Source organism: Gordonia sp. CPCC 205515, assembly GCF_048537925.1.
In the GTDB taxonomy this organism is placed as follows: domain Bacteria; phylum Actinomycetota; class Actinomycetes; order Mycobacteriales; family Mycobacteriaceae; genus Gordonia.
The window spans coordinates 57,110-114,780 of sequence record NZ_JBCLVJ010000011.1 but is presented as its reverse complement, the minus strand read 5'-3'; the positions used below and the strand labels follow the sequence as shown (position 1 = coordinate 114,780).

Genomic DNA, 57,671 nt, shown 5'->3' with positions numbered 1-57,671 from the left:
CATGGATCGGGGTGCCCAGCGGGGCGGCGAAGTCGACGCCGCCGTGGAAGCTGCCCCAGCGCATCGCGAAGGTGGAGGTGAACTGGTACTGGCCCAGCGGCAGGGGAGACATGAACATGGGGCGGCGCAACAGATTCTCGCGGGCTTCTTTCGCGGAGGCGAGATCCTTGCCGACGGCCAGCTGGTCGGTGAAGGTATCCATGTCCTTCGCCGGATTGGCGGCGGCCACGCCCGGTCCCAGATCCGGGGCCTGTCCGGCCGGATCGACGTTGGCGGCGTTGGTCGGCGTGGTGGTCGAGTCGGTGGTGGCGACCGCGGCTGCGGCGACGGCAGCGCCGGCGGCCATCGCGATCAGCGCGGCGCGTCCACCCTTGAGGGCGGTCGGCGGGGCGGCGATGCGGTGACGCCCGCCGCGGCGGGTGGTCTCGCCTGCGGTGGCCGGCCTCGTGCGGAACGGCTTCTCGTCGTCGATGACAGAGAGTGCGGCGTCGGCCTCGGTGGCGGTCAGTGTGACCGAGTCCGGGTGAGCGCCGTCGATGTCGAACGGGTCGTCGCGGTAGGCGTCGAACTCGGACTCCGGGATCAGGATGTCCTGAGTGATCTCCGACCGCGTCGGACGGTAGTGACGTTCCCAGGCTGTCGAATGCCAGTCCGTCGAATCCCAGGAGGTTGCGGACTCGTCGATCGGGATGATGGCGGTCATCTCCGACGCGGATTCGTGCCAATCACGATCGTCGTCGACGTGGGCGATGCGCCCGGTGGTCGTGACCGGCCCGGCGGAAGTGCCGCGTCCCGTCAAATCGTCCACCCCATCTCTTTGCTATCCAGGACCACTGCGTTACCGTCTGTAATCCGTTTGTGACCTTGTACCGACTGCCGACGGTAACGAAATGATTGCGACAAGTCCAACGCTCAGCCCGCAAAACCAGGGCTAATGTGAGTTGCATCACAAACATGTCTCGACGATTCGATACATAGCGGACCGAAACTTTGCGTTATCGAATTTTCGGAGTCAGCCGTCGGCGAAGACGACAGACCATGAGATCACACCGTGATGGCCCCGAATCGCGCCGGGTTCGGCGATTCGCAGCCGCGACCGAGCGAGTGATCTGTCGCACAAGCGCGGGAGGCGCCCAACAAGGGGATATTCCGCAGGTTTAAAGTCCGATATGGCCCGCGTTACACACCACCTGCGGTGTCGCACCTCCCTGCGCGGGCAAATCTACGAGATGGTGAGCTGAATGGATCTCTTCGAATACCAGGCGAAGGAACTGTTCGCCAAGCATGGGGTTCCCACCACACCCGGGCGGGTGACCGACACTGCCGCCGATGCGCGGGCGATCGCCGAAGAAATCGGCAAGCCTGTGATGATCAAGGCCCAGGTCAAGGTTGGTGGACGTGGCAAAGCGGGCGGCGTGAAGTACGCCGCGACCCCTGATGACGCACAGTCGCACGCCGAGAACATCTTGGGCCTTGATATCAAGGGCCATGTCGTCAAGAAGTTGCTGGTCGCCGAGGCCAGCGACATCGCGGAGGAGTACTACATCTCCTTCCTGCTCGATCGCGCCAACCGCACCTACCTGGCCATGTGCTCGGTCGAAGGTGGCGTGGAGATCGAGGTGACCGCCGAGGAGAACCCCGAGGCCCTCGCACGTGTGTCGGTCGACGCCGTCAAGGGCGTCGATCTGGCGCTGGCCCGCGAGATCGCCGAGAAGGGCAAGCTGCCCGCCGAGGTGCTCGACGCCGCCGCCGTGACCATCCAGAAGCTCTGGGAGGTGTTCGTCAACGAGGACGCCACCCTGGTGGAGGTCAACCCGCTGGTGCGCACCCCCGACGATCAGATCCTCGCCCTCGACGGCAAGGTGACCCTCGACGAGAACGCCGACTTCCGGCACGCCGATCACGCGGATTTCGCCGACAAGGACGCCACCGATCCGCTGGAGCTCAAGGCCAAGGAGAACGACCTCAACTACGTCAAGCTTGACGGACAGGTCGGCATCATCGGCAACGGTGCGGGTCTGGTCATGTCGACGCTGGACGTCGTCGCCTACGCCGGCGAGAACCACGGTGGGGTCAAGCCCGCCAACTTCCTCGACATCGGTGGCGGCGCCTCGGCCGAGGTGATGGCCGCGGGTCTCGACGTGATCCTGAACGACGATCAGGTCAAGAGCGTGTTCGTCAACGTCTTCGGCGGAATCACCGCCTGTGACGCGGTGGCCAACGGCATCGTCGGCGCGCTGAACAAGCTGGGCGACGAGGCCAACAAGCCGCTCGTAGTGCGCCTCGACGGCAACAAGGTCGACGAAGGCCGCAAGATCCTGGCCGATGCGAATCACCCGTTGGTGACGCTCGCCGAAACGATGGACGCCGGCGCCGACAAGGCCGCCGAGCTGGCGAGCAAGTGAGGAACTAGCCAATGTCGATCTTCCTGAACAAAGACAACAAGATCATCGTCCAGGGCATCACCGGCGGTGAGGGCACCAAGCACACCGCGCTGATGCTCAAGGCGGGCTCCAACATCGTCGGCGGCGTCAACGCCCGCAAGGCCGGCACCACCGTCGCGCACACCGCCAAGGACGGCTCGGATGTCGAGCTGCCGGTGTTCGGCAGTGTCTCCGAGGCGATGAAGGAAACCGGCGCCGACACCTCGATCGCGTTCGTGCCGCCCAAGTTCGCCAAGGACGCCATCATCGAGGCCATCGACGCCGAGATCCCGCTGCTCGTCGTGATCACCGAGGGAATCCCGGTGCAGGACAGCGCTTATGCGTGGGCCTACAACGTCGAGAAGGGCAACAAGACCCGTATCATCGGGCCGAACTGCCCCGGCATCATCACCCCGGGTGAGTCCCTGGTCGGTATCACCCCGGCCAACATCACCGACAAGGGACCGATCGGCCTCGTGTCCAAGTCGGGCACCCTGACCTACCAGATGATGTACGAGCTGCGTGATCTCGGCTTCTCCACCGCCATCGGCATCGGCGGCGACCCGGTCATCGGCACCACCCACATCGACGCCATCGAGGCGTTCGAGAAGGATCCGGAGACCAAGGTCATCGTGATGATCGGCGAGATCGGCGGCGACGCCGAGGAGCGTGCCGCCGACTACATCAAGGCCAACGTCTCCAAGCCGGTCGTCGGCTACGTCGCGGGATTCACCGCGCCGGAAGGCAAGACGATGGGCCACGCCGGCGCAATCGTGTCCGGCAGCTCGGGCACCGCGCAGGCCAAGAAGGAAGCCCTCGAGGCAGCTGGTGTCAAGGTCGGCAAGACGCCGTCCGAGACCGCCAAGCTGGCGCGCGAGCTCTACGAGAGCCTCTAGGCTCGGCAGAAATCCATCGCCGATGGCCGCTGCTTCCCGACACAGGGGGTGGCGGCCATCGGCGTCTTCGCTGAGTGTCTGCGGTACGGCGGAGAATTCGTACGAGGCGAATGAGCTGCGTGTCGGTGGGTTCGCCTACGATTCATTCGTGGACAACGAGGTACCGCGCGATGTCGCGGTGGTGGTCGGTGCGGTCGCATTCGGCGTCCGAATGGCCGTGGGCGCCACCCGGGTGGCGGCTGCCGGGACGCGGCTGGCGTTACGGCTGCCCGTCGTCGGCCCGATCGGACAGCGCGGCATCGACCGCCTCGCGGCCGACGGTCAGCGGGTGCTCGCCCATGCGCCCGAGGTCATCGATCGGGGCAAGGCCCTTGTCGTGGTGGTCATTTCGGCGATTCTTGCCGAACTCGACCTGACAGCTCTGGTGCGCGACAACGTCGACCTCAACGAGGTCGCGGCGGGCCTGGACATCTACGCCATCCTCGACCGGGTAGATCTGAACTCGGTGATCACCGAGCGCGTGGATCTCGATGCGGCAGTGGCCAATGTCGACCTGGACAAGATCGCGGCGGGCCTCGACATCGACGCAATCCTCAACCGGGTCGACCTCGACGAGGTGGCCACCCGGATCAACATCGACGCCATCCTCGATCGGGTCGACCTCATCGGTCTGGCCAACGACATCATCGACGGCGTCGACCTGACCAGCATCATCCGGGATGCGAGCACGTCGGTCACCGCAGATGTCATGATCGATGTGCGGAGCAGTGGTGAACGGGCCGACGACGCCGTCGCGAACGTCGTCAACCGATTCCTGCACCGTCGACAAGTGGTTGTGGAGGGGGAGACGCCGCCCGCGATCGGTGGGCCGTCCGGTGAGTGAGGCGCAGGCGCATGTTCCGCATCATCAGGTACAGGACAGCGACAAGACCGCGGGCATCGTCAGTCGGGGCATCGCCGCCTTCATCGACTTGGTGACGGTTGCCGGGTTGCTCGGCGGGCTCTACCTCGGTCTGGTGATGTTCCTGTTGATCATCAACGCATCGCAGTTCCAGTTTCCCAACCCGGGGCCGCTCTTCACCGCCACTGGATTGATCATGGCGTCGGTCATCTACAACACTGCGTGCTGGGCGATCTCCGGGCGCACACTGGGCTGCGTCGTGATGGGTCTGCGGGTGCGCGGCTGGCGGCGGGTCGTCATGCGTCCGAGCGTCGCGCTGCTGCGTGCCGTCTTTTACACGTTCTTCCCGATCGGACTGGCGTGGGTGGCCATCGACAGGCGGCGGCGGTCGATCCAGGATGTGGTGCTCAAGACGCGGGTGGTGTACTCGCGCTGATCCGCCGCGCGTCGGTCTTCCGCCGGCTACGGCGATTCGGCTGTGGATTTCAGTGCTGCCAAACCCTTTTCGAAGTCCTTGCCGATCAGCTTGTCGAACAGGCCCAGCGGTGCCGCGATACGGGAGAACAACGAATGCGGGCCGGTCATGGTCCAGGTGACCTCGGTCTTCGCGCCTCGCGGTGCGAGGGTGAAAACGCTTGTGCTCGAGGACTTCATCGGCTTCTCGAAGGCGACGTCGACGGCCACTCGGGTGGGCTCGGTGACGTCGGCGATGGTCATGGTGCCCTTGCCGGCCTTGCGGTTTCCCGACCAGGCGTAGCCGGCGCCCGGGCCGGCCTGCGGACCCGAATAGGTCCGGTTCAAATCCGGGTCAAGTCCCTCCCATGGCGACCACTTCTGCCACTCGTGCAGGTCGACGATGAGCGGGTAGATCTGATCGGGGAGCGCGTTGATCAGCTCGGAGCGGGTCACGGTGTAGTCGGCCACGATCGGTTCTCCTCGGTCACGGGTGGGCGTAAGTCGTAGGGTGACATCGTGACACAGCGAATCCTCGGCGTGGGTGCCATCATCTTCGACGACGCCGACCGGCTACTCCTCGTTCTGCGCGGACGGGAGCCGCAGGCCGGGCGATGGAGCATCCCGGGTGGGAAGGTCGAGCCGGGAGAGTCGTTGTCGGAGGCGGTGATTCGGGAGGTGCTCGAGGAGACCGGGCTGACTGTGACGGTGGGCGTCGAGGCGTGGGTGGTGGATATCCCCGCCGGCGCCGGGAGCGGAGCGAGCGGGCCGAATCGAGTCGGTCCGTCCTCTTCCGGCGAGGTGATCTATGAGGTGCATGACTTCGTTGCCGAGGTCGTCGCCGGCACGCTGTGTGCCGGTGACGATGCTGCCGATGCCTGCTGGGCCGGGCCCGAGGAGTTGGCCGCGTTGCCGCTCACCGACGGGCTGGTGGAGCACCTGCGGCGGCATGGGTTGTTGCGGTGAGGTTCTCCCGCAGCATCTGCGGCGCCGCCTGCCAGGTGAGGTCGGTGACCAGGTCCGGTACATCGACGCCGCACGAGGCGAACTTCGCCACCATCTCGGCACGGGTTGGGGGACGTGTGGGCGATCCGGGCGGGTTCGCCATCGAGGTACTGATGGAGCCGTCAGCGGTCTCGACGACGATGGTGACCTCGCCGTCGAGGAGGTTACTCCCGGTCGGCGTTTGTTCTACGCGTACGCGCGACATCAGCTGTTGGGCGGCCGGCCGTAGGACGGCGTCGTCGTAGAACTCCGCGAATCCGGAGTAGTCGTCGAGGATTCCCGTTGCCACCGCGTAGGGCATGCTGAACTTCGCCGCCAGCCCCGTGGTGGGGTTGTCGTGGATCAGCGGCTGCATGCCTGAACCTGGCGTACTGACACGCATCCCGGTGATCGCATCGACGTCGGCGGGGAGCCGATCGGCGACGTCGCGTAGGGCGGCAATCGGACGTTGCATGGCGTAGCAGCACGGGAACTGTTTGATGGCGAGACCACCCGGTACGGCGGGACCATCGATGATCAACCGGGCTGGGTCACCGCCAACGAGCGAGAGCCAGTCGTCGACTGCGGCCGGATTCGCACTCGCACCCGCCTGTGCCAGCGCGGCCGCCCGGATACCGGCGTCGACGGCGAATCCCACCTGCAGCGACTTGGCGTGGCTGCCGAATGCTGCCTGGACGCCACCGGCGGCCGGGATGGCCAGCGCGATCGCCGTCGCCAACTGTTCGTCGTCGAGGCCCATGGTGAGTCCGGCGGCGACCGCCGCGGCCGGGGCGCCGGCCGTGCAGGTCGCATGCCAACCGCTCGAATAGTGGGGCCAGCCCAGCGCCATACCGAGTCGGGCCATCACTCCCGCACCAGCGAGGTATGCGCTAGCGTCGCCGCCGCAGGCGAGCACGGTCGGCACGATCACGACGCTGATGTGGGTGGTCGATTCGAGATGCAGATCGTCGAAATCGAGCACATGCCCCAGTGTCGACCAGCGGGCGCCCTCGGGCATTCCGGCGACGATGCGGGAGATCGGATGATCACGGGCGGCAAGGGTGACCGCCGCGGTGTCCTGCAGCGCGCGATCGGCGAGTGCGAGATCCTCTGCGGTGGGGGCGTAGTCGCGGGCCCAGGTGGCCAAGCGGGAGACAACGGATGCGACCGTCGGAGGTGATTCGGCAAGAGTCATGGTGCAAGTCTTTCGTCGGGAATCGGTCAGGCGGACGTGCTCAGGCGGACGTCGTCGAGGCCACGCCCGATCGCGTCGATGAGCAGGTCGATGTGCTCCGCGGTCGCCGTGAGCGGCGGGGAACAGGCGATGCCGCTGCCGAGTGGACGGACGATGGCGCCATGGTCGCGTACCGCCTGCATCAGGGAGCCGGGCAGCCCGGGTGTTGCAGCCAGGGATTCGGTGGTCAGTTCGATGGCGCCGAGGAAGCCCGTGCCGGCGCGCACGTGATCGACGAGCGGATGATCGGCGATGGACGTGAGCCCCTCGGCGAGAACCGATTCCATCTCTCGCGAGCGGGTGAGCAGATCTTCGCGTTCGATGATGGCAATGTTCGCCAGCCCGGCCACGCAGGCGGCGGGGTGACCGGCATAGGTCTGGCCGTGCCGGAACACCCGTCCGGGCTCGTCCCAGAACGGTGCGGCGATCTCGCCGGAGACCACGACGCCGCCGAGCGGCTGATATCCGCTGGTGACCCCCTTGGCGAACGCGATCATGTCCGGCCGCACCTCGAATCGTTCGATGCCGAACCAGTTGCCGAGTCGTCCGAATCCGCAGATCACCGCGTCGGCGATGAACAGGACCCCGTGACGCCGGCAGACCGCAGCAGCGGCCTCGAGGTAGCCCGCCGGCGGGATCAGCACGCCACCTGCACCGATGATCGGCTCACAGAAGAAGGCGGCGACCCGACCGGCGCCGAGCTCGATGATGTTGTCCTCCAACGCCTGTGCATCGAACGCCGGAACCTTGACCACATCGTCCACGAAGGGGCCGGCCAGCCGGTTCGCCGGAATTCCGGCCAGCGCGGTGCCGAACCCGTGCGTGCCGTGATAACTATGCTCGCGGTGCAGCAGGATGGTCCGATCGGGCTGGCCGACCGCGGCGAAGTACTCGCGCGCGATCTTGGCCGCGGTGTCGATGGAATCCCCACCGCCGCTGGTGAAGAACACCTTGGCATCGGTGACGGGGGCGCGGTCGGCGATCATGTCGGCGAGGCGCAGTGCGGGCTCGTTGACGTAGTCGCCGAAACACTGGAACGCGTCGAGAGTCGACAACTGGTCGGCGACCGCCGTGACGATCTCGCCACGACCGTGCCCGACATTGGTGAACCACAGGCTGGCGGTACCGTCGAAGTAGCGCCGCCCCTGGTCATCCCACAGCCAGACGTCGTCGGCACGGGTGATCGTCAGGCGATTCTTCTTGACGTCGTACATGTCCGCGAACGGATGCCAGAACGCGCTCCCTCCGGTCGACGATCCGGCGGCGAATCCGGTTGCTGATGATGGCATTTCGTCCTCCTTGAGGTTTCTGCGAGGTGACATTGGGGTGGGCATGCGGGTGGCAGCGACGTGTGTGAGATGCCGCTTGACCGGTGCGTCCGGTGTCGTCGTCCGGCCCGATGGGCTATGCTGAGTTTTACATCACTAAACCCTGCTGTCAAGGGCAGCGAAACTCATCTGGGAGGTCAGATGTCGAGCACGGAGTCACCCGACGGCGCGAGCTCCCCAAATGCGGACCTGGCCGGTCCGCGATTGCGAATCCTGCGTCAGGCCAAGGGGATGTCACTCGCCGCAGTCGCTGCGGAGGCGGGCATCACGAAGGGGTTCCTGAGTCTCGCCGAGCGAGGCAAGACCCGCGTCTCGGTGCCGACGCTGCTGCGGATCTGCGATGTCCTCGACGTGCAACTCGGTTCGCTGTTCGACTATCCCGACGACGCCGTCGTCCACGGTGGGACTCATATGGACATGGGGGGCAACGATATCGACGAGTACATGCTGACGCCGGCCGACGAGAAGTACCTCCAGGTGATGCGCAGCGTGATCCAGCCCGGTGGTGGTTCGGACGGTACCTACAACCTCGACGCGGAGACAATTTTCGCCCTGATCCTGCGCGGCACCGTCGAACTCACTGTCGATGACGAGATGCGGCGATTGACCGCAGGCGATTCGACCACCTTCTCCGCACGCTCCATGCACGGCTTTGTCAATCCGGAACAGACTGTCGCCGAGGTGGTTTGGGCGGTGACCCCGCCGTTGGCCCATGGCACGCAACGGCCTGGGCAGTCCCGAACCAAGGAGTGAGACGACCTACACGAGAACGGGTTCCATGCAGATGAACTGCGTGGAACCCGTTTGTCGTGGTGCCGGTTGCTATTCGTGCAGCGCGGCTTGCGGTCGTAGCTTCCCGACAATCGGCCCCAGCAGGTAGGCGACGATCAGGGACGCGATGATCAGCACCGAGATGATCGTGTTGTTGCCGGAGAGCAGGTTCAGGTTGATCAGGATCATCGCCAGGATGACGAGGAGTCCGACCAGTCCCACTGCCGGCGCCAGGAAGGTGCGGGCAAAGGAATGATCACCGGGATGCCGTCGGAAGAAGACCACCACGGCCAGACAGGTGAGCACCAACAGAACCACATATCCGACGGACGCGAGACCAGCTGTCCACGTGTACATCTCGGCGATCGGATCGAGTCGTGCAGCGACGGTGAGCAGCAGCGCACCGACCACCAGGATCGAGGTCACCACCGAAGCGCGCGACGGAGATCCATGATGGGGGTGGGTGTAGGCCAGGCGCCGCGGCAGCAGATCCTGATTCGACAGCGAGAACAGGTAGCGCGAGACGACGTTGTGGAACGTGATGCCCGCGGCGAAGATACTGGTCACGAAAAGCGTTGCGGTCAAATGCTCTCCGACACGCCCGAGATAGTGATCGGACAGACCGGGCAGCAGACCCTCCGGAGCGTCACCGGCCACCTGGGTAATTTTGCTGTCGCCGACGGCGCTGATCATCGCCCAGCAGGTGATGGCGTAGAAGATGCCGACCGAGGTGACGGCGAGGAACGTGGCCCGCGGGATGGTGCGGGCGGGGTCCCGGGCTTCGTCACGGAACACCGCGGTGGCCTCGATACCGACGAAGCTGAGCACCGCGAACAGCAGTCCGACTCCGGGTGCGCCGCTGAAAACCGTTGCCGGCTCCAGGAATCCTGTGGACAGTCCCTCCGGACCGCCGCCCGGGAGCACAATGGCCGCATCGAGTACCAGGACGACCGCGACTTCCGCGACGAGCAAGACACTGAGGATCTTGCCGGACAGTTCGATGTTGCGATACCCGAGGAACGAGATGACGGCCAAGCCCACCAGCGCCCAGATCCACCAGGGCACCGGCGGACCGCCGAACGACTGGACCAGGGCATCGGTCGCCGTGCCGAACAGCGCATACACGCCGACGTAAAGGGACAGGTAGGAGATGAGTGCGGCGTAACCGGTGCCGATACCGGTGGCGCGCCCCAGGCCGGTGTGGACGTAGGAGTAGAACGCGCCGGCCGACCGGACCAGCGGCGTCATCGCGGTGAATCCGGTGACGAACAGCAGGAGCACTGCGAGGACGGCGAGGTAGGCGGTGGGCAGGCCGGCACCGTTGCCGAGCCCGAGGCCCAGGGCCATCGGACCGCCGACGACGGTCAGCGGGGCGGCTCCGGCGATGACCATGAATGTCACACCGAACACACCCAGATTGCCGCGGAGGTGTTTCTGGCCGGTGTCCGACGACGACGCCATAGTGGTTGTGGTTTCCATGATGTGGTCCTTGCGTAGGGGAGACGGCGGCTATCCGGTGAAGCTCATGACGTGCTTGATACGGGTGTAGTCCTCCAACCCGTACATGGACAGGTCCTTGCCGTGTCCCGAGTGCCCGAACCCGCCGTGCGGCATCTCCGCCACCAGTGGGATGTGGGTGTTGATCCACACGCAGCCGAAATCGAGACGCTGCGAGACACGCATCGCGCGGCCGTGATCGGCGGTCCACACGCTCGAGGCGAGCCCGTACTTGACCCCGTTCGCCTTGGCCAGCGCGTCGGCCTCGTCGTCGAAGCGCTGCACCGTGATCACCGGCCCGAAGATCTCGTCCTGCACCAGAGCATCGTCCTGCCGCAGGTTCGCGACCACCGTTGGTGCGTAGAAGAATCCCTTGTCGCCCACCCGACTTCCGCCGGCGTTGACTGTGGCGTGATCGGGAACGTCGGCAACCATCCGGGACACCTTGTCCAACTGGGCTGCACTGTTGAGCGGACCGTAGAGGACATCCTCGTCAGGTGCACCGGTTTTCACGCTCTTGGCGTACTCGGCGAGGGCATCGACGAACTCGTCGTGAATCCCCGGGGCGGCGAGGACGCGGGTGGCGGCGGTGCAGTCCTGGCCGGCGTTGAAATACCCGGCGGTGGCGATGCCCTCGATGGCCGATTCGATGTCGGCGTCGTCGAATACGATCACCGGCGCCTTGCCGCCGAGTTCGAGGTGGGTGCGCTTGAGGTCCGTGGCCGCCGCCGACGCGACATCCATGCCGGCCCGCACCGAACCGGTGATGGCGACCATCTCCGGAATCGGGTGGCAGGTCAGTTCGCGGCCAGTGTCGCGGTCGCCACAGACGACGTTGAGCACGCCGGCCGGCAGGAACTCGGCGGCCAGCTCGGCGAGCATCGCGGTGGTCACCGGAGTGGTGTCGGAGGGCTTGAGCACCACCGTGTTTCCGGCGGCGAGCGCCGGCGCGATCTTCCAGACCGCCATCATCAGCGGATAGTTCCACGGCGTGACCTGCCCGATGACCCCGATCGGTTCCCGACGGATCATCGAGGTGTGATCGGCCATGTACTCACCGGCCGATCGGCCCTCGAGAACCCGTGCCGCACCGGCGAAGAAGCGCAGATGATCGATCATCGGCGGGAGTTCCTCGGAGGCGGTGAGTCCGCGGGGCTTGCCGGTGTTGCTCACCTCGGCGTTCACGAACTCGTCGGTGCGAGCCTCGAGGGCGTCGGCGATTCTCAGCAGCGCGCGCTGACGTTCGGTGGGCGTGGTGTCGCGCCAGGTGTCGAAGGCGTCGGCGGCCGCGCGCATGGCGTGGTCGACGTCGGCGGCGCCCGATCGTGCCGCGCGGCCGAATTCGGCGCCGGTCACCGGGTCGATGAGAGAGGTCGTGGCGCCGTCTTGCGCGTCGCGGCTCTCTCCGTTCACGAAATTACGTACGGTGGTGGTCATCGCGATCTCCGATTCTTTCTTCTGGTATCACGCCATCCGGAACGGATCGCGGGTCTGGTCGGACAGTTCCACCCAGATGGTCTTGGTTTCGAGGTACTCGTCGATGGCGTCGGCGCCGTTTTCGCGTCCGATGCCCGATTGCTTGACGCCGCCGAACGGTGCGGCGTAGGACACTGCCCGGTAGGAGTTGATCCATACGGTGCCGGTGTGCAGGCGGTGCGCGACACGATGGGCGCGCCGGATGTCGTTGGTCCAGATCCCTGCTGCCAGACCGAAATCCGAGTCGTTGGCCTGCCGCACCAGATCCTCTTCGTCGGTGAACCTCAGGACCGAGAGCACCGGTCCGAAGATCTCCTCGCGAGCGATTCTCATGGTGTTGTCCACGTCAGCGAAAATGGTTGGGGTGACGAAGAATCCATCACCAACATGCGCGCCGGCCGGGCGTGTGCCGCCCGTGACCAGGTTGGCACCCTCGCCGCTGCCGATCTCGATGTATTCGAGAATCCGTGCGAGTTGGGATTCTAGGGCGACCGGCCCCATCTCGGTGGCGGGATCAAGCGGGTCACCGAGGACAATGGCCTCGGCGCGCGCGGTTAGTCGCTCGAGCAACTCGTCGGCGACCTTGTCGTGCACGAACAACCGGGAACCGGCAATGCAGGTTTGTCCGCTCGCCGCGAAGATCCCGGCGATGACACCGTTCTGCACGGCGTCGAGGTCGGCGTCGGAGAAGACGATGTTCGGCGACTTGCCACCGAGTTCGAGGGACACCCGGGTGAGATTGTCCGCGGCACTCTTCATCACGTCGATGCCCGAGCGCGTGGAACCGGTAAAGGCGATCTTGTCGACCATCGGCTGGCGGACAAGGGCTTTCCCGCATTCGGCGCCGACGCCTGTCACGACATTGAAGGCGCCGCGCGGAAAACCGGCCTCGACGAACAACTTTGCGAGATCCAGCGTGGATGCCGAGGTCTGGTCGGCGGGTTTGACCACCACGGGACAGCCGGCGGCCAGCGCCGGCGCGAGCTTCCACATGAGCAGCAGGAGAGGCGAATTCCACGGCGTGATGGCGCCGACGACGCCGATGGGCTCGCGGCGGGTGTAGATCATGAAGTTCGGCTTGTCCGACGGGATGGTCAGGCCGGTGATCTTGTCGGCGACGCCGGCGAAGTAGTCCAGCCACCCCGCCAGACCTTCGGCCTGAAATCGTGTCTCCCGCAGCAGTTTCCCGTTGTCCGTCGACTCGATGGTGCCGAGGGCCTCGGCGTTCTCGGTGATCAGGGCGGCGAGCCGGCGCATGAGCCGCGAGCGCTCGAGCCCGGAGAGGGCGCCCCACTCGCCGGTATCGAGAGCGGTGCGTGCCGCGCGCACCGCTCGTTCGACATCGGCGTCGGAGCCGTCGGGCACAGTCGCCCACACAGTGCCGGTGTACGGATTGACCGACTCGTATCGCTGCCCGTCGATCGCATCGACGAACTCGCCGTCGATGAACATCTGGTAGCTGCGGATCTGTCCCGAGGTGGGCACGTCAATGATCGTCATCGGATTCGATTACCTCGCCGGATCAGGGGATCAGCAGCTGGCGGAGTTGCGCGCCCGCGGCCAGATCGGTGAGTGCGGCCGCCGCCTCGTCGAGCGGGCGGCGCGCGGTGATCAGTTCGTCGAGCAGGAGGTCGCCCTCCATGTACTTGTCCACCAGCATCGGGATGTCGAACTGTGGCCGGATGCTGCCGTAGTTCGAGCCCAGAATGCGGGCGTCGGCCTCTGCGAGGGTGAGCGGTTCGAAGGATGCTTTGGCGCCGACGCCCGGCAGGCCGACGATGACCGCGGCGCCACCCATGCCGAGGACGTTGATGGCCGCCTCGGTGGTGGCGACGTGACCGATCGCGTCGAACGCGTAATCGACGCCGTCCGGCAGCAGATCCCGGATGGCCTCGGTGGTGTCGCCGTTGCCGACGCCGATCGCGTCGGTGGCACCGAACACCTTCGCGAGCTGCGCTCGCTCCGCGGACAGGTCAACTGCGACGATGCGCTCGGCGCCGTTCATCCGTGCACCCTGGATGACGTTGAGACCGATTCCGCCGCAGCCGATGACGACGACGGTCGATCCCTTCTCGACCTTCGCGGTGTAGATCGCAGCCCCGACGCCGGTGGCCGCGGCGCAGCCGACGAGGGCGGCGGTGTCCAGCGGTGCGTCGTTGCGGATCTTGATGGCACCGTTGGCGGGGACGACGGTCTCCTCGGCCCATGTCGAGACGCCGATGTAGTGGTTGATCCGCTCGCCATTAAGGCTGAGCCGGCTGGTTCCGTCCATCAGGCCGCCGCTGGTGTTGATGACCGAAGCCACCTTGTGGCAACGGGTTTCGCGACCGGACTGGCATTCCTTGCACTCGCCGCAGTAGGGGTTCCAGGACAGTACGACGTGGTCGCCCTCGGCGAGATGAGTGACACCGGGGCCGGTCTCGACGACCACGCCGGAGCCTTCGTGGCCGGGTACGAGCGGCGCCGGTGCGTACCACTCGCCGCGGGTGAGATGCAGTTCGGAATGACACACACCGGCTGCGGCGATACGGACCTTCACCTCGTTCTCGCGGGGGTGGTCGAGGGTCAGATCGGCGATCTCGAGGGGGGTGTTCTTGTCGCGGTACAACGCTGCGCGCATCGCTCACTCCTTGCGCTGGATGGATTGTGTTGGAATCCCCGCGGGCGGGGTCGCTCACCGGGGTTTTATATCGGTAAACTCGACTTTGAGTTTTACATCACAAAACCCTGCTGTCAAGAGTTGGTTTCACATCCATCGGCGATGCGGGGCAAGCTGGAGATGACCACACCACAACGTCGTGAGGAGAGCCGATGACCGACCTGCTGCCCCTGAACCCCGATGAGCTGCTCACCACCACCCGATCCGTGCGCAAACGTCTCGACCTCGAGCGGCCGGTGCCGCTCGAGCTCGTCAAGGAGGCCCTCGAGGTTGCCTTGCAGGCGCCGACCGGCAGCAACAGTCAGACCTGGCATTGGATCGTGCTGACCGATCCGGAGCTCAAGCAGAAGGTCGCGGACCTCTACGCCAAGTCTTTCGCGGTGTACTCGGCCGACAAGGAACGTCCCGACGAGACCGCTCGACGCGTTGCATCGAGTGCTCAATATCTGGCGGACACCATGGGGCAGGTACCCGTCCTGGTGATCGGTGCCATCTACACCGGCGGAGACCTGCCGACGAGCAACCAGGCAGGCGTGTGGGGATCGCTGCTGCCCGGTGCGTGGAGCCTGTCACTGGCGTTGCGGGCGCGTGGGCTCGGCTCGGCGTGGACGACGTTGCATCTGGCCTATGAGCGCGAAGTCGCCGAGATCCTCGGGATTCCGCCGACCGTGCACCAGGGAGTGCTGCTGCCGGTGGCCTACACCAAGGGCACCGATTTCAAACCCGCCGGCCGGAAACCCCTCGACGACATCCTGCACATCAACGGTTGGTGATCCGCCGAGATCTGCGGGACCCGGTGTGGCCGCCGGTAGAGTGCGGGACACCATGACCTCGACGCCGTTGCCTGAACCGCCACCGCCGGAGCCGGTCGCGCGCACCCGCCGCGGCCAGGCCAAGGCTGCCCGTCGGGCCGACTTGCTCGAGGCGGCGGCGCGATTGATGGCCGATCGCGGGTTCACCGGGGTGACGCTGGAGGACATCGGGCGCGCGGTCGGGGTGAGTGGTCCGGCGATGTACCGGCACTTCTCGTCGAAGACCGACCTGCTCGATCAGATGCTCGTCGACATCAGTCAGCGTCTGCATGACGGCGGGGCGGAGGTCGTGGCCCGTGCTAGCGATCCCGAGCAGACGCTGCGTGATCTCATCGCGTTCCACATCGATGTGCTCGTCACGAAACCGGATCTCATTGCCGTGCAGGACCAGGACCTGGGGTCGACGACCCCGGACGCGAATCATCGGGTGCGGTTGCTGCAGCGACGTTATGTCGAGCAGTGGGTGGATGTGCTGCTCGCGGTCGACAGCGAACGCGACGGCACCCTCACCCGGGCCGAGGCCCGGGTGAGGGTGCACGCGATGTTCGGGCTACTCAACTCATCTCATCGTCTGCCGCCCTACCCCGAACCCGACCTACGACGCGTGCTCACATCGATGGCGTGGGCGGCGTTGCTGTCGGATTCGTGAGCGGCCGCTGCTCCGGCGTCACCCCGACCACGCTCACATCGCTTCTTTGATCCCGGACTCGATGAGCCACCAGTTGACCGGGTATGAGGTACAGAAGCCGGCGAGCATCGCCAACTGCATGACCAACCAGAACACCGGGGTGTCGACTGCGACGCGCCCGTCGAGCCACGCGGGGAAGACTGCCAGCTGGGCGATCGCCATCGCGCCGTACATGCCGATCTGCCACGCCGAGAGCGATAGGAAGTCTGCTTTCGCTGCAACGCGGATGTTCTCTGCAACACCACGTTTCGGATTCATCGGTGCGATCGCTGCGAATTGGAAGGCGATTCCGATGACCAGCGCGACCACATACGCGATCACCCAACCCGCGTACAACTCGTCAGAGAACAGCCAGTGCAGCCCGCCGAGGACGGCGATTCCGGGCAACGCGAAGATCGCCCACTCGACGATCAGGTCGGCAAGCGAACAGCCCGCTCCGCAATGGCTGGTTCCCACAAACACCGACACCGGCATCGAATGCGGCTTGCCGCTCTTGCCCAACGCCGGCTTCATGCTCTCGCCGTCCATCGATGTGCCGGGCGTGTCATGCGTGTTCGACGACGTGGCGTCCCTCGGCTCCGCACGGCCCCACCACAGGTAGGCCGCCACCCAGATCACCGAACCGAACAGGCTGCAGATCGGCCAGACCGCGTTCATCACGGCCATCGGCTGCGGCCTACGGGTGACGTCGACCGCGATGAAGACCGCGCTGGCCAATCCGAGAGCGATGCTGGTCCAGGCGACGATCAATAGCCAGTCGGGCAGGTCCGCAGTGTGCAGGGTCATCCGTTGTCGTCCTCGTTTCACTCCTGGTGGCGAAACTTCCATCGTAAGCGCCCGCAGCGATTCGTCGATGAGGGGTGACAGCCCCGAACATTGTGTCTGCGCGAGTTGATGGCTGATCGAGAACCCGGCGCGTCGCTGTCCAGGGGGTGCCGGGTGGGTGCGGTGGCCATCTGAAACACAGGAGGCTTATGGCTCGCGGCGGCGCTCTAGACGACACCGCAACGCTAGTCATCAGGCGCGATCGATGCAGCGGCGTTACATCGAACGATGGGTGCATGGCATGTTCGGGCTGCTCAACTCGTCGCCGCGCCTACCCGAGTTTCCGAGGTCGACCTACTATGGGTGCTCACGTGGATGTCGTGGGCGGCGTTTCGGTCTGTCTGACCGAGCCTGAAAGCTATCTGGGCGCAAACGAATTCGAGTATCCGGTAACGGATCTCACTAGTGAAGTCCTTGTGATGCTCGTGCAACAACGCCGCCTGGCCCCCGAAAACCCAAGGGAGCCAGGCGGCGTGAGCGAGTCGTTACTGGAGTTCGGAGAGCATCACTCCGGCGTCGTCAGGGTGATCCTTCGCGTAGTGCGGCCCGGCTTCGCCGTCGCGCAGTCGCTTGCGCAGCGCGAGCAGCCACCACAATGCCGCAACAGCGAGAATGCCGGCGAACACGTAGCCGTTGCCCGCGAACGGCGGAAGGAAGATCAGCGCTGCCTCGACGACCGCGAACACAACCAGGCTGATGATGAGTAGCGGCACGCGTGCTCGGCCGAGATCGAAGGTTCCCGGTTCCGCTGCCGGGACCCGGCCGCGGAAGCTGGCGATGAGCAGTCCGATCGCCTGCAGCAGGTAGCAGGTGAAGAATGCCAGCGTGGCAATCCCGAGGAAGTAGTTGAACGCCTTCTCGTTGATCAACGCGGACAGTAGCAGGAGTATCGACACCACGCCGAGAGTGATGACCGCTGTCGACGGGGTCTTGCGCTTCGGTGCAACGTGTCGCAGAGCTCGCGAAAACGGCATCATGTTGTCGCGCGACAGTGAGTACAGCAGCCGGGTTCCGACGAGGACGTTGGACAGCAGGCACACCAGAATGTTGGTGAGCGCCACCGCAACAATGAGGTGCGCCCACACTGGCCCGAGCTGCTGGTTGATGATCTCGTCGATCGGCGCAGACGAATCGGCAACTGCGGAAGGGTTACGGATTGCCAGAACGTACACGAGGTACATGGCGAACTCGATGACGCAGGAGACCGCGAATGCATAGAACATTGTGCGAGGGATAACGCGCCGCGCATCCTTCGTCTCTTCCGCCACGTCCGCGACCGCTTCGACGCCCACGAGACCGAAGAACGGGCCCAGCGCAGCCGTGAACCAGGCGACCATATACGGAGTCGCGTCGTCGGGACTGTGCCCGGTGAAAAGGGAGGAGATGGGCTGCGAGTGATCCGGGAGGACGATGATCACGATCGCAATCATCAGTGTGACGCCGATGGTGACGACGAGTTCCAACCCGACACCGATGTTGTTGACGAGGGTAGCCAGGCGCACGCGGTAAGCGTTGATCAGGACGCAGATGGCGACCACCGCGATCGCGATGAGGATCTGCTGCCGCTGCGAGAGATCCCAACCGAACACGTTGCCGAGGTATCCCGCGAAGACATAGCCCAGACTAGTCATGCCGCTGACCCAGCCGATCAGTGCGCTGACACCGGTGAACCATCCGAAGGTTGAGCCATTGAGTCGGCTTGTCCACTGGTACGCGTATCCGGCCAGCGGAATCTTCGCGGAGATGTCCGCGGCGATCAGGGTCCATAGGAGGAACACGGGAACGGCGAGAAACAGCGTCCAGATGAACGGCGCACCGGCGTTGGTGTAGCCAGCGCCGAAACCGGTAAACACCGCGGTGGTTGCGCTGATCGTCGAAAAGCCGATCGCGAAGGATGCGATCTTGCCTACCGAGCGGTCGAGCTTCTGCAGGTACCCGAACTCGGCAAGCCGTGCGTCCTCGTCCTCGCCGACGACGCGCGGCGGAGGCGTGAGGGATGTCTCATTGGGCAGTGATTGGGTCATGACGTCTCTTGTCCTCTACGGTCATCGCCGGGTCGCCCCGGGACGCGAGTGTGCTGTCCCACAAGTGAACCGAGAGAGCGCGGGGGCGCGGAAGTTCGAAGGTCTTATCTGGCGATAACCAAAGCTGATCAATCAGTCTGCGTCGATCAGCGGCAACCGGCCGAGCATGTATTCCACGAGGCGTGTCGCCGAGTGGGTGAGGTGTTGGCGTCGCCAGGCGATCGACGTGTAGCTGATAGGGCGGTCGACGATGGGTACAAACCGGACGCCCGGGCGGTCGTAGAGCCGCGCGAGCGAGGAGGTAGTGAAGCTGACTCCGACGCCACGGGATACGAGGGTGACCTCCGCTTCGTAGGTTGCGGCCTCGGCGGCGATCGTGGGGGCGACGCCGCCGCGCGCGTCGGCCGCGTACCAGTATTCGCGCCACCCGCCGGCGGTCTTGGGTGCGACGACGATCGGCTCATCCAAGAGTTCCCCGATGTGTAACTCTGTCCGATCGGCGAGTCGGTGTGTGCGGGGCAGACATGCGACCCATGACTCTTTGGCGACAACCTGCATCGCAATGTCGGGAACATCCACCGGAGGGCGCAGCAGCGCGAGGTCCACCGCGCCGGCTAGGAGGCCCGCGGTGGGATCGGTGAAGTCGTGCTCAACGGTCTCGATCGTCAGACCTGGCAGCGCGTTGTCGACGCCATCGAGCAATTGGAACAGGAGATCGGCGCCGGTGCCGATCAGATAGCCGATACGCACGTGCGCGTGGTCCACCAATTTGGCTGCGGTCTCGAGCGCGGCATCCACTTCCGCGAGCGCTTTCTCCACATGTGGCAGCCATTCCTGGCCGACCGCTGTCAGCGCCACCGAGCGGGTGTCCCGATCGAACAGTCGCTCCCCGAGAATGCGTTCGAGTTGTTGGATCGAGCCCGACAGTGCCGGCTGCGTGATGTAGAGCTTCTCCGCCGTCCGCCGGTAGTTGAGTTCAGTGCCGAGTGCTGCGAAATACCGCAGCAACCGCAGGCTCACATCCGGGAATGCGGCCACCGAGAACCTCCGATTGATAAGCGCTGATTATCTCATGATCATAACTTCTGGCTTCCGCTCCGCGGCTTTCGACAGCACGCTGAAGGACGACAACTAGTGGTCCCGATTGCACCGAGGAAGCGAAGATGCCGACCAGAAACACGACCATCACCCTGGAGACCCCTGCGCGCCAGGAGTTCTTCGACGTGACAGCGCAGGTGCAGGAGTTCGTCGGCGGGACCGGCATCGCCGACGGCGTCGTAGTGGTGTACTCGCCCCACACCAGCTGTTGCGTCCTCCTCCAAGAGGAGTCGGAGGACGTCACCTACTACGGCACGCAGTTACTGCTGCAGGACACCTTGAACGTGTTCGCAAAGATCGCACCGCCGACGCGTCACGAAGGGCAGTACCTGCACCCAGGACCGATTCATATCCGCAACGCAGCAGAGCTGCGCGACGAACTGCCCGAGTGGGGACTCAACACCGACGGGCACATCATTTCGTCGATTCTCGGGCGCTCGGAGAGTATCCCGCTCGTTGACGGCTCACTCGTGCTCGGTGAATTCGGCCGCATCTACTTCGGCGACCTGGACTCGGTTCGTGGCCGCACCCGCACCGTCCACGTCCAGGTCCTCGGCTCCTGACGATGCTTGTCTACGCCGTGGATGTCGGCACCACCAATGTGAAGGTGGTGCTGTATGACGACGGCCTTCGCCGTCTGGCCACGGCGAGCGCCGCGGCCGAATACGACCGTGAGGGTGACCGGGTCGAGTTCGACCCGTCGCGGCTCTTCGACATTGTCGTCGGCCTGATCGGCGACTGCGCTCGTACGTACGGAGACGTGACCGGTCACGAGGCGGTCATCGTCGTGACCGGTCAGGCGGAGTCGCTGATTCTCGTTGACCGGCACGGCGATCCCGTACGGCCCGGCATGTCGTGGCTCGACGACCGTGCCACCGCGGAGGTTGATGAGCTGGCCGCCAATTTCGATCCGGACGACGCGTTCGCGACCACCGGCGAGCCGTCGCCATCGGCGACCTGGCCTGCGGCAAAGTTGCGCTGGCTCGCGAAACACGAACCGGCGACCCTCGAGTCGACCCGCTGGGTACTCATGGTCAAAGACGAGCTTGTTCGTCGATTCACGGGCACGGCGTTTGGCGAGGAGACGACCCGGGGCTTCACATATCTGTGGGACGTTCGCAACCGCAGGTATTGGGACGACATGCTCGATTTCTGTTCTGTGCCCGTTGACACCCTCGCTCCGGTCGTTCCGGCCGGTACGGAAGTCGGGCGCGTCACCGAGGACGCTCGTCGTCGGCTCCCGGACGCCCTCGACTATCACGTCAATGTCGGAGCACTGGATCACTTCTGTGCGATGGTTGGCACCGGCTCCTACCGCCCGAACAGTGTCAGCGAATCGGCGGGCACCGTCCTATCCTTGTCGATGCTGGCCAGTGACTGGACGTTCTCCCCGAAGCGCAAGGTCAGTTTTCACGCCGGCCTTCGTCTCGACGACGTCGTGCTATTCAACGGCATCGACGCTGGTGGAGCGGCTCTGGACTGGTACCGCCGCGAAGGACTCGACAATCTCGCCTACGACGCGTTGGAACGAGAACTGACATCGCGCAATCATCGCGATGCACCGATCTTCCTGCCGTATCTCACCGGGGTGAACCCGCCCGATTACTACTCGGACGCGAAAGGTGCATTTCTCGAGCTGACTCTCGGCCACGACCGCTTCGACATGGCCTTCGCCGTCGAGGAGGGCGTTGCGCATCTGTTGCGGCGCAACATCGACGACCTCGCATTCGGTTCAGTGCGCGAGATCGTGTCGACCGGCGGCGGAGCGTCATCGCCGTTCTGGACTCAGCTGAAAGCCGACGTATGTGGCGTCGACGTGCTGGTTCCGGCAGAGCAGGAGGCCACCTGTCGGGGGGCTGCGGTGCTCGCGTTGGTCGCGCGAGGCGTGCTGGGCGGACTTGAGGACGCGAACGACCTTGCGCGCCCGCCGATCTCTCGTTTCGCGGCCACACCCTCGACTGTGCGCCGCGTGCGCTACCACCGCTTCTGTAATTATCTCGACCGCCTCTTCGGAGGCCCTGCTATGGAGGTTTCCTGATGAAACTGTGTTGTTCGTCCCCGATGGTGCCGGGCACCAGCCTGACCGAGAAGGCGGAGCGCCTTGCGACGTGGGGGTATGAAGGGATCGCGGTGTTCTGGCCGCTCGCTGAGTGGAGCAATGACGTCCGCGCCGAACTCGTCGCGCTTGAGAACCGCACCGGAGTCCGTCCCGTCGAATTTGTGCTTCAGGACGCCGTTTACGGCCACGCCATGTCGCAGGATGGCGACTTGAGAGAACGCTGCCGCGCCATGTACCGGCAATCAGCGGAAGTCTGCGCTGAAATCGGCGCCGTTATGGAGATCGAGTACGAATACGGTGCCCAGGATCCGCTTCCGCTTTTCGACCCCTACCGGCAGCTGAGCCCGGCCGACCACGACGCGTTTGTGCAGTACTACTCCGAGATCCTCCAGGTCGTGAACGGCTCTGACGCCCGTGTCCTCTTGGAGCCCATCAATCGGTACGAATGTGGATATCTGAACTCCGTCCGCGACAACCTGCGGATCATCGATGAAGTCGCGCACCCCAACGCCGGGCTTCTCCCTGACCTCTTCCACATGTCGATCGAGGAAGCTGATCCGGCCGCGGCGCTGCGAGAAGCGGGCGACCGGGTCGTCCACGTGCACCTCGGCGACAGCAACCGCCTCCTGCCCGGGCACGGACACCTGGACTGGGCCGCGATCTTCGCGGCGTTGCACGACATCGGCTATGCCGGACACGTGAACCTGGAGTGCTCGACCGAGGGCGACGCCGCCATCTCGCTGCCGGCAACGGCTTCCCGGCTGAAGCCGCTGATCGACGCATGAGCGCGAAGATGACCGGGCCGTTCTTCGAAATCGGCCCGAAGGGTTTCCTGCGCCGCACTCAACTCGAGTTGCTTGCCCGGGCCGCCGGCAACGCAGCGAGCGACTTCGACGTCACAGTGATCCTCACCGTTCCCACAGCCCTAATCGCACCGATCGCCGAACTCAACTGTGGCGTACTCGTTTTCGCGCAAACGATGGACCCTGAACCGCTGGGTGCGTCCATGGGCGCGGTCACACCGGAGTCGCTGGTCGACGCCGGAGCAGATGGCGTGATGCTCAACCATGAGAGCAATCCGCTCGCTCCCGCTGCCCTCGAGCACGCGGTGGCCCGAGCGAATGATTTGGGGCTCGAGACCATTGTCTGCGCCGGGTCGGAGGAGGAGGCCGTCCGCGCGGCCCGACTCGGACCGACCGCTGTGCTCTTTGAACCGCCCGCGTTGATCGGCACCGTCGGCGATCAGCCCCGACCGTGGATCGATGACGCGAATCGTGCGATTCGCGCCGCCAACGAAGCGGTGTTGACGATGCACGCCGGTGGCGTGAGCGATCCAGGGATCGCGCGCTCGATCATGGCCTCTGGCGCCGACGGAACCGGATCCACGAGCGGAATCCTGACAGCTGACCGACCGATCACTGCGGCTCGCGATTTCATCGCCGCAGCCCGTGCGGGCTGGGATTGCCGTCACCACATCTCCACAGATCCACTCACCACACATATCAAGGAGCGGAAATGATTCAGAACCTCAGCGATAAGACAGCCGTCATCACCGGCGGTGCTCGCGGAATCGGGTACGCCGTCGCGGACTCGCTGGCACAGCAGGGGGCGAAGATCGCGATCCTCGACCTGCTCGACACCGTCGAGAGCTCGGCTGCGCAATTGCACGACAAGCATGGCGTCGAGACCCTCGGCTTGCACCTCGACGTGACCGATCAGGATGCCACCGCCAGCGCATTCGACACCGTGACGAAGAGTCTCGGCGTGCCGCAGGTCCTCCTGACCGCAGCGGGTATCGAAATCAACGGCGATTCCGTCGATGTGACCGCCGCGCAATGGCGCAAGGTCATCGACGTCAACCTGACCGGAACTTTCTTTGCCACACAGGCATTCGGCCGTGGGCTGCTGGAGGCGGGTCTGCCCGGCAGCGCCGTGCTGGTCGCCTCGATGTCTGGTGTCATCGTGAACGTCCCGCAATGGGCCGCTTCGTACAACGCGTCCAAAGCCGCGGTTTCCCACCTCGGCAAGTCGCTTGCCGTGGAGTGGGCACCTGCCGGGATTCGGGTCAACTCGATCTCGCCGGGATATGTGCTCACCGATCTGACCCAGGAGATCATCGATCGCGAGCCGGCTCTGCAGGACGATTGGGTCGCACGAATCCCGCAGGGGCGCATGGCCACACCGGAGGACCTCACCGGTCTCGTGAGCTTCCTTGCCTCCGATGCGTCGAGCTACCTGACCGGACAGCAGATCGTGATCGACGGCGGCTACACCGCGATCTGATCGCACATCGGGCGCCGCGCCGCCGATCGCTGAAGCGACCGGCGGCCGGACGAGTGTCCATCAGATCTCGTTGAGTGGGAGTCGGTGCGAACTCGACGGTTGGTCAGACACCCAGCGCGGTGCGCTGCTTGGCCATTTCCGAGTGGTACTTCTCGACGTTGGCCATCTTGACGCCCTCGTAACCGCGAACCAGGTCGGGCAGGTCGGCGAGTGCGGTGGCGGCCGGGATCTGTTCGACGCCAACGCGTCCCGACGCCAGGCCGGTGAGCAGTGCGTCGATCAGTTCGCGGTACTCGACGATCAACGCGCGTTCGGTGCGTCGGATCTCGTTGCGGCCGAACGGGTCGAGCTTGGTCCCGCGGAGCTTCTTCATGCGGGCCAGACCGGCGAGCGGCTTGTCGGCCCACGCACCGAGGGACATCTTCTCGCGCATGCCGAGCTCGCGCAGCGTCGGCGGGTGCAGCCGGATCGCGACCTTCGCGTCGTCGCCGTACTGCTCGGCGATCTGTGCGGCGAAGGCCGGGTCCGCGGTCAGCCGGGCCACCTCGTACTCGTCCTTGTAGGCCATCAACTTGTACAGGTTGCGGGCCACCGCATCGGTCAGCGAATCACCGTGATCCGCGCGGTGCACGCGTGCCACCACGTCGAGATACTCACGCGCATAACGCTCGTCCTGATAGGCGATGAGCTCGTCGTAGCGGATTGCGATGCTGCGGGTGAGATCGTCGTCGAGCTGACCGAGAACCGCGACCGCAGCGAGTGCGTGGGCGCTCGGCTGCAACTCGGTCACCTCGGCGGTGCTGCCGTGCAACTCGTGAATCGTCTGCGTGATCGCGTCGGCGTCGGCGACGACCTGTCGGCCGCGGCGGAACGCCTGCGTATTGGCCTCCACCGCAACCCCGTTGAGGTCGATTGCCTGCTCGATGGATTCGGCGGTGATGGCAAGGGCCCCGGCCTGATAGGCGGCTCCGACCATCATCATGTTGGCGAACTGCTCGTCACCGAACAGCGACGTCGACAACTCGCCCGGATCGAGATAGACCGCGCGGGAGACCTTCGCGTCGATGGCGGCGTGCACCTGTGCGGCGGCCGGGAAGCCGACCGAGGTGTCGATGACCATCAGCCCGGTCGGGATCTCGGTGGTCGACACCACCGCGATCGTCTTGTCGGCGGCGGCGACCTTGAGGTTCACCGGATCGGTGCCGACGAGCGGATCGCACACGAGGTACAGGTCGCAGTCGTCGGAGGCGACCTTGGCGGCCTGCTCGATGCCATCCGGTGAGACCTTGACGTCGGAGACCACGGCGCCGCCCTTCTGGGCCAGGCCGGTCATGTCGACGGTGCGCGCGGCGTGTCCGTCGAGCACCGCCGCGGTGGCCAGCACCTGCGAGACGGTCACCACGCCGGTGCCGCCGATCCCGGTGACGCGCATCGAGAACGTATCCCGCAGCGTCGGCAGCGTCGGAGCGGGCAGCACGGCGTCGGCGATGGCCGGTGCCTTGGCCGCGGCACGTTTGGTGCCGGGCGTGACGGTCACGAACGACGGGCAGTCGCCCTTGAGGCACGAGTAGTCGACGTTGCAGGAGCTCTGGTCGATGTGGGTCTTGCGGCCGAACTCGGTGGAGATCGGATGCACCGAGAGGCAATTCGACTTCTCACCGCAGTCGCCGCAACCCTCGCAGATCCGCTCGTTGATCATCACGCGGGTGGCGGGGGTGGTCATGTTGCCGCGCTTGCGCTTCCGGCGCTTCTGGGCGGCGCAGTACTGGTCGTGGATCAGTACGGTCACGCCGGGCACCTCGGCCAGTTCCTGCTGGACGGTGAGCATGTCATCGCGGTGCCGGACCTCGACATTGCGGCCCAGCCCGCGGGCGCGGGTGGCGTCCGGGTCGTCGGAGGTCACCACGATGCGGGCGGCGCCCTCGTCGTTCAGTAGCGAGACGAGGCGGGGGAGGGCGAACTCGCCGACTGCGTCCTGGCCGCCGGTCATCGCGACGGTGCCGTTGTAGAGCAGCTTGTAGGTGATGTTCTCCCCGGACGCGACGGCCGCACGCAACGCCAGCGACGCCGAGTGGGTGAAGGTACCGTCGCCGACGTTCTGGACGAAGTGGTCGGCGGTGACGAAGGGGGCCATGCCCAGCCATTGCGCACCCTCGCCACCCATCTGGGTGAGTCCGGCGACCTCGCCGACCTGCTTCGGGTCCATCAGCAACACCATGGCGTGGCAGCCGATTCCGGCGCCGACCAGGGTGCCGTCGGAGACCTTGGTGGAGCTGTTGTGCGGGCAACCCGAGCAGAAGTACGGCGTGCGTACGGCCAGCGGCAGTTCGATGCGCATCGGCCGGGCGGCCTTGCGGTCCAACCAGTTCCGGGCCGCGTCGACGTTGTGGTGATGGGCGAGTCGGTTGGCCAGGCCGCGGGTGACCGAGTCGACGTCGAGTTCACCGAACCGGGAGAACAGGGTGGAGCCGTCCTCGTGGGTCTTGCCGACGATCTTCGGTGCACGCGGATGCCGGAAGAGGATGTCGCGCATCATCGTTTCGATGAAGTCGCGCTTCTCCTCGATCACGATGACCTCGTCGAGATCGCCGGTGGCGGTGTCGAACATGAAGCGGTTGAGGATGTCTCGTTCGATCGGGTAGACCATGCCGAGCTTGAGGATGCGGATGCCCAGGCGGTGCAGGTCGTCGTCGGTGATGTGCATCAGGCGCAGGGCTTCGCGCAGATCGAGGTAGGTCTTGCCGGCGGCGACGATGCCGATCCGGTCGTCGGAGCTCGAGACGGTGATCTTGTTGAGCCCGTTGAGGCGCGCGTACTCGAGTGCCCGAGGGATCCGGATGGTGAGCTGATTCTGTTCCAGCTCCATCAGATTCGGCCCGAGGAGACGTCCGCTGGGTACGTGCGGGCTGCGACCGAGGTCGCCGTAGACGGGCATGATGCGGTGCGGGTCGACCTGAGCGGTGGACGCGCCGTCGGCGACATGAGCGGAGATCTTCAGCGACGTCCACAGTCCGCTGACGCGACTCAGCACGGCGGCATGCACACCGAGGTCGAGGATGTCCTGCGAGTCGGCGGGGTAGAGGATCGGCATGTAGAGGTCGGCGAGCGCCATTTCCGACGCGCACGGCACCGACGAACTCTTGGCGCCCGGGTCGTCGCCGACCAGGGCGACGGCGCCGCCGTTCGGATGTGTGCCGATGAGGTTGGCGTGACGCAGGGCGTCGGTCGCGCGGTCGAGGCCGGGAGCCTTGCCGTACCAGTAGCCGACGACACCGTCGCGCGGGAGGCCATCGGCGGAGGGGGCGAGATCGGTGACCTGACCGGCCACCTGAGAACCCATCACCGATGTCGCGGCGAGCTCTTCGTTGAGGCCGGGGCGGTGTACGACGTCGAACGGTTCGAGGTAGTTCATGCGGCGCGCGATCTCGAGGTCGTAGCCGGCCAGCGGTGAACCCTCATAGCCGGAGATGAAGGAGGCGGTGCGCAGATTCTGCCGGCGGTCGATGCGGGCGCGGTCGCGGACCATGCGGACCAGGGCCTGGATGCCGGTGAGGTAGATCGAGCCCGATTCGCGGGTGTAGCGATCGTCGAGCGAGAACGAGGCGCCGCCGGTGGGAGCGGGAGAAACGGCCTCGTTGCGAGGTTGTGCGCCGAGCTTGTGGGCACGGTCATCTGCGAGGGTCATGGGGTTACCTGGCCTTCTTCATATGTGGTCCGCGGCGGCCGGGGTTATGGCTGTCGCGGGCATCGGTTGTCGCGCCCGGGGGTGGTGGGCTGACACCACACTACGGAATTTCGTGAGCCGCGTCACGTCCGCTGCCAGAATGAGATGAGGCGTGACAACCGCGGCATCGGTGACGTACGATGCTTTCAGTTAATCGCCACTAACTGAAAGGTCGATGGTGACCAGCACATTCAGTACGGATACCGCGCCCGCAGCGCCCGGATTCCGGGCCGATCACCTCGCGGGTGTCGAGGTCTTGCAGGAGCGGTTGCGCCAGGTGCGCCTCGGCGGCGGCCAGAAGGCCCGCGACCGGCACATCTCCCGCGGCAAACTCCTGCCGCGCGACCGTATCGACGGGCTGCTCGACGTCGGTTCGCCCTTTCTCGAGGTGGCACCGCTCGCCGCGGACGGCATGTACGACGGCCGTGTCCCGTCGGCGGGCGTCGTCGCCGGCGTCGGCCGGGTGGCCGGCCGCGAGTGCATGATCGTCGCCAACGACGCGACCGTCTCCGGCGGCACGTACTACCCGGTGACGGTGAAGAAGCACCTGCGGGCGCAGGAGATCGCCGCGGCCAACCGATTGCCGTGTATCTACCTCGTCGACTCCGGCGGTGCGATGCTGCTCCAGCAGGACGAGGTCTTCCCCGACCGCGAGCACTTCGGCCGGATCTTCTACAACCAGGCGACGATGAGCGCCGCCGGCATCCCGCAGATCGCCGCGGTGCTCGGGTCGTCGACGGCGGGTGGTGCCTATGTGCCCGCGATGAGCGACGAGACGGTCATCGTGCGCAACCAGGGCACCATCTTCCTGGCCGGGCCGCCGCTGGTGAAGGCGGCCACCGGCGAGGACGTCACCGCCGAGGAACTCGGCGGCGGTGCCATGCACTCGTCGGTCTCCGGCGTCACCGACCATCTCGTGGACAACGACGAACAGGCGTTGGCCAAGGTGAGGGAAATCGTCGCCACGCTCGGCCCGCGCGACGCGGCACAGTGGGACACCATCCCCGCACGCGAACCCAAACGACCGCAGACCGACATCTACGACGTCGTGCCGACGGATCCGAGGACCCCGTACGACATCCGCGAGGTCATCGAGATCATCAGCGACGGCGGCGAATACACCGAATTCAAGGCCAACTACGGCACCACACTGGTCACCGCCTTCGCCCACGTACACGGACATCCGGTCGGTTTCATCGGCAACAACGGGGTGCTGTTCAGCGAATCAGCGCTCAAGGGAGCGCATTTCATCGAACTCTGCGACCAGCGTCGCATCCCGTTGGTGTTCCTGCAGAACATCACCGGATTCATGGTCGGCCGCGCCTACGAGGAGGGCGGCATCGCCAAGAACGGCGCCAAGATGGTCAACGCCGTCGCGTGCGCCCGGGTCCCCAAACTGACCGTGATGGTCGGCGGTTCGTTCGGCGCGGGCAACTATTCGATGTGCGGCCGGGCGTATTCGCCGCGGTACCTGTGGATGTGGCCCAACGCGCGCATCTCGGTGATGGGTGGGCCGCAGGCCGCCGACACGCTGGCCACGGTGCGCCGAAACCAGATCGAGCGCTCCGGTGACGAGTGGCCGGCCAACGACGAGGAAGCGTTCAAGGCCCCGATCCGCGAGCAGTTCGAGCGGCAGTCCGACGCTTACTACTCCACCGCGCGCCTCTGGGACGACGGCATCATCGATCCGGCCCAGACCCGCACCATCCTCGGATTGGCCTTGGAGACATGCCGATACGCCCCGCTCGACGACCCGCGCTACGGCGTCTTCCGGATGTGATCGTGACCATGCCTTACGGGACGACGAAGCAAGGAACCACAGTGACCACTGCAGCCACCCATCCCATCCGCAGCGTCCTCGTCGCCAACCGCGGCGAGATCGCCTGCCGCGTCATCGACACCCTGCGCCGCATGGGGATTCGCAGCATCGCCGTCTACTCCGACGCCGATGCCGACGCCCGCCACGTCCGCGAGGCCGACGTCGCCGTGCGATTGGGACCGGCGCCGGCCACCCAGAGCTACCTCGACATCGACGCGGTGGTGCGCGCCGCGCAGCACACCGGTGCCGACGCGGTCCATCCCGGCTACGGATTCCTCTCGGAGAACCAGAAATTCGCGGCCGCCCTCGCTGACGCCGGAATCGTGTTCGTCGGCCCGCCGGCCGAGGCGATCGCCACCATGGGCGACAAGATCACCGCACGCGCCGCCGTCGTCGAGCGGGATGTGCCGGTGGTGCCCGGTCTTTCGCGTCCCGGACTCACCGACGAGGACCTGATCGCGGCCGCCCCCGACATCGGGTTCCCCGTCCTGATCAAGCCGAGCGCCGGCGGCGGCGGCAAGGGCATGCACCGGGTGGAGAACACCGCCGACCTGCCCGCCGCACTGCAACGGGCACGCCGCGAGGCCGGATCCGCCTTCGGCGACGATTCACTGTTCCTCGAGCACTTCGTCGACACCCCACGCCACATCGAGGTACAGATCCTCGCCGACACCCACGGCACCGTGATTCACCTCGGCGAACGCGAATGCTCACTGCAGCGACGCCACCAGAAGGTGATCGAGGAGGCGCCGTCGGCCCTGCTCGACACCGATACCCGCGCCCGCATCGGCGAGGCGGCCTGCGACGCCGCCCGCAGCGTCGGCTACACCGGCGCCGGCACAGTCGAATTCATCGTCTCGGCGAAACGCCCCGACGCGTTCTTCTTCATGGAGATGAACACCCGACTGCAGGTCGAACATCCGGTCACCGAGCTCGTCACCGGCGTCGATCTCGTCGAACAGCAGATCCGGGTCGCGCGCGGCGAGAAGCTTGCGCTGACCCAGGACGACATCGTGCTGCGCGGACATGCCATCGAGGCGCGCGTGTACGCCGAGGACCCGGCCAACGGATTCCTGCCCACCGGCGGCACCATCACCCACCTGATGGAACCGGAGACCTCGGACGCCGGTGGCGTACGCGTCGACTCGGCAATGTTCCCGGGCCTGGTCGTCGGCAGTGACTACGACCCGATGCTGGCCAAGGTCATCGCTTATGGCAGCGATCGAGAAGAAGCGCTGGAGCGGCTCGACGCGGCGCTCGCGCACACCCGCGTCCTCGGCGTGGTCACCAACGTCGACTTCTGCCGCTTCGTCCTCGCCCAACCGGCCGTGCGGGCCGCCGACCTCGACACCGAACTCCTCGACCGACTCGTCGTGGATTACGCGGTGCCCGAACCGGTTCCGGAGGCCTTGGTGCTGGCCGGCATCGCCCGCATCGGGCCGCGCGACCGTCAGGACGTGTGGCAGTCGGCGATCGGCTGGCGCATCGGCGACGCGGCACCGGTCATCACCCGACTCGTCAGCGGTGGACAACACCACACTGTCTCCATCCGCGTCGAGGAATCCACCGAGGATGCCGTGCGCGGTCAGGCCACGGTGACCTACGACGACGATCCCGACCGCAAACCCTGGAGTGCCGCAGTCGAATATCGGCGCATCCGGCGGGGTGCGGAGGGCAACGCCACCGAGGTCCGGCGGTTGATCGTCGACGGTGTCAGCCAATCGTGGTCGAAGGAGGAGATCGACGGCACCTGGTGGGTGTCCGGGCCACACGGCACCTGGACTTTGGAACTCGCTCGCCCGTTGCTCGACGAGGCCGCCGACGAGAAGGCCGGGGAAATCCTCAGCCCGATGCCGGGTACCGTCGTCGCAGTGTCCGCGTCCGCCGGTGACGAGGTCACCGCGGGCAGCCCGATCATCGTGGTGGAGGCAATGAAGATGGAACACACACTGACCGCCCCGACCGACGGCGTCGTTGCGCTGTCGGCGGCAGTCGGGGACAAGGTCGCCGCCGGCCAGACACTTGCCGTGGTGACCAAAGAGATGGAGAACTGATGGAACTCACCCAGGAGTACACCGACCTCATCGCCTCCGTGCGTGACTTCGCGCAGTCGGTGGTGGCGCCGGTCTCGGCCAAACACGATGAGGAACACAGCTTTCCGTACGAGGTCGTGTCCCAGATGGGCAAGATGGGCCTGTTCGGCCTGCCGTTCTCCGAAGAATACGGCGGGATGGGCGGCGACTACTTCGCGCTCGCCCTCGCGCTCGAGGAACTCGGCAAGGTCGACCAGTCGGTCGCCATCACGCTGGAGGCGGGCGTGAGTCTGGGCGCCATGCCCATCTACAGGTTCGGCACCGAAGAGCAGAAGCAGCGGTGGCTGCCGGACCTGACCGCCGGCCGCAATCTCGCCGGCTTCGGGCTGACCGAACCCGGCGCCGGCTCTGACGCCGGGGCCACCGCGACCACCGCCAAGGCCGACGGCGACTCGTGGATCATCAACGGCGGCAAGCAGTTCATCACCAACTCGGGGACCGACATCACCTCGCTGGTGACGGTCACCGCCGTCACCGGGGTGAAGGAGAACGGCCGCAAGGAGATCTCGACGATCATTGTGCCGTCGGATACCCCGGGCTTCGTTGCCGAACCCGCCTACAACAAGGTCGGCTGGAACGCCTCGGACACCCATCCGCTCTCGTTCACCGATGCCCGTGTGCCGCAGGAGAACCTGCTCGGCGAACGCGGTCGCGGCTACGCCAACTTCCTGTCCATTCTCGACGAGGGGCGCATCGCGATCGCCGCGCTGGCCACCGGTGCCGCGCAGGGATGTGTCGACGAAAGCATCAAGTACGCCAAGGAACGCCAGTCCTTCGGCAAACCGATCGGTGAGTACCAGTCGATCTCGTTCGCCATCGCGCGGATGGAGGCGCGCGCCCACGTCGCGCGCACCGCCTACTACGATGCGGCGGCAAAGATGCTGGCCGGCAAACCGTTCAAGAAGGAAGCGTCGATCGCCAAGATGGTCGCCAGCGAGGCGGCGATGGACAATGCACGCACGGCCACCCAGATCCACGGGGGCTACGGCTTCATGAACGAATACCCGGTCGCGCGGCACTACCGCGACTCCAAGATCCTCGAGATCGGCGAGGGCACCACCGAGGTGCAACTGATGCTGATCGCGCGGGAACTGGGGTTCGCATGAGCGATCCGGTGCGAATTGTTCAGCGCGGACTGTGGTTCGAAGAGTTCACCGAGGGCACCATCTACGAACATCGGCCCGGCCGCACGGTGACCGAGGCCGACAACGTACTGTTCACCACCCTGACGATGAACACCCAGGCGCTGCATCTCGACGCGGCGTGGTCGGCAGAGCAACCCGGATTCGGCGGGCAGCGACTGATCAACTCGATGTTCACGCTCTCCACCATCGTCGGACTGTCGGTGTCGCAACTCACCCAGGGCACGCTCGTCGCGAACCTCGGCTTCAGCGAGGTCGCCTTCCCGGCTCCGCTGTTCGCCGGCGACACCCTCTATGCCGAGACCGAGTGCACCGGGAAACGCGAATCCAAATCACGGCCGGGGGAGGGCGTGGTGAACTTGACCCACATTGGCCGCAATCAGCACGGCGAGGTCGTTGCGCGGGCAGCGCGGGCCACGCTGGTGCGCAAACAACCAGTGGAGTGATGATGGAGTTCGAACCGCAACAGTTGGTGAATCCGTGGAGCCCGCCGGGACCGGCGATGCTGTTTTGTCCGGCCGACCGACCCGAGCGTTACCAGAAGGCCCTCGAGCGGGCCGACGTGGTGATCCTCGACCTCGAGGATGCCGTTGCCCCCGACAACCGGGCCGCAGCTCGCGAAGCGCTCATCGCGAATCCGCTTGATCCCGACCGCACCATCGTGCGGATCAACCCGGCCGGCACCGGCGACTACCGCCGCGATCTCGCCGCCATCGCCGACACCAACTATCGGGTTGTCATGCAGGCCAAGGCCGAAGACGTCGAGTCGATCATCGACACCGCGATACAGACGATCGCGCTGATCGAGACGCCGCTCGGCGCCACCCGCGCCCATGAGATCGCCGCGACCATCAACTGCATCGGGCTGATGTGGGGTGCCGAGGACCTGGTCGCCGGATTGGGTGGCAAGTCAAGCAGATTCGGGCCCGACGAGAAGCGCGCGGGCCAATACCGCGATGTCGCACGGTGGGTGCGTTCGTCGGTGCGGATCGCCGCCGCCGCGCACGGCAAGTTCGCCGTCGACTCGGTGCACCTCGACTTCCGCGACGTCGATGGCCTGATCGACGAGGTCCGCGACGCCGTCGCACTGGGCTATACCGCCACCGCCTGCATTCATCCGTCGCAGGTGCAGTACATCCGCGACGGTTACCGTCCGTCCGACGACGAGGTGTCCTGGGCGCGTCAGGTCGTCGACGGCTCGGCCGAGCACCATGGCGGAGTCTTCAGCATTGATGGGCAGATGGTCGATGGCCCTGTGCTTCGGCAGGCCGAAGTGGTGCTTGCGAGAGTCGCTGCGCTGCAAGATGTCCCGACCTCTGACCCGACCGCGAACGCAGAAACCGGAGCGCAGTCATGACCGAACCCGCCTACGCGCAGGGTGAATCCAACCCGGCACTGCTCACCGAGACCATCGGCGCCACCCTGGCGCGCACCGTCGAGGCCTATGGCGACAATGTTGCGCTCATCGACGCCGCCGCCGGAAAACAGTGGAGCTATCGGGAATTCCACCGCGACGTCCGGGCGGTCGCCGCCGGCCTGCTGCGGATGGGGGTGCAGACCGGCGACCGGATCGGCATCTGGGCGCCCAACCGGTTCGAATGGGTCATCGTCCAGTACGCCACCGCCGAGATCGGTGCCATCCTGGTCAACATCAACCCGGCCTACCGGCAGAACGAGGTCGAGTACGCGTTGGCCCAGTCGGGCATCAGCGTCGTGATCGCCGCTGAACGCTTCAAGGACTCCGCCTACGCCTCGATGCTCACCGAGGCGCAGCCCAAGTGCCCGGATCTGCGGGCGATCGTGCTCTTCGAGTCGTCGGAATGGGCGGCGCTGCTATCGGATCCGAGCGGCGACGAACTCGCCCGGGTTGCCGAGATCGCCGCGTCGCTACACGCCGACGACCCGATCAACATCCAATACACCTCGGGCACCACCGGATTTCCCAAGGGCGCCACCCTCACGCACCGCAACATCGGCAACAACGGTTACCTGGTGGGGGAGTTGCTCGGCTACACCGACGCCGACCGGATCTGCATTCCGGTGCCCTTCTATCACTGCTTCGGCATGGTGATGGGTAACCTCGCGGCGACGAGTCACGGTGCCACCATGGTGATCCCGGCGCCCGCCTTCGACCCGGAGGCCACGCTGCGCGCGGTGTCCGACCACGGCTGCACCAGCCTCTATGGTGTGCCGACGATGTTCATCGCCGAACTCGCCTTGCTCGACAAAAAAGGTGCCGCAGCCGATTTCGACCTATCGACACTGCGGACCGGCATCATGGCCGGCTCCCCGTGCCCGGAACACGTGATGCGCCAAGTCGTCGACCGTATGCACATGAGCGAGGTGTCGATCTGTTATGGCATGACCGAGACCTCGCCGGTGTCCACCCAGACCCGCGTCGATGATCCGCTCGAGTTGCGGGTCGGCACGGTCGGTCGGGTGGGGCCGCACCTCGAGATCAAGATCGTCGACCCGGCGACCGGAGACACGTTGGAACGCGGTGAGACCGGTGAGTTCTGCACGCGCGGATACTCGGTGATGAAGGGGTACTGGAACAACCCGGAGAAGACCGCCGAGGCCATCGACGCCGACGGCTGGATGCACACCGGGGACCTCGCGGTGATGGACGACGACGGCTACGCGATGATCACCGGCCGTATCAAGGACATGGTCATCCGCGGTGGCGAGAACATCTATCCGCGGGAGATCGAGGAGTTCCTCTACACCCATGCCGACATCCTCGACGCCCAGGTGATCGGTGTGCCCGACGACAAGTACGGGGAGGAGCTGATGGCGTGGGTCCGGCTGCGGGACGGCGTCACCGACTTCACCGACGACGATCTGCGAGAGTTCGCCACCGGCAAGATCGCCCGGCACAAGATCCCGAAGTACGTGCATGTCGTCAAGGAGTTCCCGATGACGGTGACCGGCAAGGTACGCAAAGTGGAGATGCGTGCCGAGGCCACCGAGATCCTCGGTCTGTAACCCCGCGAGGTGTCGTCGGCGTCATTCGGGTGACGTCCCCGAGCAATCGGTTGTGTCGGCGTGTCGTGCCGGTGTACTAGTGTCGGCCCGGAACCATGCGCTCACCGTGGGGGCGAACGACGAGCAGGGAGAAGCAATGACCTACCAACCGGGGTCCGGCTACGGGCAACAGCCTGAATCGGGCCAGCAATCCTACGGGCAGTATCCGGGCCAACCCCAGTCCGGCCAGCACGAGGCGGGCCAGTCCGGTTATGGACAGTCCGGGTACGGCCAGTCCGGTTACGGCCAGACAGGCCACGGGCAGTCCGGATATGGCCAGCAGACCTACGGGCAGCAGGGCGGGTACGGGCAGCAGGGCTACGACCAGCAGCAGGGCGGGTACGCCCAGGGCTACGGTCAGAGCGGGTACGGCCAGCAGGGTTACGGCCAGCAAGGCTATGACCAGCAGGGCTATGGGCAGAGCGGCTACGGCCAGCAAGGCTACGGCCAGAGCGGCTATGGCCACTCCGCTCCCAAACCCGCGAGCGAGGGATTGCCGGCGAACATCGGTCAGATCCTTGCGATCGCCATCGGTGCGCTCTGCGCGGTGACGGTGCTGCTGAGCTTCTGGAACTACGGCTCGGCGATGGAAGGCGGCCTGTTTCTCGGTGCCCTCGCGCTGCTGACATTGCTGCCGCAGGTCAGCGCCAAGGTGATGGTCCCGATCATCGCGGCCTATGCAGTGGCAAACGCGCTCGCAGCGGTGTACCAGTCCATCTGGAGCTCCACGCACGACCTGCTGAGCATGCGGAACTCCGGCATCCAGTACTCCCAGCTCGCGGTCAGCCTGATCATCGCGGCTATTGCCATCTTCTGGTTGCTCGTCGTCCTGGAGAAGCTCAAGGTCGCACCCGGGGCTGCGACAACGACCGGATCGGTCACAACCACCGCAGCAAGCGCGCCGGTCACGACGGGTGGCGCGCAGAGCGGTGCAGCCGCCCAGGCCCCGAGTGCCGCAGTCGGCTACGGCGATGCAACTGCCGGCTCCTACGGCAGTGCGGGCACCCACCAGGCGGCGCAGAGTGGCTACGACGCAGCCGCCTACGGACAGTCGTCGTCCCCGTCGCATTCGTCGTCGTCGTATTCGTCCGGGTCGTATTCGTCCGGGTCGCATTCGCCTGCGTCGTATCCGTCCGGGACGGAGTCGGCCGCCGCGCCGGGCTCGTACTCCCCTTCTGCCGGCGCGACCTCGGGTGCGGCATCCTCGTCCGACACCACGCCTGCGAGCTATGGCGGCGGGAGCGCCGGATCGGCCGCGGCCGACGAGTCGGGCACCGACAACGCCACGACGATCATCAAGCCGGACAATTCCGGAAGCAACTGAGTCCGGAAACTACTGAGCTCTCGCACATGCCCCGCCGATCCCGGCGGGGCATGCGCATTTCTCGGGTGCGACGTATGAGACACGAGTCGCTTTCCGGTGATGCTGCGGCGCGTCGGACCGGTGTGAGCGGCGGGTCATGTCACGCTCGTACCGATGCCCGCACCACCCACCGATCAACTCGCGTCGCGTCTCCGCCAGATGCGGCAACTCAGTCGCGCCCAACATTCGATGTCCGAAGGGTCGGCGCGAGCACTCGTGGTCGTCGCCTTCACCGTTCCCGTACTGACAATGGCTCTCTGCGTCATCGCGGTGCTCGCCATCCTGTTGCTGGCCGGTAGCGGACTGTCCGGCGTCGGCACCACCGTCGGGGCGCTCTGGCTGGCCGCCCATCAGGTGCCGGTGACCATGAGCGGGGTCACCATCGGGGTGTTGCCGCTGCTGCCGACGCTGGCCATCGCCGCCGCGACGGCACGCATGGCCTGGTCGGCGGCGGGGCCCGAACGCTCGGGATCGGAACTCGCCGCTGTCGCCTGCGCCGCCGTCGGTGGTCCGCTGCTCATGACGGCGCTCGCGTTGGCCGTGGTGATGGACGGTGCATCGGTCAGCCAGGTGCAGAGTCCGCCCGCCCTCCTCGCATTCGCGTACACCCTCGGCATCCACGCCGCCGCGGCCGTCATCGGTATCTGCTGGCGACGCCACGACGAGACCTGCCAACGATTCGGCATCGGCGCCGCGGATCGACGCGGTCTGCGGCAAGGGATGGTGGCGGTGGCCGCCCTGATGGCGTGCGCAGCCGCGATCGTCGTCGTGCGGCTGGTCGTGCGCTGGCACGATCTCGGACAGTCGATCGCCGGCGGCAACGATTTCGACGGTTACCTCGGGCTGACCCTGCTGTCGATCCTGTATCTCCCGAACGCCGTGGTCGCGGCGGCCGCCGTGTTGGTCGGTGCTGACATCCACATCGGTACCGCCTCGGCCGACCTGCTGACTGCGCATCCCGGTCCGCTGCCCCCACTGCCGATCGCGGTGGTCCTCCCACAATCGGCCGCAGGCACCCTGGGCCTGCTCGGTTTCGTCGTGCCGGCGTCGATCGCCGTCATCGTCGCCCTGCGCTGCCGCGACGTGGACCCACTGGCCAATGTGCGGTCCGTGGTCGTCGCCGGCGCCGTGGCCGCGTCGGTGATGGCGTTGCTGGCCACCATGAGCGGCGGTGAACTCGGCGAGTTCGGTGCCGTCACCATCACGGTGCCGACCGCGGGGGTGTTCACCCTCGGCTGGATCGTGGTCGTCGGACTCGTGGTCGCGCTGATCCATGGATGCCTGCCGGCCACCCGTGCCGCCCGGATCGTCGCCGACGACGAGGACTGGGACGACGACGAACTCGGCTACGAGGACGAATACCTCACGGACGAGTACGACGACGACCTCGACGACGAGTACGACTATGTCGAGGACGAGTACGTCGACGCGGGTGAGTACGTCGACGACGATGCCGACGACTACGTTGACGCGTCTGACAACGTCGATCTCGGCGAGGAACACGACACCGACGTCCTGGCGCCCGGAGAAGACCTCGACACCGACCGGATCGAGTACTCCACCGACCGCCGGTGACCACTTACACCATGTAGACCCGACGCGGTCGGCATCGGCGCTGCCCACTAGGCTGACACGAGTGAACCCGACCCCGGTACCTCGTCCCGCCTCCGCGGGTCACGTACCAACCGATCGGGTGCCCATCGTGGTGATGGCCTCCGGAACCGGCTCACTGCTCGAATCGTTGCTGCGCCGCTCGGACGCTCCCGACGCCGCCTACCGGGTGGCTGCAATCGTGGTCGACCGGGACTGCCGGGCGGCCGACATCTCCCGCGAGTCCGGGATCCAACTCATCGACTGCCGGGTCGCGGCATATCCGGACCGTGCTGCGTGGGATGCGGATCTCGCTGCTCGGGTCGGCGCCGCCGAACCCGAGTGGGTGGTGACCGCCGGATTCATGAAAATCCTTGGTCCCGCGTTCCTTTCGCGATTCGGCGGACGCGTCGTCAACTCTCATCCCGCGCTGCTGCCGTCATTTCCCGGCGCCCACGGGGTGGCCGATGCGTTGGCGCACGGCGTCAAAGTAACCGGTGCCACAGTGCATCTCGTCGACGACGGGGTGGACACCGGGCCGATCCTCGCGCAAGAGGTCGTCGCGATCCGCGTCGACGACACCGAGGACAGCCTGCATGAACGAATCAAGTCGGTGGAGCGGATACTGCTCGCCGACGTGGTGACGGACCTCGTCACCAAAGGTGTAGTGATCGACGGACGAAAGGCCATCATTCCGTGAACGCACAGAGCCCCTCCGACGGCGCCCGTCGACCGATCCGCCGCGCGCTGGTCAGTGTCTACGACAAGTCCGGGCTGACCGAACTCGCGACGGCACTCAACGGCGCCGGGGTGGAGATCGTCTCGACCGGGTCGACCGCGAAAACCATTGCCGACGCCGGTGTCCCGGTGGTCGAGGTGTCGTCGCTGACCGGCTTCCCCGAATGCCTCGACGGCCGGGTCAAGACCCTGCACCCCAAGGTGCACGCCGGCATCCTGGCCGACAGCCGCAAGCAGAGCCATGTCGATCAACTCGCGGATCTCGGTGTGGCACCGTTCGATCTCGTCGTCGTCAACCTCTACCCGTTCACCGCGACCGTCGCATCGGGCGCGTCGCCGGACGAGTGCATCGAGCAGATCGACATCGGCGGCCCGTCGATGGTGCGCGGCGCGGCCAAGAACCATCCGAGCGTGGCCGTCGTCGTCGACCCGTACGACTACGAGGCGGTCGCGTCCGCCGCCGCGTCCGGCGGATTCACCCTCGCGCAGCGACAAGAGTTCGCCGCCAAAGCCTTTCGGCACACCGCCGACTACGACGTGGCCGTCGCGTCGTGGATGTCGAGCACCGTCGCGCCCAGCGTCGACGGCTCGCAGTTCCCGGAATGGGCCGGCGCCACGTGGAATCGGTCGTCGGTGCTGCGGTACGGCGAGAACCCGCATCAGGCAGCGGCGCTCTACCTGTCCACCGCGGAGCCGAGCGGGCTGGCCTCTGCCGAGCAACTGCACGGCAAGGAGATGAGCTACAACAACTACACCGACTCCGACGCCGCGTGGCGCAGCGCCCATGACTTCAGCGCGCCGGCGGTCGCAATCATCAAGCACGCCAACCCCTGTGGCATCGCCATCGGCGACGACATCGGGGAAGCGCACCGCAAAGCGCACGCCTGCGATCCGGTCAGCGCCTACGGCGGGGTGATCGCCGCCAACCGGGAGATCACCGTGGAGATGGCCGAACAGGTGGCCGAGATCTTCACCGAGGTCATCATCGCTCCGGGATTCGCCGACGGCGCGCTGTCGGTGCTCACCCGCAAGAAGAACATCCGCGTCCTGCGCGCGGTACCGCCGACACACGCCGGCATCGAGACCCGCCCGATCTCCGGCGGTCTGCTGATGCAGCAGCGCGACGTCCTCGACGCCGACGGCGACGACCCGACCACCTGGACGCTGGCGGCGGGCGCGCCGGCCGACCCCGATACTCTGCGTGACCTCGAATTCGCCTGGCGGGCCTGCCGTTCGGTGAAGTCCAATGCCATTCTGCTGGCGGCCGACGGGGCGTCGGTCGGCGTCGGCATGGGACAGGTCAACCGCGTCGACTCCGCTCACCTGGCCGTCAACCGTGCCGGCGAGCGCGTCGCGGGCAGTGTCGCCGCGTCGGATGCGTTCTTCCCGTTCCCGGATGGCTTGGCGGTTCTCATCGCCGGGGGTGTGCGCGCGGTGGTGCAACCGGGTGGTTCCATCCGCGACAACGAGGTCATCGAGGCGGCCGCGGAAGCGAACGTGACGCTGTACCTGACCGGTGCACGCCACTTCGCGCACTGAGTCCGTGATCTGGTGAACGCGGCGGAATTTCTTTTTCTCGTCGCCGCGGGATTCGGTGCGGGGCTGATCGGTTACATCACCGGATTGGCGTCGGTCGTCAGCTATCCCGCGCTGCTCGCCGTGGGCCTCAGTCCGATTGCCGCCAACGTGACCAACACCGTGTCGCTGGTCGCGGTCGGCATCGGCAGCACTGCCCAATCCGGGCGGGTCATGCTCGATGGCGACCGGCGTCGCCTGATCGGCGGCGTGGTGGTGTCGCTGATCGGCGGCACGATCGGTGCGGTGACGCTGTTGATCACGCCGCCAGGTGCTTTCGAGGCGATCGTGCCGTTCCTCGTCGCGCTGGCGGCGGTGGCGTTGCTGCTGCAGCCGATGCTGCGGCGCTGGGCGACCTCCCATGAGGATCGGCCCGGAGTGTGGCTGTTCTCGCTGCTGGTGATCTCGGTCTATGGCGGATACTTCGGCGCAGGTGCGGGCATCATGGTGCTCGCCTTGATGCTGGTGCTCACCAGCGAACCGCTGTGGCGGGCCGCGCTTTCCAAATCGCTGTTCCTGGGCATCGCAAACACCGTTGCCGCGGTGGGCTTCATGCTGTTCGGGCCGGTGCACTGGTGGGCAGCGCTGGCGATGGCCATCGGCTGCCTGGCCGGCGGCTACTGCGGCCCGCCGGTGGTCAAGCGGCTACCGGCCGAACCGTTGCGGATCGCGGTCGCGATCGGCGGTCTGGCGCTCGCCGTGTGGCTCGCGGTGCGCTGATCCCGCACAGGCGAAGAGTTATTCTCAGCGTGCGACAAACCCTGGGCGGCCGGCTTTCGGTCGATTAAACAGTAGGGGTGACTTCGACCGCCTCCGCATTGTGTGCGCACCGGATGCACTGGTCGGACGGTTCGCATCACGGATCGCCGCCGGCAGGCACCTGATTCCGTCCTGCCCCAGCACGATCCGATGAAGGACCTCTGATGACACTGCCTGCCACCCATTCCGCCGACACCGCAACCGCCATCACCCCGGCAACGATCACCGCGGGCGTCGAGTTCGACATCGATGAGTTCGGCCCGAGCTTCGGTGCCGAACTCCGCGGCGTCGACGTCGCCTCCGCCAGCGACGATCAGATCCTGGCGATCCGCCGCGCACTGATCGACTACAAGGTCATCGTGCTCCGCGACCAACAGCTCGACGACGCCGCGCACGTCGAGTTCGGTCGGCGCATCGGCGAACTCACCATCGGACATCCGGTATGGGATTCCGGCGACGTCCCCGACGAAGTGTTCTCGCTCGATTCGGCAGACAACGGCTTCGCCGATGTTTGGCACACCGACGTCACCTTCATGCCGCGGCCACCCATGGGATCGATCCTGCGGCCGGTCGTGTTGCCGCGCAACGGCGGTGACACCAACTGGGCCGACGCCGAACTCGCCTACCATTCGCTCGCGGAGCCGGTGCGCGCACTGGTGGACGGTCTCACCGCGGTGCACGACGGCAGCCGCGAGTTCGGCTACTACCTCAAGCAACGCCGTGGTGGCCGCGGAAACGTCTGGGACGGAAAGGAAGTCACCGAGCTTCCGCCGGTCAGTCATCCGGTGGTGCGGGTCCACCCAGAAACCGGACGCAAATCGTTGTTCGTCAATCCCGGCTTCACCTCGCATATCGAGGGCGTCTCGGATGCCGAGAGTCGAGGCATCCTCGATCTCCTCTACGCCCACCTGACCAAGCCGGAACACATCGTCCGTCATCGGTGGCGCCTCGGCGATCTGGTGTTGTGGGACAACCGTAATACCGTGCACTACGCCAATCGTGACTACGGCGACAACCGTCGCGTCATGCACCGGATCACGCTGCGGGGCGACGCACCGGTCGGCGTGGCCTGACGGCGCTATTCATCCCGGGGCTACTCAACCGGGGCTATTCAACCAGGGGGTTGACAAGCCTCCGGTTGCGGCGCATGCTTATTCAACCAAATGGTTGAGGAGCGTGGCGTGCCGGACGAGTTGTCGAAAATGTTTGCCGCACTGGCCGACCCGACGCGGCGCGACATGGTCGCGCGGCTCGCGGCGGCCGATGCGACGGTCGGGCAGCTCGCCGAACCCTACGACGTCAGTCTGCAGGCGGTGTCCAAGCATCTCAAGGTGCTCGAGGACGCCGGCCTGGTCAGTCGTACCCGGGAGGCCCAGACCCGTCCGGTCCACCTGGAAGCGGAGGTGCTGACGCTCATGACCAAATGGATCGAGCGGTACCGCAGGCAGGCGGAGGAACGTTTCCGGCGACTCGATGCCCTGCTCGAGGAGATGAACGACGGCCCCGAGGCGACACGCCCCGAGCCGACCACCACAGATCGGAAAGGAAAGGCGTCATGAGCACAGTGCAGACCCGCTATCCGGAGGCTGTCATCGAAGCGGACAAGGAGGTGCCCATCATTCGGATCACCCGTGACTTCCGGGGCACCCCAGCGCAATTGATGAAGGCGCACACCGATCCCGAACTCTACGTCCGGTGGGTGGGGCCGGACTCGATCAGCACTCGCATCGTCGACTGGGATGTCCGCGACGGCGGCAGCTGGCGGTACGTGTCCTCCCGTGGCGGCGACGAATTCGCCTTCCGCGGTTGCTTTCACACCGTCTCCGACGACACCATCGTGCAGACCTTCACGTGGGAGGCCCTGCCCGATCAGGTCGCGTTGGAGAAGCTGTGGTTCGAGGATCTCGGCGACGGGACCACCCGCCTGCACGCCCAAAGTCTGTGCGACAGTTTTGCCGATCGCGATCAGTGGCTGGCGTCGGGCATGGAGGTCGGCGTCAACGAGGGTTATGCGGCCATCGACCGACTCCTGGAGTCGGGCGAGGTCTGAGACGATGTCGATCGCGGATCTGTCGCCGGCCGAGCGACATCGCGCCGTCGCGAGCGGGTTTACCGAACACGTTGTGGCAGTGACTGAGTGGGATGCACCGACGCCGGTGGACGAGTGGACCGCGCGCGACGTCGTCGCACATCTCGTCGAGTGGTTTCCGGGGTTCCTGGCCGGCGGTGGGGTGGAGTTGTCGGTGGGGGAGCACGACACCGGTGACCCGGCCGCACGGTGGCGGGCGCACACCGCCGCGGTGCAGGCACTTCTCGACGGGCCGAGGGCCGACGACACCTTCGGCCACCCGATGGTCGGTGAGCACCGGCTCGCCGACGCGATCGATCGGTTCTATACCGCGGATGTGTTCATGCATACGTGGGATCTGGCCGCCGCTGTCGGGCGCGACGCCGATCTCGACCCCGAGTTCGCCGAACAACTGCACGACGGCATGGTCGACGTCGAGGAACTGCTGCGGTCGTCGGGGCAGTACGGGCCGGCGGTGCCGGTGGCCGACACCGCGGACCCAGTGACCCGGCTGGTCGCGTTCATCGGGCGCGATCCGTCGTGGCGGCAGGCGCCGTGAGCGCCGTCGACGATGTTGCGTGACCCACACGCTGTCGGGTCCGCGGAGTACCGTGGAACAGGTGCCAGAGGAGAACCACGTCACCCCCACCTCCCAGACCACCGAAACACGTCATCCGTCCGCCCGAACGCTGGGTGAACTGCGTGCCAGTGGCCACGTCCAGCGCAGCGTGCGCGACGAGATCCGCAACAACCTGCTCACCGCCCTGCGCGAAGGGCGCGACCCGTGGCCGGGCATCGTCGGCTTCGAGGCCACCGTCGTCCCGCAACTCGAGCGCGCTCTGATCGCCGGCCACGACGTCGTGATGCTCGGCGAACGCGGTCAGGGCAAGACCCGCATCCTGCGCACCCTGATCGGGCTGCTCGACGAGTGGACCCCGGTCATCGCCGGCTCGGATCTGGGGGAGCACCCCTACGAACCGATCACCCCGGCCTCGATCCGCAAGGCCGCCAACCTACTCGACGATCTGCCCATCGAGTGGCGGCACCGCACCGCGCGGTACAGCGAGAAGCTCGCCACGCCGGACACCTCGGTCGCGGACCTGGTGGGCGATATCGACCCGATGAAGGTGGCCGAAGGTCGTAGCCTGGGCGATCCGGAGACCATCCACTTCGGCCTCATCCCACGCGCCCACCGCGGCATCGTCGCCATCAACGAACTGCCCGACCTCGCCGAACGGATCCAGGTGTCGATGCTCAACGTGATGGAGGAACGCGACATCCAGGTGCGCGGGTACACGCTGCGCCTGCCGCTCGACGTGCTCGTGATGGCCAGTGCCAACCCGGAGGACTACACCAACCGCGGCCGCATCATCACCCCACTCAAGGACCGGTTCGGCGCCGAGATCCGCACGCACTACCCGATCGAACTCGACGACGAGATCGCGGTCATCGAGCAGGAAGCCGACCTGGTCGCCTCGGTGCCCACCTTCATCGTCGAGATCCTCGCGCGGTTCACCCGGTACGCCCGCGACCATCCGTCCATCGACCAACGCTCCGGCGTGTCCGCGCGGTTCTCCATCGCCGGGGCGGAAACCGTTGCGGCGGCAGCGCTGCACCGGGCCGCGGTCACCGGCGAGGAGGTCGCGGTCGCCCGCGTCGTCGACCTCGAGTCGGTGATCGAGGTGCTGCGCGGCAAGATCGAGTTCGAATCCGGTGAAGAGGGGCGGGAACTGGAGATCCTCGAACACCTGCTGCGCAAGTCGGTGGCCGACACCGTGCGGGCTCACCTCGGTGGCGTCGACATGGCGTTGCTGGTGGTGGCGCTCGAAGAAGGCGAACCGGTGGTTACCGGCGATCGGGTGACCGCCGCCGATTTCCTCGACTCCCTTCCGTCGGAGAACACCGCCGAGGTGTTCGACGCGATCGCCGAACGTCTCGATGCCGAGATCGACGGCGAACGTGCCAGCGCCGTCGAGTTGGCGCTCGAGGGGCTGTTCCTCGCCCGACGGATCGGCAAGGAGGCCGACGAGTCGGGTCAGACGATCTACGGCTGAACCCCACGATCCCTGAGGTAGAAACACATGGTGCACAAGAGTTTCCACCGTTCTCGGTATCAGCGTTACACCGGTGGACCGGATCCGCTCGCGGAGCCGGTCGACCTCCGAGAGGCGCTGAGCGAGATCGGCGACGACGTGATGGCCGGCGCCTCGCCGCAACGGGCGCTGCGCGAATTCCTGCGCCGCGGATCGTCGGACATGCGCGGCCTCGACAAGCTGCGCGAGCAGATCAACCGGCGTCGCCAGGAACTGCTCAAGCAGCGGAACCTCGACGGCACATTTGCCGAGATCCGCGAACTCCTCGATCACGCGGTGCTCGAGGAGCGCAAGCAACTCGCCCGTGACCTCGACGACGACGCCCGGTTCGCCGAGATGCAGATCGGCAGCCTGCCGGCGTCCACCGCGCAGGCCGTCGAGGAGTTGTCCGACTACAACTGGCGCAGTCCGCAAGCTCGTGAGGACTACGAGAAGATCAAGGATCTCCTCGGCCGAGAGCTCCTCGATCAGCGGTTCGCCGGGATGAAGGAAGCGCTCGAGGGCGCCAATGAGCAGGATCGGCAACGTATCTCGGAGATGCTGACCGACCTCAATCAGCTGCTCGATGCGCACAACCGGGGTGAGGACACCACCGAGCAGTTCTCCGAGTTCATGGACAAACACGGCGACTTCTTCCCGGAGAACCCGCGCAACACCGAAGAACTCATCGACTCGCTGGCCCAACGCGCCGCGGCCGCGCAACAGTTCTACAACTCATTGACCCCCGAGCAGCGCGCCGAACTCGACCAGCTGGCGCAGCAGGCGTTCGGCTCGCCAGACCTGATGAACCAACTGGCCCAGATGGATTCGGCATTGCGGCAGGCGCGCCCGGGCCTGGACTGGGACAACGCGCAGTCGTTCTCCGGCGAGCAGCAGATGGGACTCGGCGAGGGAGCCGCCGCGCTGCGCGACATCTCCGAGCTCGAAGCACTCAGTGAGCAACTCTCCCAACAGTATGCGGGCGCGCAGATGGACGACATCGACCTCGACGCGCTGGCCCGGCAACTCGGTGACGAGGCGGCCGTCGACGCGCGACGCCTCGCCGAACTCGAGAAGGCGCTGTCCGAGCAAGGTTACTTCGACCGCACTTCCGACGGACAATTGCGGTTGAGCCCCAAGGCGATGCGGCAACTCGGGCAGACCATCTTCAAAGACATCGCCGATCAACTCTCCGGTCGGGGCGATCGACAGACCCGCCGCAGCGGCGCGCTCGGCGAGCCGACCGGCGCGACCCGCGAGTGGGAGTTCGGCGACACCGACCCGTGGGACGTCACCCGCACGGTGTCGAATGCGGTGCTGCGCACCATCTCCGAGAGCACCGATCCATTGGCGACGGTGGGGGAGATGGGCCGCGACGGCGTGCACATCGATGTCCGCGACGTGGAAGTCGCCGATACCGAGGCCCGCACCCAGGCGGCGGTGGTGCTGCTCGTCGATACCTCGTTCTCGATGGAGATGGAGGGCCGCTGGACGCCGATGAAGCGCACTGCGATTGCGCTTAATCACCTGATCTCCACCCGGTTCCGCAGCGACGAGCTGCACCTCATCGCCTTCGGCCGCTACGCGCGATCCATCGACATCGCCGAACTGACCGGCCTGCAACCGCGGATGGAACAGGGAACCAACCTGCATCACGCATTGCTGTTGGCGCAGCGGCACTTACGCCGATTCCCCAACGCGCAGCCGGTGGTCCTGGTGGTCACGGATGGCGAACCGACCGCGCACCTCGATCCCAGCGGGGAACCGTTCTTCTTCTATCCGCCGCATCCGCAGACGATCGCGTTGACCGTGCGCGAGCTCGACCATGTCGCGCGGTTCGGTGCGCAGGTCACCTTTTTCCGGCTCGGGGAGGATCCGGGGCTGGCGCATTTCATGGATCAGATCGCGCGGCGCATCGGCGGCCGGGTGGTGGCCCCCGATGTGGACGGGCTCGGGGCCGCCGTAGTCGGCGATTACCTGCGTTCCCGACGCGGGCGGCGGCGGTGAGCGGTCCGATCTCGGGGTGAGACTCAGGGTTTTCACCGTGGTCCGCCTCGGTGCACGCCCACTACCCTTGTCGGTGTGACGTCGCCAGCCGAACTACCCCAACCGGACGAACATCGGGCCCGACTCCGCGCGGCCGACGCCGACCGCGAACTCGTCCACCAGATCCTGGCCGCGGCCATGACCAACGGCAGCCTGTCGATGGCCGAATACGAGGATCGTGCCGGAAAAGCGGTGATGGCCAAGACGTTCGGTGATCTCGACGAACTCACCGACGATCTGCCCGTGGGGCAATTGGGAGTACCGATTCCGTTCCAGGGAGAAACGCCGCACAGCCGCGTCACCTCCGGCTCGGGTCTGCGTCCGGTGCGGCATGCGTTCTCCTTCATGTCCGGCACCGAGATCGGCGGCCGAGTCGCGGTCGGCGACTCGATGATCGCGACCGCACTGATGGGCGGCATCGAGATCGACCTGCGCGAGGTCGAGTTCACCCAACCGCTGCTGACCATCCGCTGCACGTCGATCATGGGTGGTATCGACATCACCGTGCCGCCCGATGTCACCGTCGAATCCAATGGTCTGGCGATCATGGGAGGCTTCGGTGGCCGCGCGGCCGGGGCGGGCGCGCCCGGTGCACCGACCGTGCGCGTCACCGGCTTTGCGCTGATGGGGGCGGTCGAGATCAAACGCAAGGAACCCAAACCGCGACCTCGGTGAGATCGGTCAGGCGAGTAGCAACGCCACGACGGCGATCCCCGGAATCGACAGCACCGTGGTGATCAGCGCGGTGTCGCGGGCCATGATCTGCGCGCGCCGATAACGCGTTGCGTACACCAGGACGTTCTGTGCGGTGGGCAGCGCGGAAATGACGACCTGGGCGAACAGCTGGTGCCCCGTCTCGCCGAAACCCCACCGCGCGATCACGTAGACAAGTGCCGGCATCACGACGATCTTCAGTGCCGTCGCCAGCGCGATCGCCCGGCGTGGTGCCTGGCCCTTCTTGAAGACGGCGACACCGGTCAACGACAGCCCGAACGCCAGCAACGCCGCCGGTACCGACGCATTGCCTAGCATCTTGAGTGGCTCGAGGATCGCGGCGGGCGGTTGCCGGCCGGTCGCCGAGATCACCAGACCCAGAACGCCGCCGAGGACGATCGGGTTGCTGACCGGCGCGATCAGCACGTCGCGCACCGTCGACCGGCGTGAGTTCGCCCGCGCGGCGGGATCGGCGGTGAGATCGAGGGCGACCAGCGCGATCGGGGAGAACACCAGGATCTGGAAGAGCAGCAGCGGCGCGATGAACGTCGCGTCGTGCAGCACGAAGATCGCGATGGGCAGGCCCAGGTTGACGCTGTTGACATACGACGACGCCATCCCGCCGATGACGAGTTCGGGAACCTCGTGGCGCAACCACAGCCGTGCGATCACCACATAGATCGCGGCGATGAGCAGGGCGCTACCGCCGGCAATGATCAGTGTGGTGGAGAAGATGGCGGACAGATCAGTAGTCACCAACGACACGAACAGCAATGCGGGAGTGCACACGAAGAACACCAGCCGGGACAGCACCTCGTGGGCGCTGTCGCCGAGCACGCGTGTGCGGCCGAGCAGATAGCCGATGCCCACGACGATGAAGATGACCGTGAAACCCGACACCACTCCAGACACTCGGGCAAGTGTAGGCAGGGACCCGCGGCATCGATGACTGGCGTCCCGCCGCGAGCGGGTCGATCGCACGGATGACCCCGATGCGATCGCCCAACGGAGCAGAGACGCACCACTAGGGTGGACTGCACACGACGACACCCTCTACTCCCGCCGGGTCGATGCCCGCGAAAGGACCCAGGATGACGAATCCCACCGACGGCAACCCCGAGAACCAGGGCACGCCGGGCTCCGGTGATCCCGCGGTCTCACCGTCTGATCAGCCGACGCCGTCCTCTCCGTACACCGATGCCACCCGCGCTTACGGAACTCCGCAAACCCCGCCGGGAGACGTCGATCCCGATGAGACGACGATCCTGGGGTCGACCCCCGGCTCCGGCACACCGTCGGATCCGAATGCGCCGGGGTACGGATCCACCCCGGACTACGGTTCGACTCCGGACACCGGGTCCACGCCGGGCTATGGTTCGACCCCGAATTACGGCTCGACACCGAATTACGGCTCGACACCGAATTACGGCTCGACACCGGACTACGGCTCGACCCCGAACCAGGGCGGCACCACGCCCTATGGATCGGCGCCCGGCTACGACGCGACCCAGCAGTTCGGATCGACGCCCCAATACGGGAACCCCCAATACGGAGACCCCCAATACGGGACAAACCCCCAGTACGGTGCGACTCCCCAGTACGGTGCGACGCCGCAATACGGTGCGACTCCCCAATACGGTGGAGGACCCCAGTACGGCGCCCCGGGTTACGGGGGTGCGCCGGGCTACGGGAACTACGCCGGTGGTCCGCCACAGCGAAACGGCAAGGCGATCGGCGCGCTGGTCTGCGGCATCCTGTCGTTCCTGATCTGCCCGCTCATTCTGAGTATCGCGGCGATCGTGCTGGGCCGGTCGGCGCAGACCGAGATCGCCAACTCCGGCGGCACCCAGTCCGGGGAGGGAATGGCCAAGGCCGGATTCGTACTCGGCATCATTTCCCTGGTGTTGGGCATCCTGTTCATCGTGTATCGCGTCTCGATATCGTGAGTCGATCTACCTGGTCAGTGCCCGTTTTGGAGCTTTGGGCACCGGGACGGTAGTCTGGTGAGGTTGTGTGCGCCGCCCGACAGGGGCCCAGCGGCCGTCGAGCCCGGTGCACCGATCGGTGGCACCACCCGGCACATTGTGGCAGGTGGACCGCACAGACTCAGTACGTAGGAGAAGGGCTTAACCATGGCTGTACCGAAGCGCCGGATGTCGCGGGCCAACACCCGCACCCGCCGTTCGCAGTGGAAAGCGGACAACCCGGTTTTGCAGGAAGTCAAGGTCAACGGTGTCGCACAGCGCATTCCGCGTCGCCTGGTGAAGGCCGCGAAGGCCGGCGTCATCGACCTCGACCGCCGCTAAACCGCAGCGTTCTTTACAACAACCGCCCCGAGTAACCTCGGGGCGGTTGTTGTGCTGGTCGCCCCCTGCGTCTGACACGATGAGCGGGTGCTGCAGGAGATCCTCAACGATGCCGGAATCGCCGTCTTTGCGGCGTCGGGCGCCATGCTCGGCGTCCGCAAGGATTTCGACCTGTGGGGCATCATCACAGTCGGTGCGTTGACCGGTGTCGGCGGTGGCATCCTGCGCGATGTGCTGCTCGGCATCACCCCGCCGACGTCGGTACAGAACTGGGTGCCGATCACTGTGGCCGTGATCGCCGGCCTCGTCGTGTTCGTCTTTCATCCGGCCTTCACCGAACTGCGCCGCAGCATCCTCATCCTGGATGCGATCGGCATGGGACTGTTCGCCACCAGCGGCGCGGCCATCGCCATCGACCAGCACGTCAGCGCGTTTGCCGCCACCCTCGTCGGACTGCTCACCGCGGTCGGCGGCGGCCTGCTGCGCGACGTCCTCGCCAACGAGGTGCCGCTGATGTTGCAGCCCGCCGACCTCTACGCGGTTCCCGCGACCCTCGGTGCGACGGTGGTCGGGATCGGCGGCACCTACACCGACGTACCGATCTGGATCTGGCTGACGGTCGGTGCCGTTGTCGCGACCGGGCTGCGGATCGCGGGACTGGTCTTCGGCTGGCGGCTGCCCGCTGCGCCGCGATGGCGTCGCGCCGACTGATCCGGGTCCCCGACACATTCGCCGCTGCGGGAGGGAAACGCGAGATTTCGGTCCGCGCACACCTATCGGTGCCTAAGGTCAGCGTGTGGTGGGAGCTTGGGGGACCCGGGCGCTGCGACGGGTTCTGATGGTAGGTGCAGCCGCGCTGCTGGTTCTGGTCGGAGTGCAGGACGCGGCTGGATCGGCCGGCGCCACAGTCGATCCAGGTCGCGGGTCCGGCAGTGTCACCCAGGCCTACCTGCTCGGTGCCACTCCCGGCGCGCGAGTCGCACTGCGCACGGGGGCGGGCGCGATCGTCGGCGCCGGACGGGTCGACCGACTCGGGTCGTACCTGGTGCGCGACCTCGCGCCCGGCCCGGGCTATCGATTCGAGGTGGCTGGTCGCGGCGGCAACTCCTTTGCGGTGCTCGACGGACCCACCCCGCCCTCCTCCGCCCTGTATCGGCAGACACTGCGTCCCGGGCTCAACTATGTCCGGGTGCGCGACGGCATCACGTTGGCCGCGGTGGTGCGGCTGCCGGTCGGCAAGACCATGGCCGACGGACCGTTTCCGACCGTCGTCGAGTACTCCGGTTATCAGATCGCAGCTCCGAACGACTTCCTGCCGGGAGCCATCGCCGCCACCGCCGGACGGCCGGACCCGCTGGCCCCGGCGACCAGCACGATGTTCGGTGGGATCGTCGCCCCCACCGCCGGATTCGCGACGGTGAACGTGCAGATGCGGGGAAGCGGTTGCTCGGGAGGCGCTTTCGATCTCTTCGACTACCCGACGACTTATGACGGGTACGACGTCATCGAGACGGTAGCCCGGCAACCGTGGGTGTCCCACCATCGGGTCGGGATGGTCGGGGTCTCGTTCTCCGGGATCTCCCAGATCTTGGTCGCCGGTACCCGGCCGCCGCACCTGGCCGCGATCGCGCCGATGAGCATCACCGACGACCTGTACTCGACCGAATTCCCCGGCGGCATCTTCAACACCGGATTCGCCAATACCTGGATCGGGGAACGGCAGAACGATGCCCGGCCGGCTCCAGCCGGCGGACAACCGTATGCGGCGGAACTGATCCGACGCGGCGACCGTACCTGCGCCGCCAACCAACGACTCCGTTTGCAGACCCAGAACGTCCAGCGACTGGCCGTCGATCATCCCACCCGCACACCGTCGCTGTTCACCCACCGGTCACCGGCCCACTGGGCGTCGCGCATCACCGTGCCGGTATTCCTTTCCGGCGCACTGCAGGACGAACAAACCGGCCCGCAATGGACATCGATCATCCCAGAACTCGCAGGCAACCGGAACGTCTGGGTCAAGGCGATCAACGGCGGCCACATCGACTCTGCCGATCCACAGATCCTCGGCCCGTGGAACGAATTCCTCAATATCTTTGTGGCGCAACGCGTGCCGCGTGACAATCCGGCGCTGGTGGCTTTGGCGCCGGTGCTGTATCACGTCACCACCTCGACGGTGGCGCGACCACTAGTCGCCTCCCGATTCGCCGACGCACCCGGTCTCGCCGCGGCGCGGGCGGCCTTCGCCCGCGATCCCCGGGTACAGGTTTTCTTCGGGTCCGGCACCGACCCGTCGTTGCCGATCCCCGGCAGCCTCTCGGCGCCATGGTCGTTGGGATTCGGGTCCTGGCCACCGGCCACGGTGAGGTCTGGCATTCGGCTCGCGCTCAACGGCAACGGCCGGTTGGCGATGGTCCCCGCGGCGTCGGCGTCGGTGTCGTTCCGGCCCGATCCGGCGGCCCGGCCGGCCGGCACGCTCGATGTGACCGGGCCGTCGCCGCTGCCGTGGAAGGCGTTGCCGCCCTATCACTGGGCCCCGATCCCGGGCCGTGTCGGTGTCGGCTTCGTGAGTGCTCCGCAACGCGTCGACACGGTGGCGGTCGGTCCGGCGAGCCTGGATCTGCGGCTGGCGTCGTCAGCCCCGGACACCGATCTGCAGGCGACGATCTCCGAGGTGCGCCCGGACGGGGCGGAGCAGCTGGTGACCACCGGCTACCTGCGGGCGTCCTTCAGACGGGTGAATCCTGCTGCCACAGTACTGAATCCGACCCGCGACTGGCTCGACCCGCAACCGTTGCCTCCCGGGTTCTCGACGGTGCGGATCGCGCTGAACCCGATCGCGTACGGCTTTCGGGCGGGCTCGCGGATCCGGATCACCATCACCGCCCCCGGCGGCGATCGGACCTCCTGGCGGTTTGCGACGCCCGCGACCGGCGGGCGGATCGTCGACACCATCGCGCTCGGCCGGGGCGGTTCAACGTTGACGCTGCCGGTGGTGCCGGGCGCTCGGGCCGGTAGTCCGATCGGCCCGTGCGCCGGGTTGCGGGGTCAGCCGTGCCGCGACTATCGGCCGGCATTCAACGGCGGATGACCGGCGGCATCAGTCCTGCGCGAGCAGCTTGTTGATCTGCCGGCTCGCGAAGTTGGGTGCGAACTTGGCCACGTTGGCCAGCAGGGTCGTCTGCAGTCCGACCGAATACGACGTCCGGTGCAGCCGTCGGTCATTGGCAGTCGGGTGCACCGACTCCCACACCTTGTCCGCGATCTGCTGGGGCGTGATGCGCACCCCGAGGGTGCGGGTGGTCTTGGCGCTGGTGTCGGCGAGCGCGGTCTTGGCCCACAGCGGCCAGATGCCGACGACCCGGATGCCGTAGGGCTCCCACTCGAGTTCGAGGGCCTCGGTCAGACCGGCGACGTAGAACTTTGCCGCACTGTAGGTGGCGATGTCGGGCTGGCCGTAGATCGCCGACGCGGAAGCGATGTTGACCAGGTGCGAACCGGGTGTCGCCCGCAGGTACTCGAAGGCGGCCTGCGCGCCCAGCGTGACACCCAGCGCGTCGATCTCGATCTGTCGGCGGATGGCGTCGGCGGAGATCTCATGCAGCGGGCCGGCGACCAGGATTCCGGCGTTGTTGTCCAGGACGTCGAGCCGGCCGCCGGTGTGCGAGGTGAACTCGGCGAGCGCATCGGCCCACTGTTTGTCGTCGCGGACGTCGAGCGTGCCGACGATCCAATCGGGGTGATTGGCCTTGCACTTGGCGAGCGCATCCGCATCGACGTCGAAGACACCGACGGTCCACCCCTCCCGGGCGAACCGCTCCGCCGTGGCGAGCCCGATGCCGGCCGCGCCGCCCGAAACGAAGATCGATGACATGTGGCTCTCCTGCCTCTGACCAGCTCAGATGATGCTGGATTACGAACTTACTGGCCAGTATAGTTCCGAAACTGTTTACCTCGTCAATGACCGATGCTATCGTGACAACACGCATTGTCATAACAGTGCTCATTGTCATGAATTGGAGGGTGTGGCCGATGACTGCAGCGATGGAACGGACCCCGCGCGAGACCGCCGGAGCCGACACCGCTCGCCCGGACAACGTCGTCAGCATGCGCGACGCGGGACCCAATGAGGTCTCGGAGCGACTGCTCGCCTCGGCGGCGCGACTCTCGCGCAACGCCATGACCGAGATCGACTGGTCGGAGCCGATGGACCCGACCAAGTACGGGTGCAGCCCGGAATGGTCGTCGCTGTACGGCACCGACTACTGGGAGGAACTCACCGAGGAACAGCGCATCTCGGTGACCCGGCACGAGTTCGCGTCGATCATGAACATCGGCATCTGGTTCGAGATGATCCTGCAGGAGATGGTCATCCGCGACCAGTATCTCGGGGCCTATCACGATCCGGAGTTCCAGTTCGCGCTGACCGAGGTGGCCGACGAATGCCGGCACTCGATCATGTTCGCCAAGGCGTCGCAGAAGATGGTCGGCACGTCGTACAAGCCGAGCAAGAAGGTGGGTCGCCTCGGCAAGTTTTTCAAGCGCACCGCGAAGAACGAGGTCGCCTACGCCGGCATCCTGGTCGCCGAAGAGGTGCTCGACGTGTTCCAGCGCGGCTGCATGCGCGACGAGCGGGTGCTTCCGTTCATCCGCACCGTCAACGAGATTCACGTGCTCGAGGAGTCGCGGCACATGAAGTTCGCGCGCGAGGAGGTGCGCGAGTCGATGGACGGCGTGGGCTGGGCCCGCCGCCAGTTCAGCGCCCTCTACGTCGCGCTCGGTGCGTACTTCATCGTGACGAGCCTGGTGCAGCGCAAGGCTTTCGACGACGCCGGACTCGACGCCGACCGCGCCGTCGCGGAGATGAAGACCAACTCGCACTTCCATTCGATGATCCGCAGCAGTTGCGCGCATCTGATGGAGTTCCTCGACGAGGTGGGCCTGCTGACCCGCCCGGCGATGCACTACTACCGGAAAGCGCACATGCTCTGATGTTTGTCATCACCCAATCCTGTTGCAGCGACGCGGCTTGCGTGTCGGTGTGCCCGGTCAACTGCATTCATCCGACGCCGGAGGAACGCGGCTTCGGCAGCTCGGACATCCTGCACATCGACCCGGAGGCGTGCATCGACTGCGGTGCCTGCGCCGACGCGTGCCCGGTGGACGCCATCTATCCGGCGGACAAACTCGGGACACGCGACAAGGTGTTCATCGACATCAATGCCGACTACTACAAGCGCAACGCCGACATCACCTCGGGCTGGAACCAGATTGAGTATCCGGAGATCCCAAAATTGCCTGCGGGACTGCGGGTTGCGCTCGTCGGCACCGGACCGTCCGGCGGGTACGCGCTGCGCACCATCCTCGATCGCACCGACGCGCAGGTGACGGTGATCGACAAACTCCCCACCCCCGGTGGGTTGGTGCGTGCCGGCGTCGCGCCGGATCATCCCGGCACCAAGGGGGTGCTGCGCGGATTCGATCTGCTCTACCGGGATCCGCGGGTGACGATGGCGACCAACGTCGAGATCGGTTCTGCGCCAGGTCAGGTCACGTCCGCTGAACTGGCCGAGCATTTCGACGCGGTGTTCTACGCCGTAGGCGCGAGCGAGTCCCGGCGACTGGGGATTCCGGGTGAGGAGCTGCCGGGTTCGACCTCGGCCACCGATCTCGTCGCGTGGTACAACGCGGTGCCCGATAAGGAGGCGCCGCCCATCCCGGCCGACGGGACCGGGCGTGCGGTGATCGTGGGCACCGGCAACGTCGCACTCGACGTCGCACGCATCCTGGTGTCGCCGCCGGAAACGTTGGCCACCACCGACATCGCCGATCGTGCGCTACGCATCCTGGAGCAGCAGAACATTCATGAGGTGGTGCTGCTCGGTCGTCGTGACCAGGCCTCAGCCGCCTACACCGCCGCGGAATACCGTGCGCTGGCGACGATTCCGGGTGTCGAGATCGTGGTGCACGACGACCCGGGCGCGGAGCTGCCCGACTTCGGCCGACCCGCAGATCCCGAGAACCGGCGCATCGTCTTCCTGTTCCACAGTGCGCCGGAGGAGATCATCGGCGACGAACGCGTCGAGGGCGTGCGGGTGCGCACCGGCGAGGCGAGCCACACCCTGGCCACCGACCTGCTGGTCCGCTCGATCGGCTACCGCTCGACACCCATCGACGGCCTGCCCTTCGACGACGAGCGTGGTGTGTTCCCCAACGTCGACGGCCGC

At 66.2% G+C, this 57,671-nt stretch carries 51 protein-coding genes and 1 pseudogene (2 of these 52 running past the window's edge); 38 read left to right on the top strand and 14 right to left on the bottom strand.

The window, feature by feature from the left end; translation table 11 throughout:
• On the bottom strand, positions 1-808 hold the 5' portion of the coding sequence (locus AAFP30_RS18040; protein ID WP_419231360.1) for a M23 family metallopeptidase. The gene continues 299 nt to the left of window position 1, outside the view; only the first 808 of its 1,107 coding nucleotides appear in the window; it begins with the start codon at positions 806-808; its stop codon lies off the left edge, out of view.
• Positions 809-1,241: 433 nt separating this feature from the next.
• Between AAFP30_RS18040 and sucC the strand changes: the two genes are divergently transcribed.
• The 4 genes from sucC to AAFP30_RS18020 all read left to right on the top strand — a co-directional run bounded on the left by sucC (position 1,242) and on the right by AAFP30_RS18020 (position 4,656).
• Positions 1,242-2,405 (top strand): ADP-forming succinate--CoA ligase subunit beta, encoded by a 1,164-nt coding sequence (sucC, locus tag AAFP30_RS18035; protein ID WP_419231359.1) that lies wholly within the window; start codon positions 1,242-1,244, stop codon positions 2,403-2,405.
• 11 nt (positions 2,406-2,416) lie between these two features.
• The gene (gene sucD / locus AAFP30_RS18030) at positions 2,417-3,319 is read left to right on the top strand and encodes a succinate--CoA ligase subunit alpha (protein WP_419231358.1); all 903 of its coding nucleotides are present in this window, start codon (positions 2,417-2,419) and stop codon (positions 3,317-3,319) included.
• Between the two features lie 148 nt (positions 3,320-3,467).
• Positions 3,468-4,202: a hypothetical protein gene (locus AAFP30_RS18025; RefSeq protein ID WP_419231357.1), complete on the top strand. Its 735-nt coding sequence runs from the start codon at positions 3,468-3,470 to the stop codon at positions 4,200-4,202.
• Positions 4,195-4,656, top strand: coding sequence for an RDD family protein (locus AAFP30_RS18020; RefSeq protein ID WP_419231356.1), 462 nt, complete (start codon positions 4,195-4,197; stop codon positions 4,654-4,656). Before AAFP30_RS18025 ends, AAFP30_RS18020 begins: the two co-directional genes overlap by 8 nt.
• A 26-nt stretch (positions 4,657-4,682) precedes the next feature.
• Here the strand turns inward: AAFP30_RS18020 and AAFP30_RS18015 are convergent, their stop codons facing one another.
• Positions 4,683-5,144 carry an SRPBCC family protein gene (locus AAFP30_RS18015; RefSeq protein WP_419231355.1) on the bottom strand — a complete coding sequence of 154 codons (462 nt, stop codon included), beginning with the start codon at positions 5,142-5,144 and terminating at the stop codon, positions 4,683-4,685.
• 48 nt (positions 5,145-5,192) lie between these two features.
• On the opposite strand from AAFP30_RS18015, the gene AAFP30_RS18010 reads away from it, so the two are divergent.
• The gene (locus tag AAFP30_RS18010) at positions 5,193-5,639 is read left to right on the top strand and encodes an NUDIX hydrolase (protein WP_419231354.1); all 447 of its coding nucleotides are present in this window, start codon (positions 5,193-5,195) and stop codon (positions 5,637-5,639) included.
• Here the strand turns inward: AAFP30_RS18010 and AAFP30_RS18005 are convergent.
• The gene (locus AAFP30_RS18005) at positions 5,590-6,852 is read right to left on the bottom strand and encodes an MmgE/PrpD family protein (RefSeq protein ID WP_419231353.1); all 1,263 of its coding nucleotides are present in this window, start codon (positions 6,850-6,852) and stop codon (positions 5,590-5,592) included. The genes AAFP30_RS18010 and AAFP30_RS18005 overlap by 50 nt on opposite strands.
• 26 nt (positions 6,853-6,878) lie before the next feature.
• Positions 6,879-8,180 (bottom strand): aspartate aminotransferase family protein, encoded by a 1,302-nt coding sequence (locus tag AAFP30_RS18000; RefSeq protein ID WP_419231352.1) that lies wholly within the window; start codon positions 8,178-8,180, stop codon positions 6,879-6,881.
• A gap of 180 nt (positions 8,181-8,360) precedes the next feature.
• Here AAFP30_RS18000 and AAFP30_RS17995 point away from each other — a divergent pair, with 180 nt between their 5' ends.
• Positions 8,361-8,972: a helix-turn-helix domain-containing protein gene (locus AAFP30_RS17995; protein ID WP_419231351.1), complete on the top strand. Its 612-nt coding sequence runs from the start codon at positions 8,361-8,363 to the stop codon at positions 8,970-8,972.
• Between the two features lie 69 nt (positions 8,973-9,041).
• Here AAFP30_RS17995 and AAFP30_RS17990 read toward each other — a convergent pair whose 3' ends face one another.
• The 4 genes from AAFP30_RS17990 to AAFP30_RS17975 are packed head-to-tail and all read right to left on the bottom strand — an operon-like array spanning position 9,042 to position 14,583.
• Complete coding sequence (locus AAFP30_RS17990) at positions 9,042-10,469, bottom strand: APC family permease (RefSeq protein ID WP_419231350.1); 1,428 nt, start codon at positions 10,467-10,469, stop codon at positions 9,042-9,044.
• Between the two features lie 30 nt (positions 10,470-10,499).
• Positions 10,500-11,924: a gamma-aminobutyraldehyde dehydrogenase gene (locus AAFP30_RS17985; RefSeq protein ID WP_419231349.1), complete on the bottom strand. Its 1,425-nt coding sequence runs from the start codon at positions 11,922-11,924 to the stop codon at positions 10,500-10,502.
• Positions 11,925-11,951: 27 nt separating this feature from the next.
• A complete protein-coding gene (locus AAFP30_RS17980; RefSeq protein WP_419231348.1) occupies positions 11,952-13,463 on the bottom strand; it encodes an aldehyde dehydrogenase in 1,512 nt (503 codons plus the stop codon).
• A gap of 22 nt (positions 13,464-13,485) precedes the next feature.
• Positions 13,486-14,583 carry a Zn-dependent alcohol dehydrogenase gene (locus AAFP30_RS17975; protein WP_419231347.1) on the bottom strand — a complete coding sequence of 366 codons (1,098 nt, stop codon included), beginning with the start codon at positions 14,581-14,583 and terminating at the stop codon, positions 13,486-13,488.
• Between the two features lie 191 nt (positions 14,584-14,774).
• Between AAFP30_RS17975 and AAFP30_RS17970 the strand changes: the two genes are divergently transcribed.
• Positions 14,775-15,395, top strand: a complete 621-nt coding sequence (locus AAFP30_RS17970) for a nitroreductase family protein (RefSeq protein ID WP_419231346.1) — start codon at positions 14,775-14,777, stop codon at positions 15,393-15,395.
• A gap of 52 nt (positions 15,396-15,447) precedes the next feature.
• Positions 15,448-16,083, top strand: a complete 636-nt coding sequence (locus AAFP30_RS17965) for a TetR/AcrR family transcriptional regulator (RefSeq protein ID WP_419231345.1) — start codon at positions 15,448-15,450, stop codon at positions 16,081-16,083.
• Positions 16,084-16,116: 33 nt separating this feature from the next.
• Here AAFP30_RS17965 and AAFP30_RS17960 read toward each other — a convergent pair whose 3' ends face one another.
• On the bottom strand, positions 16,117-16,908 hold the full coding sequence (locus AAFP30_RS17960; RefSeq protein WP_419231344.1) for a DUF4396 domain-containing protein: 792 nt from the start codon (positions 16,906-16,908) through the stop codon (positions 16,117-16,119).
• Positions 16,909-17,131: 223 nt separating this feature from the next.
• Between AAFP30_RS17960 and AAFP30_RS17955 the strand changes: the two are divergent.
• Positions 17,132-17,292, top strand: a pseudogene (locus AAFP30_RS17955) (TetR/AcrR family transcriptional regulator); the annotation flags it as partial.
• A gap of 140 nt (positions 17,293-17,432) precedes the next feature.
• On the opposite strand, the gene AAFP30_RS17950 reads toward AAFP30_RS17955, so the two are convergent.
• Positions 17,433-18,971 (bottom strand): APC family permease, encoded by a 1,539-nt coding sequence (locus AAFP30_RS17950; RefSeq protein ID WP_419231343.1) that lies wholly within the window; start codon positions 18,969-18,971, stop codon positions 17,433-17,435.
• Positions 18,972-19,103: 132 nt separating this feature from the next.
• Positions 19,104-20,009 carry a LysR family transcriptional regulator gene (locus AAFP30_RS17945; protein ID WP_419231342.1) on the bottom strand — a complete coding sequence of 302 codons (906 nt, stop codon included), beginning with the start codon at positions 20,007-20,009 and terminating at the stop codon, positions 19,104-19,106.
• Between the two features lie 125 nt (positions 20,010-20,134).
• On the opposite strand from AAFP30_RS17945, the gene AAFP30_RS17940 reads away from it, so the two are divergent.
• From AAFP30_RS17940 to AAFP30_RS17920, 5 genes are read left to right on the top strand one after another with little or no spacing between them, the layout of a single operon-like run.
• Positions 20,135-20,632, top strand: a complete 498-nt coding sequence (locus AAFP30_RS17940; RefSeq protein ID WP_419231341.1) for a secondary thiamine-phosphate synthase enzyme YjbQ — start codon at positions 20,135-20,137, stop codon at positions 20,630-20,632.
• Between the two features lie 2 nt (positions 20,633-20,634).
• Positions 20,635-22,107, top strand: coding sequence for an FGGY-family carbohydrate kinase (locus AAFP30_RS17935; protein WP_419231339.1), 1,473 nt, complete (start codon positions 20,635-20,637; stop codon positions 22,105-22,107).
• Positions 22,108-22,130: 23 nt separating this feature from the next.
• A complete protein-coding gene (locus AAFP30_RS17930) occupies positions 22,131-22,913 on the top strand; it encodes a sugar phosphate isomerase/epimerase family protein (RefSeq protein WP_419231338.1) in 783 nt (260 codons plus the stop codon).
• Complete coding sequence (locus tag AAFP30_RS17925; RefSeq protein WP_419231337.1) at positions 22,910-23,647, top strand: triose-phosphate isomerase; 738 nt, start codon at positions 22,910-22,912, stop codon at positions 23,645-23,647. Before AAFP30_RS17930 ends, AAFP30_RS17925 begins: the two co-directional genes overlap by 4 nt.
• On the top strand, positions 23,644-24,411 hold the full coding sequence (locus AAFP30_RS17920) for an SDR family oxidoreductase (RefSeq protein ID WP_419231336.1): 768 nt from the start codon (positions 23,644-23,646) through the stop codon (positions 24,409-24,411). The genes AAFP30_RS17925 and AAFP30_RS17920 overlap by 4 nt, the downstream gene beginning before the upstream one ends.
• Positions 24,412-24,514: 103 nt before the next feature.
• Here the strand turns inward: AAFP30_RS17920 and AAFP30_RS17915 are convergent, their stop codons facing one another.
• The gene (locus tag AAFP30_RS17915; protein WP_419231335.1) at positions 24,515-28,096 is read right to left on the bottom strand and encodes an indolepyruvate ferredoxin oxidoreductase family protein; all 3,582 of its coding nucleotides are present in this window, start codon (positions 28,094-28,096) and stop codon (positions 24,515-24,517) included.
• A gap of 214 nt (positions 28,097-28,310) precedes the next feature.
• On the opposite strand from AAFP30_RS17915, the gene AAFP30_RS17910 reads away from it, so the two are divergent.
• The 18 genes from AAFP30_RS17910 to AAFP30_RS17825 all read left to right on the top strand — a co-directional run bounded on the left by AAFP30_RS17910 (position 28,311) and on the right by AAFP30_RS17825 (position 49,099).
• Entirely contained in the window at positions 28,311-29,915 is a 1,605-nt protein-coding gene (locus tag AAFP30_RS17910) for a carboxyl transferase domain-containing protein (RefSeq protein ID WP_419231334.1), read from the top strand.
• A gap of 41 nt (positions 29,916-29,956) precedes the next feature.
• Positions 29,957-32,008 (top strand): acetyl/propionyl/methylcrotonyl-CoA carboxylase subunit alpha, encoded by a 2,052-nt coding sequence (locus AAFP30_RS17905; protein WP_419231333.1) that lies wholly within the window; start codon positions 29,957-29,959, stop codon positions 32,006-32,008.
• On the top strand, positions 32,008-33,153 hold the full coding sequence (locus tag AAFP30_RS17900) for an acyl-CoA dehydrogenase family protein (RefSeq protein WP_419231332.1): 1,146 nt from the start codon (positions 32,008-32,010) through the stop codon (positions 33,151-33,153). Before AAFP30_RS17905 ends, AAFP30_RS17900 begins: the two co-directional genes overlap by 1 nt.
• Entirely contained in the window at positions 33,150-33,635 is a 486-nt protein-coding gene (locus AAFP30_RS17895; protein WP_419231331.1) for a MaoC family dehydratase, read from the top strand. Before AAFP30_RS17900 ends, AAFP30_RS17895 begins: the two co-directional genes overlap by 4 nt.
• Entirely contained in the window at positions 33,635-34,546 is a 912-nt protein-coding gene (locus tag AAFP30_RS17890; protein WP_419231330.1) for an HpcH/HpaI aldolase/citrate lyase family protein, read from the top strand. The genes AAFP30_RS17895 and AAFP30_RS17890 overlap by 1 nt, the downstream gene beginning before the upstream one ends.
• Positions 34,543-36,174, top strand: a complete 1,632-nt coding sequence (locus AAFP30_RS17885; protein WP_419231329.1) for an AMP-binding protein — start codon at positions 34,543-34,545, stop codon at positions 36,172-36,174. Before AAFP30_RS17890 ends, AAFP30_RS17885 begins: the two co-directional genes overlap by 4 nt.
• A 136-nt stretch (positions 36,175-36,310) precedes the next feature.
• Entirely contained in the window at positions 36,311-37,537 is a 1,227-nt protein-coding gene (locus tag AAFP30_RS17880; RefSeq protein ID WP_419231328.1) for a hypothetical protein, read from the top strand.
• A 153-nt stretch (positions 37,538-37,690) separates the two neighbouring features.
• Entirely contained in the window at positions 37,691-39,151 is a 1,461-nt protein-coding gene (locus AAFP30_RS17875; RefSeq protein ID WP_419231327.1) for a DUF6350 family protein, read from the top strand.
• 133 nt (positions 39,152-39,284) lie between these two features.
• Positions 39,285-39,866: a phosphoribosylglycinamide formyltransferase gene (gene purN / locus AAFP30_RS17870; RefSeq protein WP_419231614.1), complete on the top strand. Its 582-nt coding sequence runs from the start codon at positions 39,285-39,287 to the stop codon at positions 39,864-39,866.
• The gene (gene purH, locus AAFP30_RS17865; protein WP_419231326.1) at positions 39,863-41,443 is read left to right on the top strand and encodes a bifunctional phosphoribosylaminoimidazolecarboxamide formyltransferase/IMP cyclohydrolase; all 1,581 of its coding nucleotides are present in this window, start codon (positions 39,863-39,865) and stop codon (positions 41,441-41,443) included. Before purN ends, purH begins: the two co-directional genes overlap by 4 nt.
• A 12-nt stretch (positions 41,444-41,455) precedes the next feature.
• On the top strand, positions 41,456-42,199 hold the full coding sequence (locus AAFP30_RS17860; protein ID WP_419231325.1) for a sulfite exporter TauE/SafE family protein: 744 nt from the start codon (positions 41,456-41,458) through the stop codon (positions 42,197-42,199).
• A gap of 203 nt (positions 42,200-42,402) precedes the next feature.
• Complete coding sequence (locus AAFP30_RS17855; RefSeq protein ID WP_419231324.1) at positions 42,403-43,311, top strand: TauD/TfdA dioxygenase family protein; 909 nt, start codon at positions 42,403-42,405, stop codon at positions 43,309-43,311.
• A gap of 108 nt (positions 43,312-43,419) precedes the next feature.
• Positions 43,420-43,797 carry an ArsR/SmtB family transcription factor gene (locus tag AAFP30_RS17850; protein ID WP_419231323.1) on the top strand — a complete coding sequence of 126 codons (378 nt, stop codon included), beginning with the start codon at positions 43,420-43,422 and terminating at the stop codon, positions 43,795-43,797.
• On the top strand, positions 43,794-44,288 hold the full coding sequence (locus AAFP30_RS17845; RefSeq protein ID WP_419231321.1) for an SRPBCC domain-containing protein: 495 nt from the start codon (positions 43,794-43,796) through the stop codon (positions 44,286-44,288). The genes AAFP30_RS17850 and AAFP30_RS17845 overlap by 4 nt, the downstream gene beginning before the upstream one ends.
• Positions 44,289-44,292: 4 nt before the next feature.
• Entirely contained in the window at positions 44,293-44,865 is a 573-nt protein-coding gene (locus AAFP30_RS17840; RefSeq protein WP_419231320.1) for a maleylpyruvate isomerase N-terminal domain-containing protein, read from the top strand.
• A 52-nt stretch (positions 44,866-44,917) separates the two neighbouring features.
• Entirely contained in the window at positions 44,918-46,360 is a 1,443-nt protein-coding gene (locus tag AAFP30_RS17835; RefSeq protein WP_419231319.1) for a sigma 54-interacting transcriptional regulator, read from the top strand.
• 27 nt (positions 46,361-46,387) lie between these two features.
• Positions 46,388-48,385 carry a vWA domain-containing protein gene (locus tag AAFP30_RS17830; RefSeq protein WP_419231318.1) on the top strand — a complete coding sequence of 666 codons (1,998 nt, stop codon included), beginning with the start codon at positions 46,388-46,390 and terminating at the stop codon, positions 48,383-48,385.
• Positions 48,386-48,460: 75 nt separating this feature from the next.
• On the top strand, positions 48,461-49,099 hold the full coding sequence (locus tag AAFP30_RS17825; RefSeq protein WP_419231317.1) for a DUF1707 SHOCT-like domain-containing protein: 639 nt from the start codon (positions 48,461-48,463) through the stop codon (positions 49,097-49,099).
• 6 nt (positions 49,100-49,105) lie between these two features.
• Here AAFP30_RS17825 and AAFP30_RS17820 read toward each other — a convergent pair whose 3' ends face one another.
• Positions 49,106-50,050 carry an AEC family transporter gene (locus AAFP30_RS17820; RefSeq protein WP_419231316.1) on the bottom strand — a complete coding sequence of 315 codons (945 nt, stop codon included), beginning with the start codon at positions 50,048-50,050 and terminating at the stop codon, positions 49,106-49,108.
• Positions 50,051-50,229: 179 nt separating this feature from the next.
• On the opposite strand from AAFP30_RS17820, the gene AAFP30_RS17815 reads away from it, so the two are divergent.
• The 4 genes from AAFP30_RS17815 (at position 50,230) to AAFP30_RS17800 (ending at position 54,535) form a co-directional block, all read left to right on the top strand.
• Positions 50,230-51,084, top strand: coding sequence for a DUF4190 domain-containing protein (locus AAFP30_RS17815; protein ID WP_419231315.1), 855 nt, complete (start codon positions 50,230-50,232; stop codon positions 51,082-51,084).
• Positions 51,085-51,270: 186 nt separating this feature from the next.
• Positions 51,271-51,444 (top strand): 50S ribosomal protein L32, encoded by a 174-nt coding sequence (gene rpmF / locus AAFP30_RS17810; protein ID WP_419231314.1) that lies wholly within the window; start codon positions 51,271-51,273, stop codon positions 51,442-51,444.
• Positions 51,445-51,531: 87 nt separating this feature from the next.
• The gene (locus AAFP30_RS17805; protein WP_419231313.1) at positions 51,532-52,155 is read left to right on the top strand and encodes a trimeric intracellular cation channel family protein; all 624 of its coding nucleotides are present in this window, start codon (positions 51,532-51,534) and stop codon (positions 52,153-52,155) included.
• Between the two features lie 127 nt (positions 52,156-52,282).
• Positions 52,283-54,535: a CocE/NonD family hydrolase gene (locus AAFP30_RS17800; protein ID WP_419231312.1), complete on the top strand. Its 2,253-nt coding sequence runs from the start codon at positions 52,283-52,285 to the stop codon at positions 54,533-54,535.
• Positions 54,536-54,544: 9 nt separating this feature from the next.
• Here the strand turns inward: AAFP30_RS17800 and AAFP30_RS17795 are convergent, their stop codons facing one another.
• A complete protein-coding gene (locus AAFP30_RS17795) occupies positions 54,545-55,318 on the bottom strand; it encodes an SDR family oxidoreductase (protein WP_419231311.1) in 774 nt (257 codons plus the stop codon).
• Positions 55,319-55,476: 158 nt separating this feature from the next.
• Between AAFP30_RS17795 and AAFP30_RS17790 the strand changes: the two genes are divergently transcribed.
• Together AAFP30_RS17790 and AAFP30_RS17785 are read left to right on the top strand one after the other, a co-directional pair.
• Positions 55,477-56,436, top strand: a complete 960-nt coding sequence (locus AAFP30_RS17790; RefSeq protein ID WP_419231310.1) for an AurF N-oxygenase family protein — start codon at positions 55,477-55,479, stop codon at positions 56,434-56,436.
• A protein-coding gene (locus AAFP30_RS17785; protein ID WP_419231309.1) for an FAD-dependent oxidoreductase crosses the window boundary here: on the top strand, positions 56,436-57,671 show its 5' portion. 339 nt of this gene lie beyond the right edge of the window; the window shows 1,236 of its 1,575 coding nt (coding positions 1-1,236); the start codon lies at positions 56,436-56,438; its stop codon lies off the right edge, out of view. Before AAFP30_RS17790 ends, AAFP30_RS17785 begins: the two co-directional genes overlap by 1 nt.

What these genes read in the sequence shown, in the direction of transcription:
- AAFP30_RS17940 (WP_419231341.1), top strand. Translation starts at nt 20,135, where the DNA reads ATGCCGACCAGAAACACGACCATCACCCTGGAGACCCCTGCGCGCCAG.
- AAFP30_RS17980 (WP_419231348.1), bottom strand. Translation starts at nt 13,463, where the DNA reads ATGACGATCATTGACGTGCCCACCTCGGGACAGATCCGCAGCTACCAG.
- AAFP30_RS17900 (WP_419231332.1), top strand. Translation starts at nt 32,008, where the DNA reads ATGGAACTCACCCAGGAGTACACCGACCTCATCGCCTCCGTGCGTGAC.
- AAFP30_RS17920 (WP_419231336.1), top strand. Translation starts at nt 23,644, where the DNA reads ATGATTCAGAACCTCAGCGATAAGACAGCCGTCATCACCGGCGGTGCT.
- AAFP30_RS17970 (WP_419231346.1), top strand. Translation starts at nt 14,775, where the DNA reads ATGACCGACCTGCTGCCCCTGAACCCCGATGAGCTGCTCACCACCACC.
- AAFP30_RS17800 (WP_419231312.1), top strand. Translation starts at nt 52,283, where the DNA reads ATGGTAGGTGCAGCCGCGCTGCTGGTTCTGGTCGGAGTGCAGGACGCG.
- sucD (WP_419231358.1), top strand. Translation starts at nt 2,417, where the DNA reads ATGTCGATCTTCCTGAACAAAGACAACAAGATCATCGTCCAGGGCATC.
- purN (WP_419231614.1), top strand. Translation starts at nt 39,285, where the DNA reads ATGGCCTCCGGAACCGGCTCACTGCTCGAATCGTTGCTGCGCCGCTCG.
- AAFP30_RS18005 (WP_419231353.1), bottom strand. Translation starts at nt 6,852, where the DNA reads ATGACTCTTGCCGAATCACCTCCGACGGTCGCATCCGTTGTCTCCCGC.
- AAFP30_RS17875 (WP_419231327.1), top strand. Translation starts at nt 37,691, where the DNA reads ATGCCCGCACCACCCACCGATCAACTCGCGTCGCGTCTCCGCCAGATG.
- AAFP30_RS17950 (WP_419231343.1), bottom strand. Translation starts at nt 18,971, where the DNA reads ATGACCCAATCACTGCCCAATGAGACATCCCTCACGCCTCCGCCGCGC.
- AAFP30_RS17815 (WP_419231315.1), top strand. Translation starts at nt 50,230, where the DNA reads ATGACGAATCCCACCGACGGCAACCCCGAGAACCAGGGCACGCCGGGC.
- AAFP30_RS17990 (WP_419231350.1), bottom strand. Translation starts at nt 10,469, where the DNA reads ATGGAAACCACAACCACTATGGCGTCGTCGTCGGACACCGGCCAGAAA.
- AAFP30_RS17895 (WP_419231331.1), top strand. Translation starts at nt 33,150, where the DNA reads ATGAGCGATCCGGTGCGAATTGTTCAGCGCGGACTGTGGTTCGAAGAG.
- AAFP30_RS17855 (WP_419231324.1), top strand. Translation starts at nt 42,403, where the DNA reads ATGACACTGCCTGCCACCCATTCCGCCGACACCGCAACCGCCATCACC.
- AAFP30_RS17965 (WP_419231345.1), top strand. Translation starts at nt 15,448, where the DNA reads ATGACCTCGACGCCGTTGCCTGAACCGCCACCGCCGGAGCCGGTCGCG.
- AAFP30_RS17995 (WP_419231351.1), top strand. Translation starts at nt 8,361, where the DNA reads ATGTCGAGCACGGAGTCACCCGACGGCGCGAGCTCCCCAAATGCGGAC.
- AAFP30_RS17890 (WP_419231330.1), top strand. Translation starts at nt 33,635, where the DNA reads ATGATGGAGTTCGAACCGCAACAGTTGGTGAATCCGTGGAGCCCGCCG.
- AAFP30_RS17830 (WP_419231318.1), top strand. Translation starts at nt 46,388, where the DNA reads ATGGTGCACAAGAGTTTCCACCGTTCTCGGTATCAGCGTTACACCGGT.
- AAFP30_RS17790 (WP_419231310.1), top strand. Translation starts at nt 55,477, where the DNA reads ATGACTGCAGCGATGGAACGGACCCCGCGCGAGACCGCCGGAGCCGAC.
- sucC (WP_419231359.1), top strand. Translation starts at nt 1,242, where the DNA reads ATGGATCTCTTCGAATACCAGGCGAAGGAACTGTTCGCCAAGCATGGG.
- AAFP30_RS18000 (WP_419231352.1), bottom strand. Translation starts at nt 8,180, where the DNA reads ATGCCATCATCAGCAACCGGATTCGCCGCCGGATCGTCGACCGGAGGG.
- AAFP30_RS17975 (WP_419231347.1), bottom strand. Translation starts at nt 14,583, where the DNA reads ATGCGCGCAGCGTTGTACCGCGACAAGAACACCCCCCTCGAGATCGCC.
- AAFP30_RS17935 (WP_419231339.1), top strand. Translation starts at nt 20,635, where the DNA reads ATGCTTGTCTACGCCGTGGATGTCGGCACCACCAATGTGAAGGTGGTG.
- AAFP30_RS17885 (WP_419231329.1), top strand. Translation starts at nt 34,543, where the DNA reads ATGACCGAACCCGCCTACGCGCAGGGTGAATCCAACCCGGCACTGCTC.
- AAFP30_RS17960 (WP_419231344.1), bottom strand. Translation starts at nt 16,908, where the DNA reads ATGACCCTGCACACTGCGGACCTGCCCGACTGGCTATTGATCGTCGCC.
- AAFP30_RS17915 (WP_419231335.1), bottom strand. Translation starts at nt 28,096, where the DNA reads ATGACCCTCGCAGATGACCGTGCCCACAAGCTCGGCGCACAACCTCGC.
- rpmF (WP_419231314.1), top strand. Translation starts at nt 51,271, where the DNA reads ATGGCTGTACCGAAGCGCCGGATGTCGCGGGCCAACACCCGCACCCGC.
- AAFP30_RS17930 (WP_419231338.1), top strand. Translation starts at nt 22,131, where the DNA reads ATGGTGCCGGGCACCAGCCTGACCGAGAAGGCGGAGCGCCTTGCGACG.
- AAFP30_RS17880 (WP_419231328.1), top strand. Translation starts at nt 36,311, where the DNA reads ATGACCTACCAACCGGGGTCCGGCTACGGGCAACAGCCTGAATCGGGC.
- AAFP30_RS17845 (WP_419231321.1), top strand. Translation starts at nt 43,794, where the DNA reads ATGAGCACAGTGCAGACCCGCTATCCGGAGGCTGTCATCGAAGCGGAC.
- AAFP30_RS17910 (WP_419231334.1), top strand. Translation starts at nt 28,311, where the DNA reads ATGGTGACCAGCACATTCAGTACGGATACCGCGCCCGCAGCGCCCGGA.
- AAFP30_RS17925 (WP_419231337.1), top strand. Translation starts at nt 22,910, where the DNA reads ATGAGCGCGAAGATGACCGGGCCGTTCTTCGAAATCGGCCCGAAGGGT.
- AAFP30_RS17795 (WP_419231311.1), bottom strand. Translation starts at nt 55,318, where the DNA reads ATGTCATCGATCTTCGTTTCGGGCGGCGCGGCCGGCATCGGGCTCGCC.
- AAFP30_RS17840 (WP_419231320.1), top strand. Translation starts at nt 44,293, where the DNA reads ATGTCGATCGCGGATCTGTCGCCGGCCGAGCGACATCGCGCCGTCGCG.
- AAFP30_RS17985 (WP_419231349.1), bottom strand. Translation starts at nt 11,924, where the DNA reads ATGACCACCACCGTACGTAATTTCGTGAACGGAGAGAGCCGCGACGCG.